We start from the raw sequence: 57671 nt of genomic DNA on the forward strand, positions 1-57671 counted from the left end.
CTTAAAGTTAGTTTTATTTTTAAATAAGGTTGATTTAGCTATAAATACGCTAATAAAAGCAAAAAGTAGACAAAATTTAAGTTTTGTAGACTTTCTTACTGGATTGGAAAAGAATGAGAATATTAACGGTAGGTTTCAACGATGAGTACGTTAAAGAACTTGAAAAAGAGTTAGACAAATACTTTATTTGTATTGTTGACAATGCAAAAGATATGTATGATGCAACCAACTTTACAGACTTTAGACACTATGAGCTGGTTGTGATCGTGGATGAAGGTGTAAAGTTTTCACTTGAACGATATGTGAATGAAGTCAAAAAGAAAAAGAGTGAAACGAAGATCATGATCTTGACAAATAATGTCAAAGCACAATCTGCTTTCTTCTCTTTGGGTGTCGATGATGTGATCTATCAACACGGTGAATACCCTGATCTTATCGCGGCAAGAGTGTTGGCAAATATGAGACATCTGTTCGGTACACAGGTAAACATCGATAAACTTGTGATCGATATCGCAAACAAAAAGATCGAATATGACGAGAAGATCGTTTCTCTCAATGGCAAGACATTTGATATCCTGGCATACCTTGCACTTCGTAAACAACGTGTTTTTTCGAAAGATGAGATCATCAATGCTCTTTGGGAAGAGCCTGAGTATGTCAGTGATAACACGGTTGAAGTGGCGATCAATCAGATCAGAAAAAGACTGAAAAGCATTTTGGGTTTCCAAGTCATCCATACAGTACGAAGACGCGGGTACAAGTTCTCCTACTAGTTCCCGTTTTCATGAACGGAAATACCTTCTCGTTCCCACTCTCCCGAGTGGGAATGCATACTTCAATTTTCATATTTTAGAAATATTTCCTCCTATTTTAACTGTGACATTGTTTCCCCTTTCCTTTTTTTAGAAAAAACGAAACCATGACAGGGCACACTTCGTGTGATTAATAGATGATTTTTAGATATAATCTTCAAAAACTTTGAGGATCTATGATGCAACTGAATACCCATCTAAATATCAATACATCACTTTGCGGAAAAGTGACAAAGCTTCAGGAAAATTATGCAGAAGTACTGCTGCATACCACACGACAAATGGCGGCGGATATGCAGGGGTTGGTACATGGCGGTTTCATCTTCGGTGCAGCAGATTATGCAGCCATGTCTGCAGTGAATGATCCTTATGTGGTCCTGGGTGCTTCAAGTTCGAAGTTTATAGCACCTGTAAAGGTCGGTGACGCAGTCCTATGTAAAGCTTCGGTTGTCAATAGTCAAGGCAAGAAAGCCGAGGTAGAAGTAGAGGCATTTGTCAATGGAAAGTTAGTCTTTGAAGGCAGCTTTACAACATTTGTATTGCCTTCGCATGTCTTAGGCTAACAGAAGCTTATGCTATACTTCATTTTTTAAATACAATTCAAGGTAAATGACAATGAAAAAATTCTTTCTCTATGTGTTTCTGGCTCTGGCAATATTGGCTGCAATCTTTACATATATTCTTTACAGCGAAGGAGCATTTGAAACATATGAACCTGAACAAAAAAGTGATCTAAAACCTTTTATGAAGTGTGAAGCAGGAAAATGTGGTTCAGGAAAACCGGAAACGGCAGAAAAAAGTGATTTAAACCCTTCTATGAAGTGTGAGACAGGAAAATGCAGTGCAGGAAAATGCGGTGAGGGTCAATAGATCAGAGTAGAGGATCAAAGCGTCCTCTTTACCTGCTCTATCCAAAAAGGTATGACCCTTTGTTCTGCTTTGAGGGTCGTGCTCATCCCATGGCCGGGATAGATCGTATAATCGCCTTCTATCGTGAGCGCTTTTTCTAAACTCTTCACCATTGCTTCTCCGCTTGATGAAGGGAAATCCCATCTTCCAATACTCTGTTCAAAAAGAAAGTCCCCACTGAACCATACATCATCGATCTCTATGATGGAACAGCCAGGCGTATGCCCCGGAAAGTGACGGTATTTGATCTTTACCCCTTCAATGGTCAGTTCTTCATCACCTACGATGATATGGTCCGGTTCACTTGGAGGCGTACCTTGTTCAAGAGGATCGTCTGTAAGCATAAAAACATCCCCTTTGGGACAATAGATAGGAAGCCTCAGTTTCTCCTGGACCTCCGCATTTGACCATACATGGTCGAAGTGGCCATGGGTGTTAAGTATAGCGACGGGATTGGTGACATTGTCAAGAACCCACTGGGTCGCACCCATACCGGGGTCTATAATAAAATCTTTTCCCTCAACGGTTGCAATGTAACAGTTGGTCTGGTAAGCGCCCATAGGTTGTATTTTGATTTGCATGATATAATTCTCCTATGAATATATTTAGTCTATTAGAACGTGCCATTATGAGTGATGATATTCTTTTAAAAGAGGAGTTGACCGTTCAATGTTTGGCATATTGTACCCAAAATGAAATAAGGTGTGATGATGATTTTACGCCGCTATTATTTTCAAAACCCTCCTATGCCTCCAAATGTCACATTGTAGATCCCCGGGAGTTGCCTGCCAGAAAAGATTTTGAGAGTCAAGAGGGATTGGCTACATTGGTACATGCCATTGCACATATAGAGTATTCTGCCATCGATCTGGCATTGGATGCGGTCTATCGTTATCCTCAGATGCCCAGCGACTATAAAGTGGATTGGCTTGAAGTAGCCAGTGACGAGATACGGCACTTTCAAATGCTGCAGCGTCTGTTGGAAGAACTTGGATATACCTATGGGGATTTTCCTGTACACTGTGGACTGTTTGATGCGGCAGAGCATAGTGCAGAGAATATTTTGGACCGCATGGCGATCATTCCGCGTTACTATGAAGCATCAGGTCTGGATGTCAGTCCCCAGATCATTAAAAAACTGGACAACAAGCGTAAAAACCCCAATGTGAAAAAACTGATAGATGCGCTGCAACTCATTTATGATGAAGAGATAGACCATGTCTATAAGGGTGATAAATGGTTTAAATATCTTTGTAAAGAAGCAGGAAAGAAAGAAGGGAGCGAAGAAGAGGTCTATTTTGAGATACTTGAACGTTATAAATTGCTCTCGAAACACCGTCCCTATGTCAATGTGCAAGCAAGAAAAGAGGCAGGGTTCTCCTGTGCTGAGATCAAAAAACTGGGTGCGAAGGAGTGCTCTTGAGAGCATTTCTTGAAGCCATGTTCTTTGCACCAAGATGGTATCATTACCCTCTTATCCTGCTTCTGTTTCCTCTGTCTATTATCTATGGGGGCATCATGTCTCTGCGCAGAATGGTCATTTCCCCACAAGAGTTCGGCATCCCCATCATCTCTGTGGGGAATCTTATCGTTGGGGGGAGCGGAAAAACACCTTTTGTCATAGCACTTGCTTCAGGGCTTGAAGGTGCGGTGATCATCTCTCGGGGGTATGGCCGCAGAAGCAAAGGGCTGGTGGAGGTCAGCACTGAGGGGAAGATACTTGTCGATGTGACACAGAGCGGAGATGAACCTATGCTGATGGCACTGTCACTTCCTCATGCAAGTGTGATAGTCAGTGAAGACAGGGCTTTGGCCATCAAGTTAGCTAAAGAGAAAGGTGCCAAATGTATCATCCTGGATGATGGATTCAACCGTGTTGAGATCAAAAAGTTTGAAATTATCCTTGAGCCTGAACAGATCAAAAATTATCTTCCTTTCCCCTCAGGTGCGTTTAGGGAATTCTGGTTTAGTAAAAAGTATGCAGATATTGTGGCAAAAGAGGGAGAGGCATTTCATCGAAAAGTGGCATTTGAGAATCTTACACCCCAAATGGTACTGGTAACGGCTATATCAAATCCGCATAGACTTGATACCTATTTGCCCGAAGGAGTCGTCCATAAAGTCTATTTGGAAGACCATGCCTATTTTGAGGAAGAAAAACTCAAAATGCTCCTCTCTGACCATGAGGCCCAGAGCCTTCTTGTGACAGAAAAAGATGCAGTAAAAATGCAGGATTTTAAGTTACCTATCTCTGAAATGAAGTTAAAATTACAGATTCAAGAGACTATCTTCACTCAGGTAGATGAATATATAAAGGGATATCCAGAATGAAAAATAATATTAATGTTGTAAAAACGCTCCTTGATGCTTTACCGTTCATCAAAAAGTTTTCCAATGAAAAAATAGTCATTAAATATGGGGGGTCTGCCCAAACGAGTGATGCGCTCAAAGAGCAGTTTGCACAGGATATTGTACTTTTGCACCTTGTAGGGATGAAACCTATTATCGTACATGGCGGAGGTAAAAGTATTACAGATCTGCTTGCCAATTTAGGGGTAGATACGACATTCATAGATGGACAGCGGGTCACAACCAAAGAGGTAATGCGTATTGCAGAGATGGTATTGAGCGGTGAGATCAACAAAGAGATCGTCTCTTTGCTTGATAATCATGGGTCCAAAGCGATTGGAATCTCTGGAAAAGATGGCGGTTTTCTAAAGGGGATACCGAAAGATTTTGAAAAGTTCGGTTATACGGGTCTTATCGAACATGTCAATCCCGAGATCGTCAATAACATCATTGAAGACGGTGCGATACCTGTGATCGCCCCTATCGCAGGAAGCAGTACGATGGGACATCCCGGATTCAATATCAATGCGGATCTTGCAGCAAGCAAAATAGCCGTAGCCCTGCAAGCAAGAAAAGTACTTTTCCTCACAGACACGCCTGGTGTGTTGGATAAAGAGATGCAACTGATCACCAATCTGAGTATAGAAAAAACGGAAGCCCTCAAAGCAGATGGAACGATACACGGAGGTATGGTACCTAAAGTGGATGCCTGTATCGAAGCATTGCGTGGCGGAGTAAAAAAAGCACACATCATCGATGGCCGGGTAGAACACTCATTGCTCCTGGAGATTTTGACCAGTTCGGGTGTAGGGACCTGTATCGAACTCTAAGGTCGTACGATGGAAGTATCACCGGTAACAAAATGCAACAGTTAAAAATGCATTTAACACTAAAAAATAATAATTTTTTAAATTTTTTTAGAATTTAAGTTATTTTTCAAAGGTTAGTGTGTTATAATTATCTCATACGGTTATACTGTATTGAAAAAGCCAAGTTCATCGCGAGGTGGATACGGAAAGTTATGGGTCTCACGTAGATCGCCAGACTACCAATAGAGATATAAACTCATTCTATCTTTTAGAAAGTTTCATTTCTTCTATTACCTGAGTATTTTAGTGTTTGTTTGTCTCTATGATTTTATTAGTTGACATTCTTTTCCCTAAATCATTCTTCTCCTATTATCGTAGGGCAAATAGATACTAGATACTTAAGTTTACTTCATACCTGGATTCCCCCTAATTTCTTATAACCCTTAGCTTATTTAGCTATAATTATCATTCATATAAACAGTAGGATAATATAGATGCAATTTATTGAGACACGGGGAAATGACGGACAGAAACCTTCATCTGTACCATTTTCAGAAGCAATACTCAGCCCAAGTGCCAGTTTTGGTGGGCTATATGTACCCAAAGAACTCCCAATTTTAGATACAGAATTTTTAGAGGGACATCTCTCCAGCCATTATAAAACGCTGGCATTGGACTTTTTAGAAACATTTGGTATAGATATTGAAACAGAAGTACTGGTAGAAGCATTGAACAGATATGACGCTTTTGATGACCCTTCAAATCCTGTACCGCTTTCCCAGATCGAAGAGGACTGCTTTGTCTCTGAACTCTATCATGGGCCTACAAGAGCCTTTAAAGATATGGCCTTACAACCTTTCGGATATGTGTTAAGTAAATTGGCACAAAAAAGAGGTGAACATTACCTTATCATGGCAGCAACAAGTGGAGATACCGGTCCTGCTACTCTGGAGACATTTAAAGATCAGGAAGGTGTACAGGTAGCATGTCTTTACCCTGATGGCGGTACATCCGATGTGCAAAGACTTCAAATGGTCACGGAAGATGCTTCAAATCTGAAAGTGATCGGTGTGAAAGGTAATTTTGACGATACGCAAAATACGCTCAAAGATCTACTCGCCTCTGAAGACTTTAAGGCAGAATTGGAAGAGAGGCATATCAAACTTTCAGCAGCGAATTCTGTAAACTTTGGACGTATCATCTTCCAGATCATTTACCATCTCCACTCCTACCTGGAGTTGGTACGTAAAAAAAGCATTCAAATGGGTGAAAAGATCTATCTGGTTGTTCCGAGCGGTAACTTCGGTAATGCATTAGGTGCCTATTATGCCAAAAAAGCAGGTTTGCCGATAGAAAAGATCCTTATCTCATCCAATATCAATAACATTCTGACAGATTGGATCACCAAGGGTACCTATGATCTTACGACACGTACATTGATACAGACAGAATCACCTGCTATGGATATTTTGAAAAGTTCAAATGTCGAACGTATTATGTTTGACAAATTCGGTGCAGCACGTACCAAAGAACTGATGGAAGGATTGGCTAAAGACGGCAAGTATCAGCTGACTGCAGATGAACTTGCGTTGCTACGTGAAGATTTTGATGCCTCTTTCTCAGATGATGAAGAGTGTGAAGCTGTGGTAGGTGAATATGCAAAAAAAGGGTATATTATGGACCCGCATACAGCCACATGTATCAGAGCGTATAGAACTTTGAGAGAAAAAGATCTTAAAACAGTGGTTTACTCGACTGCGGAATGGACCAAGTTCAGCCCGTCCGTTTCAAAATCACTGGGACATGAAGTCAAAGATGATGTTGAAGCATTAAAATGGGTGAGTGCACATGCAAATGTATCCGTACCGCCTATGATACATGGGTTGTTCGAGAAACCTGTCATCCATTCGGTCATCGTTGAAAAAGAATCCATTAAAGGAGAGATGTTAAACTTTTTATAGTTTAGCATAACGTAATGTCCAGAAATCACTTGAGGTTTTTTTTATTATCCTATTTATGTTTGGAAACAGCCACTGCAAAGTCAGTGATAGATTGCAGGGTTATCACCGGCGGTATCGCTGAGTGTAACCCTTACGGGGCAAAATTTCTTAAAGCCAAAGAGATCGTGTATGATCTGAACAGACAAAAATTGATCAGGGCAAAAACGTTACCTGTGCCTGAAAAAAAGCGTTTTCTCAAAGTGGTTTCCGTAGAGGATATGATAGAACGGCATGTAAAAGTGCAAGAGTCTGTGCGTTTTAAAGGAAGTGAAAAAGCACCCATAAAGTATACAATGGAAGAGCCCATCGCTCAAGTCCTACTCGATGATAAGATAGAAGAGATAGAGACTTATGAAGCCCCTCCCCGCATAGAAAGAGAACTTTTAGAAACAATCGTACCTGAAGTACCAGAAAGACCCCAAATTATTTACGGTAAGTACAGGGTTGTAAGGGGCGATGCTCTGAGTAAGATCGCAAAGAAGTTTGGGTTAAAAACACAAGAGATTGCAAAAATGAACGGTATCAGGATCGGCTCTCCTTTGCGTGTCGGACAGAAACTAAAGCTCCCTTTTGAACAAAAGAGGATCGATGCAGTCTCTTCTGGCAATTACTTTATCAGGGAGGGAGATACGATCATTTCCATTGCCAAAAAGTTCAATCTTGAACCTGAAGACTTGATGGAATTTAATAAGATCAAACGCAGTGCGATCATACATGCAGGTAAAATGATAAGGCTTCCGCTTCCTCATATACTGGCGCATATAAAAACAGAGAAAAGGCTTCGTGTCACGGCAACTGCGTATACGTCACATGTAGGTCAGACAGACCGTACACCTTTCCTGGCAGCATGGAATAACCGTCTGCGTCCAGGCATGAAGATCATTGCAGTCTCTAGAGATATGATAAAAAAATATGGCATGCGCAATGGGACCAAAGTGCGTATCGGCGGATTACCAGGTTACTACACCGTACGCGACAAAATGAATAAACGCTACCAAAAACGTATCGATATCTATATGGGACTCGATAAAAGAAGAGCACTGCACTGGGGAAGACGCAGTGTCATGGTCTACTGGTAATTAAAGAGACTCGAAAATTTCCAAAACTTCCAGATATCTGTCACTTTTCTCTTCATACACCTTCTCAAGTACACTCAGTTCATCACTCAGCGCAGTCAAACCTTTTTCCTGGTAACACTCCGGATCCTGTAAACAGGCATTAAGCGCAGCTATCTGTTGCTCCAGAGCTTCGATCTCATCGGGTAAGGTATCATAATCCCTTTGTTCTTTATAGCTCAGTTTTGTCTGTTTTTTGGTACCGACCGGCACCTCTTTTTTTGCAGATGTTTTGACCTCTTGTTCGAGCGCATCAAGCTCTTTCATCTCTTTTTCTATCTCCAGGTACTCGGTATAGGTCTGATAAGACTCTTCAACCACACCATTTCCTTTAAAGATAAAGAGTTTCGAGGCTATCTTGTCTATGAAGTAACGGTCATGTGAGACAAAGAGTATGGCACCAGGAAAGTTGATGAGCTTTTCTTCCAGGATATTAATGGTCTGGATATCGAGATCATTGGTAGGTTCATCGAGGATGAGACAATCTACTTTTTTAGTCAGGAGCAATGCCAGTGCCACACGATTTTTCTCTCCGCCAGAGAGCATACCGACTTTTTTAGCCAGGAACTCTTTAGGGAAAAGAAACGATTTTAGATAGCCGTAGACGTGAAGATTGGCCCCCTGTACTTCTATATGGTCTCCCCCGTCGGGACAGAAGGTCTCAATGAGTGTTTTTTCATCGTCAAGCATCTCTCTGTGCTGGTCAAAATAACCTATGGAAAAGTCTCCCTGCTTGATGAGACCGCTCTGGGGTTTGATCCGACCAAGCATAAGTTTGAGTAGGGTCGACTTACCTGCACCGTTGATACCGACAATGGCTATTTTGTCTTTCTGAAGGATACGTGTACTAAAGTGTTCTATGAGTTTTTTCCCCGGAACCGAGTAGGAGATGTTCTCCAGTTCAAAAAGCATCTTTTTTCGTGATACCCCTTCATCACGGTTAAAATGTTTTTTTTCACGTTCAAGCTCTACCATCATCTTTCGGATGAGCGTAGGGTTCTTCTTCGCTTCATCACGCAGCTCAAAGACACGTTTTTTACGTCCCTGATTACGTTTTTCTCTGGCCCTTACACCTTTTGAGAGCCAGGCTTCCTCCTGTTTAAGCAGTCTGAGGAGGTTCTCGTGCCCTTTTTTCAAAGCATGCATCCGTGCTTCTTTTTGTTCGAGGTAGTTCATGTAACCCCCGGTATAGCTCACAAGCTGCTGGTTATCGACTTCTACCACACGCGTGGCTACAGTGTCGATGAAATGTCTGTCATGTGAGATAAAGAGCAGGGTGAAATTTCCTTTGAGAAGCATCTCTTCCAAGAACTCGACCATATAGACATCAAGGTGGTTGGTCGGCTCGTCAAGAAGCAGTACATCGGGTTTTTTGAGTATAAGGGATGCCAGGGCTACACGGCGCTGTTCACCTCCGGAAAGGGAGATTACAGGACGGTCTTCGTAGGCTTTGAGCTGAAACTCCTGCATGATACGTTCTATCTTGTCATCAAGGTTCCAGGCATTATGATGGTCCAGAAAAGAGGAGACTTTCTCCAGTTGTGCGAGGAGCTCTTCATTTTCAAAGTCTTCGGCCACTTTGAGACTCAGTGCATCATACGCCTCTTTGGCTTCTTTGAGTTCAGTCAGTTCATTGAATATCGCTTCTCTGACGGAAAGACCAGGGTCGAAGTGAGGCTGCTGCGCAAGCATCTCTACCTGTATCGCGCTGTTCACCACTCTTTTACCCTCAGTGGGTTCCTCTTCTCCCATGATGATCTTCATCAGCGTGGATTTTCCACAGCCGTTTTGACCCACGATCGTGACACGTTCACCCTCATCGAGGTGAAAATCAACCCCATTGAGAAGTAATTTGATGTCATATTGTTTTTTGATGTCAAAGAGGTCGATGAGTGCCACAATGGTTCCTTGTTGTATAATGATGCAATTATAGCAAATAGAGTGGCTTTTAAGGCTTGATTTGGTATATTTCACCATTATATACCAAGGAAATCCATGCTGGAAACCATTATTATCTTTTACTCTATCTACACCTTTATGAAACTCTATATCTCTGCGATGCAGATAGGGTATATCAATGAAGAAAAAAGAAAGACACCTGTACTGATGCCGGCAGACAAATACCTGACAGCAGGAAACTATGCAGTGGCTAACGGAAAACTTTCTCTTGTGACTGACTTTGTCGATTATCTGGTATTTATCTGGTGGGTCTTTGCAGGTTTTTCCTGGCTCTCATCGATGGTTCAAGTCGAAGGAGACATCATGCAGTCTGTTGTATTCCTGTTCGGTTTTGTTATAGTCAATTATCTGATAGGCCTCCCTTTTGAACTTTACCAGAAGTTCAAGATAGATGAAGCGTTCGGATTTAATAAAATGACGGCAAAAATGTATATGACTGACATGATCAAAACAAGCCTGTTGTTCTTCATTTTGGGCGGTGCGGTTTTTGCGCTTTTATCCTGGATCATACAGAGTTATGCAACATGGTGGATTTGGGGATTTGCAGCCATGTTCACTGTAGCAGTGATGGCTAATCTGTTGGCACCCACCTTTATGGCACTGTTCAATAAATTCTCTCCGCTTGATGAGGGAGAACTCAAAGAAAAGATCACGGCCATGATGAACGAGGCCGGGCTTAAGAGTGACGGTATCTTTGTCATGGATGCAAGTAAACGTGACAGTCGTCTGAATGCATTTTTCAGTGGATTGGGCAAGAGTAAACGTGTGGTTCTCTTTGACACCCTTTTAGAAAAACTCAATACCAAAGAGCTTCTTGCGGTACTGGGACATGAATTGGGACATTTCTCTCATGGAGATATCTGGAAAAATATCGGCTTGATGGGCGTACTTCTTTTCATCGCATTTTATCTCTTTGGACATTTGCCGGATGCACTCTTTACACAGATGGGTGTGGTTCCTGAGGCTGGCGTGCAGATCGCGATGTTCATGTTACTTCTGCCGCTTGTGAGTTTTGTCTTTACGCCGTTTATGTCGTATGTAAGCCGTCATAACGAGTATGCAGCCGATGAATACGGTTCACAAATGGGTGGTAAAGAGAACCTGGTATCTGCATTGATGAAACTCGTAACAGAGAACAAAGCATTCCCCAAATCACACCCCTTGGTGATATTTTTTTACTATACCCATCCGCCAGTGCTCGAAAGACTTAAAGAGTTGGGTTTTGATGCATCCAATACCATTGTAGGTGAAGAGGCGACATTGCCTAAAGAGGGTATTTTTGCACATATGGACAGAAATGACGATTAAAGAGGGACTTTCCTGGGCCAGAGAAGCACTCAAAGAGGCGTGTGAACGTCCTGCTTTGGAGGCAGAACTGCTCTTGGCCTATCATCTTGGGGAAGACCGTACCTATTTATTGATACACGAAAGGGAGAGTTTTCCCGATGTGGATCAGTTTCAAAACCTGATCCAGAGAAGGGCAGCGCATGAGCCTTACGAATATATCGTGGGATCTGCCAGTTTTTACGACATCCATTTGGAAGTAGAAGAGGGGGTACTGATACCCCGTCCTGAGACGGAGATACTCATAGACCTGGTCGCAGAGATCATAGAAAAAGAGAAGATCACGCGTATCGCTGAAATAGGTGTGGGGTCGGGTGCGATCTCCATTGTGTTGGCCCGTAAATTTCCACAGCTTCGGATCATTGCCACAGATATTTGTGATACCCCGCTGAAAGTGGCGAAGAAGAACATTGAAAGGTTCGGTGTAGGCGAACAGATAGAACTCCGCAAGTCACACCTGATCGATGAGGTACCTGAAGATCTGGAATTGGTGGTTTCCAATCCTCCTTATATCGCAGAAGATTTTTTACTTGCATCCAATGTCATTGACTATGAACCCAAGGAAGCACTGTTTGGCGGAAGTGTAGGGGATGAGCTGCTCAAAGAGATCATTCTGGATGTAAAGAAAAAAGGGGTGAAATACCTTGCGTGTGAGATGGGGTATGACCAAAAAGAACCGCTACAAGCGTTTGTTAATGAAATCGGTGTAGAATATATAGAGTTTTATAAGGACCTGGCACAGTTTGACCGCGGGTTTGTGATTAAATTTAAAGAGAGTGAGCCAGTATGAACAAATATTTTAGAATGATAACCATGACCTACCTTATCTTTTTGAGTGCAGTGCTAGGTGCAGGACTTTTTGCCGGTATTGTCGTAGCCCCAGTTACTTTTCATACAGAACAATGGCTGGGCACTGAAGTGCTTACGCAGTTTCAGGAAGGTCAGATCATGACAGAGAACTTTTTAAGGCTCTCTTATCTGGTCAATGTACTGCTTGTCTCTGTGGTACTGTATGAAGGGTATAAGTTTAAGAAATTTGAGAGAGATACGCTGACACAGGTGGTGACATTCTTTGTATTGGCTACAGGGCTGCTCTTTTCTCAGTACTATATCCCGGATATCATTGCGATGCAGGAACAAGGGGTAGAGGCAACTCAATCCGTAGCCTTTATCAATACGCATAAAGGAAGTGAGATCAATTTCAAGATCTTTTCTCTCGCATTGCTTCTGCTGATCGTTCAAAATATGCGTAAGGCATGTAAATGAGAAACGTTATAAAACAACATCTGCTTGTTGTTTTTAGTTTCGGAACCAGAATGGTCGGAACGAAGTGGGGCCATGTCGGATGAACAATATTTTAACGCATCCTTTCAAACCTATAGTCTTTAAAGACACCCAAATACTTATTCTGGGTTCTTTCCCCAGTATCCAGTCTTTTGAAAAGAATTTTTACTATGCACATCCGCGCAACCAGTTCTGGAAGATCCTTGAAAGTGTGACCTCCTATCCTGCGAACACCCGTGATCAGAGACTCTGGTTGCTTAAAGAGTGTAAATTAGGGCTTTGGGACATGATCAAAGGGTGTAGCAGAGAGAACTCTCTTGACAGTTCGTTGGAAAATGAAGAGGTCAATGACCTGGCTGCATTTTTGGAAGCGCATCCGAGCATTACCACATTGGCCTTCACAGGGAAAAAAGCAGAGGCACTTTTTAAAACACACTTTTCTCACCTTTCTATAGAAACAGTCTATCTCCCTTCACCCTCAGCCGCTTATGCAAAGATGCCCTTTGAGACGAAAGTAGCCGAATATAAAAAAAAGTTGGGGTACAGTTAATGGCAGTTTGGGCAATAGGCGATATCCAGGGGTGCTATCGTTCGCTGAGAGCACTACTGGAAAAGATAGCGTTTGATGCCACACAGGACAAACTCTGGATCGCCGGTGATCTGGTCAACAGAGGGGAAGGTTCACTGGAAACACTGGAATATCTTTACAGTATCAAAGAAAATGTTGAGATCGTTCTGGGTAATCATGATATCACCCTCATAGCGGCTTACTATGGGATCAAAAAATCCAATCCGACCATTGACCCTATACTTGAGTCACCTGAAGCCCAAAAGCTCATAGATTGGCTCAGAGTTCAAAAGTTGTTGCATGTGGACTATCAACTTGGATACTGTATGGCCCATGCAGGTATCTCACCTGAATTTGATCTGGGTATGGCCATGAGGTATGCAAAGCGTGTAGAAGAGAAACTGCAAAGTGAGCATGCTGCTGTTTGGCTGGAACAGATGTTAAAACAAGGAAATAACCGTTTTAACAGGAAGGCAAGTCTTATAGATATCGACCGTTACATTGTCAGTGCATTTACACGTATGCGTTTTTGCTATGGTGACCATAGACTTGATTTTGATCAAAAAGGTCCGCCTACAGAAGAGCTGAGAGAACAAGAGTTAAAACCCTGGTTCGAATGTGATTATCGTAAAGATATCCATTTGCGTATTATTATGGGGCACTGGTCCGCTTTGGGATTTTATGAAGATGAACATGTGTTGGCCCTGGATACCGGATGTGTATGGGGAGGAAAACTCACGGCTGCACGTATTGACAGTGATGAAGTCGAGATCGTCTCTGTAGAGTGCTGCAAAGCAGAGCAGGATGAAGCAGAACAACCGGGTGTTGTTAAAGTAGAGGAGTAGTAAGACCATGGATAGTCACAGACATATTATAGAGCTTTATGCAGCATTGGCAAAAGATCCTGAGAAAAATTTTGGCTGGGACAAAGGGCTTGAAAATGCCAAAGCCCATCAGTATACCGAAGCGTGGATAGAGAGGCTACCTTCAGAAATATGGGACTACTGTGCTGCTGTAGGTAATCCTTTTTTGCTGGGTGAAATCCATGAAGGGGAATCTGTTGTCGATCTGGGATGCGGAGCGGGTGTCGATCTGCTTGTGAGTGCGTTGAAGGTGGGCAACAAAGGTCAAGCCATCGGTGTCGATATTACGCCGGAGATGGCCGATAAGGCCCGTTATCATGCCAAACTGGCCGGTCTATCCAATATCCGTGTCATAGAAGGGAGTTTTGACAACACAGGTCTTGAAGATGAGAGCGTTGATGTCGTTATCTCTAACGGAGCCATCAATCTCACAGGATGCAAAGAGAGTGTCTTCGCAGAAATCTACAGGATATTAAAACCTGAAGGCAGATTGATGTTCGCAGACATGATCGATATTTCAGAGCCAACAGAGACATGCTGTTTGGCACAAATGTCAGAGGGCTGTTCTACAGAGCAGGAAGATTGGGCGAACTGTGTGGCAGGCACACTCCGTAAAGAAGCACTGATGGAGTTGATGCATAATACTGGCTTTGGAGAGATTGAGTCTCCTGGATTGACACATTATAAAACGGCTGATACAACACAGGGAGCCACTTTCAGAGCTAAAAAAGTTGCCTCTGATCAATTGCGGCAACACCACTGGGATACGGTTTTTAAAACAAAGGATTACACCAGAGTGCTATGGCATCAAGTGCATCCCAGTAAATCTCTTGCACAGATCGAAGCATTTGCACAAAAAGATGACAGTATCATTGATGTAGGCTGCGGTGCATCTTTGCTGGTCGATCATTTGATCGAAAAAGGATATCGGAACATCTATCTGCTTGATGCAGCAAATACATCTTTGGAGATCGTCAAAGATCGCCTGAAAGATGATGCAGATATTCCCACGTATATATGTTCTGATATCGTCAATTTCAAACCGACACAAAAATGTAAAGTATGGCATGATAGGGCTATGTTCCATTTTCTGCTTCATAAACAGGACCGGATCAAATACTTTGATGTTTTGAATGATACTTTACTTCCTGAGGGTATGGCTATCATCAACACCTTTGCTACCGGAGGTGAAACTGCATGTGCCGGGTTGAACACGGCACAGTATGACAGTGAAAAAATAGCAGAAGAACTCCCTCAAGGCTTATCTTTGGTGAATGCTGAAAACTTTGATCATATCACGCCAAAGGATACCGAACAAAAATACGCCTGCTTTTATATTAAGAAGGATGCAGTAGATCGCTAGGCATCTTTTATGAAAAAGGATCTTATTTTTTATCTCTAGGTGGTATCAGTCTGTTATCTTGACCGATGTGTTTCCTGTATTCCAATTCTTTTGGATCTCTTCTCATAATGTGAAAGAACATAAAGACATACCCGCCTACAACAATAGTCAGGACTACGAGGCAGAATATAATGATTTTCCAAAGTTCCATACCTAACTCCTCAGTGATTCATTTCTAATCGTTGCATCCATTAGGCGGTACACCGTCTTTTGCATATTTCACTGAATAGGCATAGATCTCTTTCCACCATTCTTTTTTGATCGTTTCTATTGCAAGGTTGGGACAAATATTTTTTGCTTCCTCCGGTAATTTTCCACTTTCATAGATCTCTTCCCACTCTGCCTGTAGATGGTGTCTGGAAAACATGACCCCTGAAAACTTACACTTTTTGTAGAAATGCTTCTTATATATGCGTTGTCCTTTTTTTACTCCTGCCATGGTACTTGTCGGTAGACACATCGCTATAAGCAGCGAAAGTGCTACAACTCCGGTTATTTTTTTCATATGTTTTCTCCTTGATTAGTGATGATAACAGTATATAGGAAAAACGTTAACTTTAACTTAACGTTTTTAAATTCTATATAAGCACACTCTGCCTATAATAAAACGTTAAGTACATCGTAGTGAGGATTATTTTCTTGACAATGATATGGTTGCTACTAGCTACAGTGTAAGAGTAACCCCGCTGATTTAAATGAAAAAGAATAGGAGTAGAGTAATAATGAAAAGATATCTATTGATAATCGTTGGTTTAGTGAGTTTTATGCAGGCACAAGAGTACAAGTCAGTTTTCGACTGCAGTTCAGACAATGCCCGCTTTGTGATGTCACGCATGAATTTAATAGAAAGAACCATGAATATGATCGAAAAAGATGGGGATAAGGCAGATTTTGCCATTACGCTACATGGAGGATGTGTTCCTATGGTCTCAAATGTGTATGATGAAATCGTGCCTGATGAGGAGATGCCGTATATAAAAATGGCACAGGAAATCATTACACGATTGGCTCAAAAGAGAAAGGTGAAAATCATCGTCTGTGCCATGTCGTTGAATGCAAATGCGATTGACGAGAAAGAGGTGCTGCCTTTTATCCAAATATCTAAAAATAGTTTTATAGATACTATCGGTCTACAAAATAAAGGCTATGCACTGATGACATTTAAGTAACGATATATAGCACTTGCAAAACCTTGTAAAACAGAACGTTACAAGGTTTTAAAAAAGGATGGGTTATGTTGAGAGGTGTGAAGTGTATAGACACTTATCATTGAACAATATGCCCTACGAATTTAGACATATTATCGAGTATTTTCCCGCCCTTTCTAAAGCCAAGTCCACAGGCTTCATAGGCATAGAATACACCTGCCTGGTAAGATCGGCTCTGCGCATCTGACGGCAGTTCTGTATAGGCCTGGTAGACCATCTTGTGATTCCCGTAGTCTCCTTCCAGACTTACGATATTTTCTCCATTTTCATCCAAGATACTGACACTTCCGCCTTCTCTGCCAAAGACGGGTTTTTGGACCTGCTTTTTCCCATGTAAAGGTTCAAAAGAACTTTCAAGCAGAAGAGGGTGGTCAGGGTAGAGATCCCATAGGATCTTGAGCAGCCCCTTACTTTGGAAGAGCAGTGTATAGGCAGGGTTAAAGATGATGGCCTTTTGGTTTTTGATGATATTGGTCAAAAGCATCGCCAGATCTGACTCTTCGAGTGCTATGTCTTCCCATGGGATGAGTTTAAACCAGAGTTCATAGTGCTTATCCTGATAAAAAATACCCTCTTCCGGAGAGAACTCTATCTCATCGATGTAGGCAAACTCTGTGTTAAAACCGGCTTCTGTGGCAATGTGCTGTAGAAGACGAACGGTGTTTTCCTCTTCGGAATTTCCTTTGACAGAGGTAAAGAGAAAGTTCCACCCGTCATAACGTTCTTCAAAGGTTGAGACATCTTCTTCCAGGGTTACAAGACGTTTAAAATTGTCTACAAGGGCTTCGTAAAGTGCATTGAACTGGCTTGCTTCTTCAAGACTGTTTTTCTTCAGCATAGCCCACTGTACGATAGCAGTTTCAAACAGTGCAGTGGGAGTATCTGCATTGAATTCCAAAAGTTTGATGGGTTTCCCATCCACACCGCCGGCTAGATCAAAACGTCCGTACAAATGCCAATGCACATCATTTTCCCATGACGCTTGGATCACTTCTACAAGATTAAAAGGTATGCCTATCTCATGAAAGAGATTGTTTTGTATCACATGCTCTGCTGCTTCAACAAACATGTCATACAGTGTATTGGTCGCTTCATAATAGGCTTCAGCCTCTTCCTCAGAGATGACGACCAGTTCATCAGAGATATAACTTGTTTCATCATGGTCTGTATGCCAGACAAAACCGAGTGATTCCAAATAATCAGTGTCCAGAGGAGTGGTTTTATGTAAACTTAACATCTTTTAGCCACCAAAAAAACCGCCGGTACGGCTTGAAGTACTTTTACTTCCAAAAAATCCGCTTCTTTTGGCACTGCTTTTTTTAGCTGCTTCAAAACTTTTTTGACTTCTTGTATAGGTTGAGGGAGATTTGTATCCTGCTTGTCTGTTGTTCTGGTAGTTTTGGTTGCCAAAAAGCTTTGAGCCGATCCAGGAACCGATGACCGCTCCCGCCATACTGGAGAGAAGTATTTCTCCTAGACCCATGCCTCCCTGTTGTGACATTTGAGGATCTTGTGCTTTGGTCAGGTTGGACGTTCCATTGTCGATCTTGGCTGCCTCCTGGGCAACCAGGGCATCCATTTCAGGCTGGGTCAATATACGTTCTGTCCCATCCATTTGTCTCAGTACGATACGTGTCTCTTCTGCTGGAAACTCATCTTTGATCTGGTATCTGCCCGGAGCAGTCTCTTCTATAATGACAAAGGCATTTTGCGCTTTTTTTTCTTGTTGCTGTTGCTGGTTATTGCTGAAACAACCTGTGACACCAGTAGCCAAAAGTGCACCAAGACCGGTTGCTGTTGCCATGGTTGAAAGTTTTCTTAACTGTTTCATTGTGTATCCATAATTATGTTTTGGAGAATCATAGCAAAATATGATTAATAGAAGGGAGAAAAAAAGTGTAAGGAAAGGTAAAACAGAGAAGGAAGAGGTTCTCTGTTTTAAATCATAAAAGGGTATTTAGACCAGTGAATTAGTCCATCTGTTTTCTAAGAAATGTAGGTACATCCAAGATATCTTCATTTTCACCATTGTATCCACCTACAACCATTTTACTTCTTACTGTATTGATGTCACAAGTATTTGCACTTAACAGTGTCTTTTGTTTTGTGACTGTCGGCTCAGGCACAGCGTTTTTATCTTCAAATCCGGTAGCAACGATAGTGATCTTCACTTCGTCAACAGCCATGTTCACATTGGTTGTTGTACCAAAGATGACAGATGCATCTTCATCAGCACTCTCTTCAACAATACTCATAGCTTCACCGATCTCCATAATAGGATAATCAGGATGGATGTCAAAGTGTACAAGTACACCCATCGCACCATCGATAGAGATGTTGTCAAGAAGAGGAGATTCGATCGCCGCTTTTGCCGCATCATAGGCTGCATTCTTACCTGACGCATATCCAGCACCCATAAGCGCAAGTCCTCTGTGACTCATCACTGTTTTCACATCGGCAAAGTCAAGGTTGATATCATTTTCCCCATGAGAAAGAATCACTTTAGAGATACCACCTACGGCCTGAGCAAGAATATCATCTACCATTCTAAAGCTCTCTTTGATACCAAGGTTTTTCTCAACGATAGAAAGAAGTTTTTCATTCGGTACGACAATGATAGAATCACTCTCTCTTTTGAGTTCTTCTAAGCCTTCTTTCGCAAGTTTTGTTCTTTTTCTACCTTCAAATTTGAAAGGACTTGTTACGATAGAAACAGTCAGTGCACCCACTTCTTTTGCCGCCTGCGCAATGATCGGTGCAGCACCTGTCCCTGTACCGCCACCAAGACCTGCAGAGATAAAGACGATATCAGAACCTTCAAGCATCTTTTTGATATCTTCAAAGCTTTCAAGTGCAGCTTCTCTACCTTTCTCCGGAAGCATACCTGCCCCCAGTCCTCTTGTAGCATTGATGCCCAATTGCATTTTGTATGGTGCCAAAGAACTCTCCAGTGCTTGTGCATCCGTATTGGCCACGATGAGATCGATCGTGTTGATCCCTTCGCTGATCATGTGATTGATCATGTTACCACCGCCGCCACCGACGCCGATAGCTTTAATCTTTGCCCCATTTGTGTGACATTTCGTTTCAACGATATCTATTTCAAACTCTTCCATGTTTTCCCCCTTTATTTAATTTTTTAAAAAAGCTGTCTTGCCCAACTCGCCAGTTTTTTTAATGGATTTTTATTTTCACGACCTAGATCGGGAAGATCGTCAAATGAGATGTCTGACTCTTCCTGATCTTTTAGTTTATGTTCTTTCTCGTCTTTATGAGCTCGGGTTGTCTGTGCCTCTTCGGTATTCGGTGAATGACCTATCCTGATGTCATTGAGGTTATCTTCGAACATCGCCTTTGAATGGAGTAACTCTTGCTGGAAATTGATCTCATATTGTGTATGTCCTCCTGCTTGATAGAGCAGTAAACCCACAACGGTTGAAAATGCCGGATCTTTGAGCTCCTCAAAAAGACCATTGACATTATCCGGGTAGCCCACTCTTACAGGCATACCTGTGAAGATGGCCTGTGCCAGCTCTCTCATACCTTTAAGTTTTGTCATACCTCCGGTCAAGATAATACCGGCACCTATTTGCTCTTTCAATGCAGATTTTTCCAATGACTTGGACAAGATCATGAGTGCCTCTTCTACACGTGAGAAAATCACAGAATGGACCACTTCCAGGGAGACACCATTACGGCTCTCTTCATCACCAATGATCGGGAGTTCTATAACTTCATTGGAACTCTCTATGAGACTTCCATGACGTATTTTGACATTTTCTGCTATCTGCAGAGGCGTATGCAGTGCCATGGAAAGGTCATTGGTGATATGGTTTGACCCTACACCCAGGAAATCATTGTATCGGATGGAGTTCCCCGTATGTATGACGAGATTACTTGTTTGACCGCCCAGGTCGATCACTGCAACACCAAGCTCTTTTTCATCTTCATCCATCGTAGCAATAGCAGAAGCATAACCGCTCAAGACAATACCGTCTATCTCAACACCGGCAGAACGCACGGCTTTTTTAAGATTGGAAAGGTTTGATTTTTGTGTCATGATGATGTTGACATCTACTTCCATACGACTGGCATTCATACCGAACGGATCTTCTATGAAGTCTTGATCATCCACTCTGAAATTGTAAGGCAAGACATGGATGACGTCATACTCAGTCGGCACATTGGCATTGTAGAGTGCTGTCTGCATTACACGATTGATCTCTTTGATGGAGATGTCTTTATGAGGGATGTTGACAATACCCGTAGAGTTCAGACTTTTGGCATAGGCATTGGAGATAGAAACCGTTGCAGAAGTAATGTTACTCCCTGCAATACGTTTTGCATCGTTGATGGCTTTTTTGATGGATTTAGAAGCAAGTTCTATATTGGTGATCGCACCTTTCTTCACCCCTTGGGATTTAGAGATGCCATGTCCTTGAATGGTGACCTCGGAGTCTTGTATTTCAGCGATGATAGCACATATTTTAGTGGAACCGATATCAATAGCTAAAATTGTGTCGCTCAATTTGTCAGCCCTCCCATATAGACTTCTGTAGGATATTGTTTATCTAACATCTTAATCAGATTCGATTCAAATGTACTTTGTTTCAGTTTATTTGCCGTTTCTTTTACAAGCGCTGTCTGATTGTCATCCATAGGCAGCAGTTTTTGTTCTAAGATATTATAAACTATAACCTTATCGAATACGCTTATGATACCTTTTTCTTTTGATGATGTAAAGAGTTTTTGTAAAAATTGTAAACTTTCTTGTGTATTTAGTGGATTCAGGTTGACATTATCTTCCAATTTGACAAAATCCGAGATGATCGCATCGTTTTGATCAAAGTGTTCAAGTGTGGTCTCTGCCAAGGCTAAAAGGGCTTCTTTTTTAGCCTGGTTTTCATACAGTACAGTCACTTCCTTTTTAGCCTCTTCGTAGGTTTTGACCTTGGGTAGGACAATATTCTCTATTTTTACCGTGGCATAGGCGTCTCCAACAACTTTAGGTTTAAGGATATCGCCTACAGATTTTTCCTTCAAGGCACTCCATACTTCCTCTGTAAGCTGATCATCACCCATTGGAAGCGAGATCTTCTCACTGTTGTCAAGGCTACCTTTTTTAAATGCGATATATGCTTTCTGTGCTGTTTTTTTTGTTTTCTTGATTTTGAGATCTTTGGTGACCAGTACTTTGGCTTCTTCGAAAGGAAGTTGTTTCCCTGTTCCGTCTGTATAGTTGAAGCTATTTGCGTCATAGTGTGCTTTGAGTTCATCATCCGTGACAGGCGTATCTTTGCTTTGTGTCCACAAAATAGAGAGTTCATACATTTGCGGGGTCAAAAAGTTCTCTTTTTGCATTTCCCAGTAGGCTTTCACTTTTGCTTCATCGGTGACGAAGTTGAGATCATCGTTTGTCAATACTTTGTATGCCAGCTTGTCACTGACATTCATCGCTGCAGAGATAGCTTCTTCTTCAAGTGGCAGAGTATCTACCGCAAGCAGTGAAAATGTCTTTTCCAGGATAAGCTCTTCTCTCAGTGTCTCTTCAAAGGCATTGGCCCTGAGTTTCTGACTTTTCAGGTAACCCTCATAGATCTCTTTCACGAAAACACCATCTTTCTGGAACGCTCTGATCTCTTGTAATTTCTGTGCGACTTCAGCATCTGAAACAATGATACCCATGTCTTTTGCAAAGTTCAAGATCTTCGCCTGTGTTGCCAATCTGGCAAAGGCCTGTTTGACCAGTCCCATCTCTTGGGCGGTTTTCTCATCCAGTTGTCCTTGCATTGCCTGATTGTATTGGTTGTATAGATTGCTGTATACCATGTTGAGTTTTGTTTGTTTGATCTCTATGTCACCGACTTTGGCAACACTCCCTGCTTTTGAACCAAAATTGTAACTTCCCCAACCTACAAAACCGGCACCAATAAATGCGACGGTTGCTACCCAGATCGTCCATACCAGGTATTTATTGTGTTTTTGCATCCAACTAATCATACTTCATCTACCTTCAATCGAAAAATTTGTACAATATTCTATCTAAAATAAGCTTATCGCTAATGAATGGGAGTTTGAAAAGAATATGACTGATCAAAATGCAAAAATGATGCAGCGAGACCTGGAAGTGATATGGCATCCGTGTACACAAATGAAGGATCATGAAACTTTGCCATTGGTCCCCATTAAATCCGGGAAAGGTGTCTATCTTTATGATTTTGAAGGTAATGCCTATATCGATGCGGTCAGCTCCTGGTGGGTCAATATTTTCGGACATGCCAATGAAACGATCAACACGAAGATCAAAGCACAGCTTGACACATTGGAACATGTACTCCTGGCAGGCTTCACACATGAACCGGCTATAGAACTTGCACATAAACTGGTCAATATAACGCCTCACGGTCTGGACAAAGTTTTTTATGTAGACAATGGTTCTTCTGCAGTGGAAGCAGCATTAAAAATGAGTTACCATTACCATCTCAACAAGGGAAAGCGTAAGGCACTTTTCCTTTCATTGACAAATTCGTATCATGGAGAGACAATCGGTGCATTGAGTGTAGGGGATGTCGAACTCTATAAAGATACCTATGCGCCTCTGCTCATTGCCAATATGCAAGTACCTGTACCCAAAGACCAAAGTGTAGAAGCTGCCCAAGAAGCATTGCAGGCGTTGGAAGAAGTCTTAAAAGAGAAGGGGGATGAGATAGCAGCCTTTATCATTGAGCCTCTCATTCAGGGTGCAGGAGGGATGCATATGTACCATCCTGCCTATCTTTCAGGGGCAAGAGCATTGACACAACAGTACGGTGTGCATCTCATCACAGATGAGATCATGACAGGATTTGGACGTACGGGAAAGATGTTTGCCTGTGATCATGCAGAGATATCGCCTGATTTCATGACCCTCTCTAAAGCTTTGACAGGAGGGTATCTGGCGCTCTCTGTGGTCATGACGACCGTTGATGTCTATGAGGCTTTTTATTGTGACTATAATGAATACAAAGCTTTTTTGCATTCGCACAGTTACACAGGGAACCCTTTGGCATGTGCTGCTGCATTGGCTACTTTGGAGATATTTGAACAGAATGATATCATAGGAGAGAATGAGAAAAAAAGCAGGTATATTAAAGAAGCGTTGGAAAAGTTTTCTGTTTTATCCAATGTAAAAGAGATACGGCAGCAGGGTATGGTCACCGCCATAGAGTTAAAGGGGTACGAAACCACTGAACGTATAGGTGTAAAGATCTACGAATATGCTTTAACACAGGGGGTCTTACTCAGACCACTGGGACATATCATCTATTTTATGCCTCCGTATGTCATCTCTTATGAAGAGATAGACAAAATGATAGAGGTGGCCTATGCAGGGGTAAAAAAAGTAGCGAAATAAATTTACTTTTTAAAGAAACGGCGGTTTTCTTTTTGTAAACGGTGATAATGCTTTTCGGCACGTTTAATACCAAACTCCATGGCTTCTTTGTAGAACTGTTCAGCCTTTTTTTTGTCCTGGTTCGTCTCTATACCGTGTTCATAAAACTGTGCTATGTCACAGAGTGCTTCAGGGTAATCTTCAAGGGCTAAACTATGCATATGTGCAAAGGCTTCAGGGATGTTTTTTGTGAGTATAACACCCTTAAAGAGCTCTCGGGCCAACATAAACTTGGCAAACTTTGATTCTGAAGCAGCACAGATAAGCAGGAGTTGAGCGGCTTCACTCTCTTTACCCTCTTCATTTAAGTGTTTGACAGATGTGAGCGTTTCTTCTATCTCCTCTTCCGTATACCCCTCCTGAGAGATCTTTCTTAAGAGGTTTTCAACAGAATCAAACTTTTCATAGGTTCTTTCTTTCATCGGATACTGCTTTTTCATACTGTTCAGTTTCTGAGCAATGTAAGGAATCGCTTTATATTGCTGTGAACGTGTTTCTTCTTCTCTCTTTATAGCAGGTTTGAGCTCCTTGAGGAGTTCATCTTTGGAGGGCAGTTCTTTTTGTATGAATGTCTCAGTCTCTTGGGGCATAGACTCTTCTATGACCGGTTCATTTTTTTCACTCTCTTGGTTATCAAAAAAGGTATCTTTATCTGTATGATCTGCCTTTTTTGGAGATTCAAAGAAAGTATCTGTGGAAGTCTGTGTAACATCCAATGTAATGTTGTCAGTCAGTACATGGTCCACGTCAATATTGAGAAGGGCATCAAAAGCACTATGCTCCACTTGTTTTTGTTCCACTTTTGTTTCTACTTTTGTCTCTTCAGGAAATTCATCAAGAAGAAAATCATTCATATCGATCTCTTGAGGTTTCTCATTTCTATGTGATGTGACAAAAAGATCGAACTCATCTATGATAGCTTGCTCTTCTGCTGCCATAGCAGCTTGTGCTTGCTGTGAGGTTCTTTGCAGTATATCTTCTGTGGGTGTTTCAATATATTGGTTAATAAGACCTTGAGCCTTTGCATAGTTCTCTGCCTGAATGGATGTAATGATCTCCTGGATTTTCAGATCTGTTTTAAGGAGCCCCAACTTTAAGATCTGAAGCTGTATGGTCTCTACATCAGTGATGGAAATTGCATGGTTAATGATGCTTAATCTTTTCTGTGTCTGATTCATATCAGGTATCCTATGTTAGATTGTATTTGAAGGAGTATAACAAAAGAATGCTTTACAGAAGTGTTGACACATGAACGGTAGTTGTTTGTATCTACTCTCTATGAGAGCTGAAAATATGTACTTTATGAACAACAAGAATAAGGAGGATGCTTTACAGAATGGCTGATAAAGCCAACAATCTGCAAGAGTTTTCCAAAATAGAAATCTTCTTTGCCATCTCCGTGATATCCCTGTCGTAGGAGATCAGACCAAAACCTTTGATAAGAAGTAGGTGCGTGTCATGTTTTTGGAAAAATTTTGGGATCTCGTAGGGTGCACGCTCCATCCAGTCATCTATGTTCTTTGGGTCATAGACGATGATCTCACCCAGGACTTTTTGTCCAAAGTAGTCTTGCGGAGAGACTTTGCCATGCTTGAGTGAGTAGGCTGTCGCATAAGGGGGCATCGTATAACAGACATATTTTGCATTGGGAATGGTTTTATAGATATGTTCGTGTATATGGACATCAGGATTTGCCATACTCCAACGATAGTCTCTCTTTTGACAATCAAGTTTGACCAGTGAATCTTCGGTGAGCTCATCTAAGATCGTATCTTTAGAGTTGATGATAAATCCACTGCTGCTTACTCTTGCGGAGATGGAGCCATGATAGACACCAAAGAAGTTTTTGTTAAACAGAGAGAGTGAAACATGTTTAATGTCTTCAATGAGATGCTTATCTACCATTTGGATAACCTTTAGTTAGGAATATTTCGGTATTATATCATTAAAATAGTTGAACCCTCTGAATCAACCAGGTGCGTATAATGGGTTCGTACAGGTAAGGCTGGATAGAAGATTTTCCGGTCCGACGCAGCTAAGACAAAGTCAGCCAATCAAACTATGATGCATTGAAGGAAACATATGGAAACACCTCATATACCTGTACTTTTAGATGAAGTATTGGAAAGTTTCAAGGATGTCGAAGAAGGCTATTTTGTTGACTGTACGCTTGGTTATGCAGGGCATAGTTCTGAAATACTGGCCAGATATCAACATTTGAAACATATAGGCATAGACAGAGATGATGAGGCTTTGGCTTTTTCCAAAAAACGCCTGGCACCCTATGAAGGTCGCAGTACACTTTACAAGGGTACGTTTGCAACCGTGTTCCCTACATTGCAAGAAAATCCGATAGTCGCAGTGTTGGCTGATTTCGGTGTCTCCTCTTTACAGCTGGACAAAGAGGAGAGAGGTTTTTCTTTTACCTCGGAAACACTGGATATGCGAATGGATGCATCCTCCCCGCTCTCAGCGTATGAAGTGGTGAACACCTACCCTAAAGAAAAACTCGAATATATCTTTGATGCATATGGCGAGATCCGTTCATTTAAAAAATTGGCATCTGCTGTGGTAGAGGCAAGGGCACAAGCGCCTATCAATTCCGCTAAAGAGTTGAGTGAGATCGCGAAAACGGTTATCCCTGCGGGAGGAAAGATACACCCTGCAACTTTGATGTTCCAGGCGATCCGTATAGAGGTCAACAATGAACTGGGTGAAATAGAGGGATTACTGGATGCTTTGGAACAAAAGCATGTGAAAGGGGAAGTGGTCTCTCTCATCTCTTTTCACTCCTTGGAAGACCGTCTGGTGAAGAACCGTTTTAAAAAATGGGCACAACAGTGTATCTGTGATCCTCAGGCAATGCGCTGTACCTGCGGTAAAAACCACGCTCTGGGTAAAGCATTCTCTTCCAAGCCTGTAACCGCAAGCAAAGCGGAACTCAAAGTGAATCCTCGAAGCCGGTCTGCAAAACTGAGAAGTTTCAGATTTAAAAAAGACAGTAATGATGGTAAGTAAAAAGAAAAAACTGAAGCCTAACGGTATTACTTTCGGTATGGCCATGGTCATATTGATGTCCATAGCCATTGTACTGATCTTGACAAGTATTAAGATCTACTTGAGCAATCAGATCTACTATGAAAGTAAGGTTGTGAACAAAATGGTACGTGAAGTTTCCGTACTGAAGGCAGAAAATGTGATGCTTGAACAGAGTGTAGAGGCATTGAAGTTCAAGAACAGGGTCACAGATACCATCTTTGTCATACAGGACAATTAGCAATGAGATTAACACACTATGATACGTAGTTTTATTCGTTTCGCAGTAGATAAACCTATTATCAACCATATTTTGATGGTTTTCATGTTGCTGCTCTCTGTTTTTGCCTATCAGAACATTGCCAAAGAGATCTTTCCTCCTTCTACCCTTGATCAGATATCGGTTCAAGGCGGATATGTCGGTACAAGTGCGGACGTGTTGGACAAAATGGTTGTCACCAGTATAGAAGATGAACTTAAAAGTCTTCCTGAGATAGATACCCTTTACACCAGTATACAAAATGGCAGTTTCAGTATCAATGCTGATATTAAACCCGGCAGTGATACGCAGTTGGTCCTTTCGGATGTGAAAGATATTATCTCAAAAACAAGACGTGACCTGCCTGCAGATATGGATGAACCGATCGCACGTATCGTGGTACACGAGTATCCGCTTCTGCTTGTTGCAGTTTCAGGTGATGTAGAGAAAAAAGCACTGATCGACGCGGCAGATGCGCTTAAAAGTAAACTGGCACTGATCCATGACCTTAGCAGCATCGAGATACGCGGTGACACGGATGAAGAAGTGGTCATTACCTTGGACCAAAAAAAGCTGGATGCGTATGGACTGGATAAAGCCGGAGTCTATACAGCCATTTCAAGTATATCGAGTATTTTCCCTGCGGGAACACTCGACGGTCAGGGTGACCATCTTTATATCTCTACGATCAATGGTGAAAAAAGTGCCGAAGCATTAGGAGAAACACTCCTGAGCGTAGGCGGAAAAAGTTTCCGTCTGGAGGATGTGGCCAAAGTCTATTACGGCTTGGGTGACCCTACGCAGATATCGCACTATAACGGTAAGCAGAATATCTCTTTGAACATCAACAAAAGTAAAGAGGGGAATGCCATTGCCCTGAGTAAAGAGATACGTAAAATACTTGTCGACTTTAATAAGAAGTATGAAGATGTCAGATTTGAAGCCTATACGGATACTTCTATCTGGGTCAAGAACCGTTTGAACCTCGTCTCTTCCAATATTTTGTTCGGGCTCATCCTGGTCTTTATGGCACTCTTTCTGTCTGTCAACATGCGGATCGCATGGGTGGTGGGTATCGGGATACCGGCCAGTTTTATCATTACCCTGATCATCATGGATATGATAGGCTACAGTTTGAATATGCTGACACTGCTTGGCGCACTCATTGCCCTAGGTATGCTGGTGGATGAAGCCATCGTTGTAGCGGAAAATATCTATAGGCATATGGAGATGGGAAAGACACCGAGCGATGCTGCTATAGAAGGTGCACTGGAGATGTTCCCAGCAGTACTTACGGCAACACTGACAACGGTCTTTGCATTTTTGCCACTCTTGATCATGAGCGGTAAAATGGGAATGTTCATGCAGGTTTTACCTGTGATGATATCGGTATTGCTCATCTCCTCTTTGTTCGAGGCATTTTACTTTCTGCCGCTGCACTCCAAAGAGTTCTTTGCGATGGGTACCTTTAAAAAAGAGAAACATGACGAAAGCTTTTGGAAAGGCTGGGTGAAATGGTATCAAGGGTTTTTGGGAAAACTGTTAGAACATAAGAAGTGGTCTCTTCTCATTATATTGATCCTGATCGTTTTGGGCACTTTGGGCATGGTAAAGATCACCAAGTTTCAGCTTTTTCCTGAGTTTGATGCACAGCAGGTCTACCTGAACGGAAAAGTAAACATCAACAATGATCTGCAGGATACGGAAGTCTATGTCACACAGATAGAAGAGGCACTGCTGGAGATACTGGATAAAAACGAGATGGATTCAGTCACTTCGGTGATAGGGTTTAAGTTCAACAAAGACCAAAGTTTTGAGTTGGGCGAGAACCTTTTCCAGATCTTTATCAATCTGCACGAAAAAGCACCTGAAAACTTTTTTGACAGATACATCAATCCGATATTTTCTTTGGAATATGACGGCAGTGATATGATCAGAGAGAGACTCTCTCAAGAGATCGCCAAAGAGATACAAGAACGTATTGTTCCCAAATTTAAAGCACAGGAGCTTCATCAGGAAAAACTCTATGAAGAGTTTAATGTCTATGTGCAACAGGCGGGTATCGTAAGTAATGATATAGAGATCGGTTTTGAACATCCCAATAGAGACAAAATGTTGGCTGCCATGAAAAGAGTAGAAGTAAAACTTGAGAGTATCAACGGAGTAGAAGATATCGCTGACAACGCCAATGAGGGCGAGCGTGAACTCAAACTGCGTGTCAATGAATACGGACAACAGCTGGGGTTTAGTGAAGGGTATGTGATCTCTGTACTGAAGGGTGCATTTTTGAAGGCTGAGTATGCAAAGATGTTCAACAAAGAGGGCTTGGTCAGAGTGAAGATAGAAGATGTCTATAAAGAGAATGCATCCGCTATCAGAAACTTTAAACTGACAACCCCGGATGGAAAACAAGTGGTACGGCTTTGGGATATCTGTGATTTTACCTATCAAAAAAGCTTTGTCAAGATATTTAAAGAGGATGGTGAAAAAGTACGTTCACTCTATGCAAGGGTGGAAAAGAAGGTCATTACACCGGTTGAGGTCATGCAGCAGTTAAAACCACTTTTGGATGAGATACAAAAAGAAGGGATCAAGATCATTATTAAGGGTGAAGAGAAGGAGAATGCAAAGTTGAAAAAAGAGCTTGGACAGGCACTGATGATCGCTCTATTCCTGATCTTTATCACTTTGGTCTGGATGTTCAACTCTTTGGTCTTGCCATTGATCATACTGACAACGATTCCGCTTTCTCTTTTTGGTGCGTTGGTCGGAACAAAACTCATGGGTATACATATGACGATGCCGGGTATGATGGGAGTCATAGGACTTGCCGGTGTGGTGGTTAATGATGGATTGATTATGCTTGACTTCATCAAAGGGAGTAAAGATTATGCCCAGATACAGGACAAAGCAGGGATGAGACTTCGTCCTATTTTACTGACTTCTGTGACCACCGTATTGGGCCTATCCTCTTTGATGTTCTTTGCTTCTGGACAGGCGCTCATCCTTCAACCTATGGCTATAAGTCTTGGTTTTGGTATTGCTTGGGCAACGGTCTTAAATCTCTATTATGTACCGTTGATGTATGCGGTTATTTATAGAGTGAAAAACTAAGCTATAGGTTCGGCTTTCTTTTCTTCTAGTAAAAGTGATAAGTCGACATCATCTCCATATGCTTGAAAGAGGCGGCAAATTTTATCGAGGTGAATGTTTGAACGTTCCAGATAGGGGTTGTTGTCTATAAATTCCCAAAACTTTTCAGGATTATTACAGAGGTCTTTGAGATAATGGCGAGTAAGTCTTCCCATTGTTTTTTCCGTATTCTTTAAAAGTTCATTTCTTTCTATGGCAAAAGGTGTTCTGATCCCATAATAGTCTACGGGGTCACCTATCTGTTGAAATCGTACGCCTTGTCTTCTCAGAATACGATCTAATGAAGGTTCCATGATAGAGAAAATCGTAGAATAATGATAGAGGAAAAAGTTTATCCTGGTTGACACCATAAGAAGCATAGCTAAATGTGTTCTCAGCTCTATCGCCGAAAAGTCCTTGTGTTCGAGGAGAGTATTAGATAAGGCTAAACGTGAAACTTCACAGATGGGTAACTTTTCACTCAAGTGCTCGATACCTTCTACATTTCCATCTTTTTGCATAGGCATGCTTTGAACAGGTGTCTCTGCATTGATAAAAAAGACCCTCACTGTACCGACATATTTTTTTCTAGTATTATCTCGTAAGAGATAGAGGAATGATTGTTCATCATCATGGCTAAAAAGATACCCCTTCTCTTCTAAAAACTCAGGTGACATTGAGTACTTGTGCGAAAAAACTTCTGCTCTTACTTGTTTGATAGCTTGAAAATCTTGTACATCGGTTGCGAGTACTAAAGTGTATTCTTCAGTTAAAAGTTTGAAGATCTGTTCTGAGGTCATTGAGACTCTTTCTTTGTAGAAATTAATAAATTTAAGATGGGTAATTCTAATCTACATTCTATTAAATGAAGTTGACATCAATCAGTTGCTTTTTGTAAGAGATTAAATATTTAGAATTCCCAGAATTAAAGTTTGTTAATGATACAATAAGGATTATTGGACGGTCATAAAAAGATATTTTGTATTGTCAAATCTAAACTTATCGTGAGGTAAGGGCGGAAAGTTATGGTTCTTTGATAGAAGATTGCCAAACTACCAATAAATGTATTTCTATGATACGTTTTTTCCTTCACTTTAGTTGTAGTACCTATTTCATGTTGAGTGAGATAGATTGAATTAAACTTTAGGATGAATAAATGAAAATGGTTTTAACCAGTTTTAAACTCTTACTCTTTGTGCTTATCACAAATACCCTCCATGCAAATGATGTTCAAAAGCTTCTGAATGATTTTAATCAGAAAAATGATTTAAGTCAAAAAACAATTGATGAGAATAAAGGGCATTTGGTACTTTTTACCAGAGAAAAACTGGAAAAAATGCATGCTAAAACACTGAAAGATGTATTTAAGACGACACCGGTAGTTTATTATCATGAAAATAGATATGGGTTACCTGATCCTTTGACTTCAGGAGCATTTGAACCTTACCGTAGTAATTTTATCCGTCTTTATGTGGATGGCGTAGAAATAACCCAAGGATGGATGGGAAGTGGTTTGATGCTTTATGGGGATGTGAATATAGATTTTGTTGATCATATAGAGTTTTATTATATGACACCCTCTTTTGAAACCAGTGTAGAGCCTGCATATCTTACGGTTTTTCTCTATTCTAAAGATCCCAAACGAGACAGTGGTGGAAAATTGGATCTTATAGGGGGAAGTAGAGGGTACAATTCTCAAAGTATCAATTATGGCGAGCAAAAAGAAGATTTTTCATATATGATCAACTTCTCTCATACGGATGAAAAAAGAGAGACCATAGATAATGGGACTTCTACCCCTCTTAAGAGAGATTTTGAACGTACACAACTTTTTTCTTATGTTAAAACAGAAGATCAAATTCTTCATTTACAGGTCATGAAAAAAAATACAGACAGTCTTGCGGGCATGAGTTGGGATGCTACACCTTTAGTCTCACAAATTGACTATCTGAATTTACATTTGGATTACGGAATTGATTTAAGTGAGCATTGGCGTACACAGCTTGCCTATGATTGGCTCAAAACTGATATGCTGCAAGAGGATGAGTATAGGGGCACCCCTTTTACCCAATATTACGGGGAATTAGCTTGGACAGATGCTTTGGGCTCAAATATTTTTGATGGTGAGTACAAAAACAGTACTTATACAGCTGAACTAACGTATAAAGAAACGATAGAAGACCACCGTATCACAGCGGGAGTAAAAGGAAGATACAAGAAGCTTGACTCTTTTGAAAGAGATGGACAAGATGCGCTTGTCACTCCTTTTACTACAGAGACGATCGCTACTATTTTTTTCCAGGATCAATATGCATTAAGTGCTCAACAATTGTTAACTCTTGGCATATCTTATAATCACATATCACGAAATGGAGACGTAGAAGATGACTCTCTCTTGCAACTGCGTTTAGGATACCTTTATGCCAATGATCATTGGAGTTATAAAACATATCTTTATCGTACCCAGTTTGCGTTAGAACCTCTTACACGTTATTTAGATTATACAAATTCTAAGGATGTGGCACTGCAGACTACAATAGGTGTGACTCAAGAGCTTGCATATAGTGATCAAAATTATCGTCTAAGATTGATGTTGCTTTTAATGCAGGATGAGGATGGTCTTTTAGAAAATAACATAGCAGGAGCAGAAGGAAATACAAAATATTTCTTTACCGTTTTCAATTATGATTATAATTTTGATATAAATAATAAAGTAAATTTACAACTTTATTATGCAGACTATAAAGACATTTTTGATTTAGATAAGCTTGAAGACGTAAGTGGATATCTTAGTTTTACAAATAGCTATGAAAATTTTGACTTTTACAATGGTGTAGTATGGCATTTAAACAACCTTGATTGGACAAATTATTTTGATCTAACAAGCTCCATTTCTTGGAATTTCAATGAAGACCTGACGTTGACATTAAAGGGACAAAATCTCTTAGATAAAGCTAAAAAAACAAATCTGTTTAGGACAGATCCTGCAACTGGCAGTATCTTAAGTCCTTTGAAAATTTCTCCTATAGATCAACGTATCACTATTGAGTTGGAATATTTGTTTTGAAAAAAATTCTCTTACTTCTCATTCTTGGCTATGGGCAACTTTTTGCGCTAGATAGTGAGAGTACACTTAAAATGTATCATGGTATTTTTACTGCATTGTCTTCAAAAATACCCATCACTGTATATATAAAGGATAAAGAGTACAGAGATGTATTTATCCATTCTAAAAAAATTGTATTATCTAATACAGTTCAGGGATCAGATATTGCTTTAGTGACAGATGAGAGAACGTTAAAGGATATTTTGTATACTAAAAATAGAAACTTTGCTAAAAAACCGATTATTTTTGTAACAAATTATCATTTTTTAAAGATGTCCGAGAAAATCGTTGGGGCATTTTATTGGCGGAAAGGACGCTCACAGTTGTTATTCATTAAGAATAGATTGAGACAATATAATATTACTTTACCTAAAGAGTATCAAAATTTTATGATTGATGAATTATGAGAAAACAGTATTTTGATAAATTTATTTTTTTCTTGATGGCTCTACTCATCATATTTGCTGTATTTTTACAGATCACAACAGTTCAAAGTACAGAGAAACTTAAAAAAGAAGAGATAGATAAAGCAGAACAATACGCATCCAAAATCGCTAAACTTATACTACGACAAACAGACAGTAATATAGAACCAATACTTACAAATAATCCTAAATTTAGAGATTATCTCAACGAATCCCTTCAAGCCTTTTTAACCAAACAGTATCAATATATCTTTGTACTGAAAAAAGATGTAAAAGGAAATTACCGTTTTTTACTCGATGGATCAGAAGAAGAACCTGAAGAGTATAAGACGATTTTTTTCCCTAAAAGTGAACTGTATGACAAGGTATATACAACGCAGAATATGCAAATTATTGAGCAGCATGAAGGGGTTGAACAGATTTGGTTGTCACTGGTTTACCCTATTGTGAGTGAAAATGAAACGCAAGCACTTTTAGTTTTGGACCTTTCAAAATCTTATGGCGAACATCTCAATAAATTTAACTCTCCACTGATGACCGTTGTATGGATGATGCAGATTTTTTTACTTCTCAGTATGTTTTTACTGGTTTTCCTGGCATATAGATATTATAAAATTCGTAAAGAGCTTATTATAGATGATTTGACCTCTGTCTATAAAAAGCAATACCTGCAAGAGTTTTTTGAAAAAAATCGATTGGATGACTACAATGTAATGTTGCTAGACATAGATGAATTTAAAAGGGTCAATCAAAAATTTGGTTATCAATTTGGTGATATTATTCTTACAGAGTTTACAAAAACACTTTTATCTACCTTGTCCCCTGGTGCAATACTTGTACGTACAGGAGGAGCAGAGTTTCTGGTTGTCTCCCCAAAATCAGAGGCTACAGTAGAAAAACAAGCACAAAAAACATTTGATAAGTTAAAAGAAAAAAAATATCTTATAGGTAATGACATACAGTATTTGACCGTTTCAATGAGTGCCATGAGTATTCCAGAAAAAAGTACGTCTGTGCAAAACATTGAAAGGTTGTTGGACGAAAAACTTTTAGAAGTAAAAAGTAACGGTAAAAATGCTTTGGCAATCTTATCCAAAGAAGAACTTAGTGGTATAAATTATAGCAATGTAGATTATATAAAAGAAGCTTTAGAAGAAGAACGATTAATATGTCTTTACCAGCCTATCTATGAAACACAGACAAAAAAAATTAAGAAATATGAAGCTTTAGTGAGACTTATTGATAAAGAGGACCCAAAAAAGCTCATTATACCTTTACATTTTATGAAATTGGTAAAAGGGACAAGTCAATATATCAAAATGAGTAAGTTGGTTTTCCGAGACGTATTTCAAACCTTGAAGAGATATGAGGATGTGGAAATAAGTGTGAATGTAGATCTAGATGATTTAGACAATGCAGATATGATGAACCTTATTACACATAATTTATATGAACATAGAACTATAGCAAATAGGTTGACTTTCGAAATTTTGGAAGATCATGAGGTGAAAGATCATGGAAAAGTTATGTTTCATTTACAACAGTTAAAGGCATTTGGTTCGAAAATAGCACTGGATGATTTTGGAAGTGGATATGCAAGTTATAGTTATTTGATAAAGTTGAATATAGATATTTTAAAAATTGATGGAAGTATTATCAAAGAATTAGAACATAGACCCGATCATGCTAAAACTGTCATTAGCTCCATTCGGGGATTAGCTGAATCTTTTCAATATGATCTGGTTGCCGAATTTGTTGCAGATGAATATATCTACAACATCATCAAAGACCTGGGTATTCAATATGCTCAAGGATATTATTTAGGAGAACCAAAACCTATTGAATGGTATATGGATAAAAACCACTAAGAGTTTACACTTATTAAAACTATTTTGCTATAATTATTGACTTTTTATAATACTAAAATAGGATACAACCGTGAGTAGCATCTATTGTTACTCACTGTACATAAGGACCGGTATACGTGCTAAGTGCTGTTGAGAGAAAAATAGAACAATTTATAGCTGACCTGAATGATAAAGAGATAAGTGGACTTTATGCTCAACTGCCTGATGGTAAAAGACTGCGTGCAAAGCTCATTTTGAAAATTGCGGGTAATAGTCTTTCTGTGGTGAAGACAGCTGCTGTCGTTGAGATGATACATGCTGCAAGTCTTTTACACGATGATGTGATAGATGATGCCTATACCAGACGTTCAAAACCTTCTCTCAATGCACTCTATGGCAATAAAACAGCCATCATGTTGGGTGATGTCCTTTACTCCAAAGGTTTCTTGGAGTTAAACAACATCAGTCCGGATGTGGCCAAGATGGTCTCCAATGCTGTTGTACAACTCAGTCTTGGAGAACTGAAAGATGTTTCACTTTCCAAAACATTTAACTTGGACAAAGATGTTTATATTGATATGATCTACCAGAAAACGGCTTCTCTGATGGAAGCCAGTGCGGGTGCTGCCGCTTTGTTGGCCGGTAAGTCCAAAGAAGCCTATATGACCTACGGTAGAAACCTGGGTATAGCCTTTCAAATGATAGATGATCTGCTTGATATCACATCAGACAGTGCCACCTTGGGTAAACCCGCATTGCATGATTTTGAAGAGGGTAAGACCACACTGCCATATATCTATCTGTATGAACTGCTGGAGAGTGATGAAAAAGAGAAACTCAGAGCACTGCATGCAAAAAAGCTCTCTGCAGACGAACAGCATTGGATCAAAATGAAAATGCAGGAACACCGGGTGATACAAAAAAGTTATCAGGAAGCCAAAACACTGATAGAAGAAGCGATCACACTGATGAATGAGAAAGGTGAAGATGCACTCTCAAATATCGCTATGCAGATGATAGAAAGGGATTTTTAATGTATTACCAAGTGATGAGTTTTTCTCATAAGAACTGTGATCAGGGTATGCGAGAAAAGTTGGCATTTGCCAATGATGAAGAAAAAATTGCAATGCTCAATCAATTGGTCGAATTTGAGTTTATCCATGAAGCATTTATCGTGTCTACCTGTAACCGTGTTGAGATCGTATTGGCAACACGTGACAATTTTTCAAGTTATCACACGATCCTGGGACTGATGAGTCAAAAGAGTGAATTGAACTTTTATGAGATCAAATCCTCAGGTGTACGTTATGATGATGAAGAGGCAGTACAGCATATTTTTTCTGTGGTCTCTTCACTGGACTCTTTGGTCATAGGTGAATCTCAGATCACAGGACAGGTGAAAGAGGCATTTATGCTCTCGCATCAAAATGGTACGGCCGGGCGCAAACTCAATCGTATCATCTCTTATGCAGTGAAGTGTGCGGCAGAAGTACGCAATGCAACGAATATTTCCCACAACCCTATTTCGATCGCATCAGTTGCTGTGGCACAGGCACACAAAATTCTGGGTGACAGTATGGCTGGTACGACAGCTATGGTAGTCGGTGCCGGTGAAATGGGTGTATTGGCCACGAAACATCTACTGAGAGCAGGTTGTGATGTGGTGATGCTGGGAAGAGACCAGGAGAAGATCGAAGCGCTGGCAGAGACCCTGGGTGAAAATGTCAAAGCAGCCACTATGGAAAAACTTCCAAAGTATCTGAACCGTTACCGTCTGCTTTTTACCGCCACTTCAGCCAGAGAACCGATCATTACGCAGGACCTTATAGAGAATGATACTTTACCAAGACTCTGGTTTGACATGGCAATTCCCAGAGATATCGAAGATATGGCGTTGGAGAAATTGCAACTGTTCCGTATCGATGACCTTCGTACCATCTCTCAAGACAATCATGCATTACGTGAAGAACAGGCAGTAAGAGCAGCTGAGATCGTAGAGAGATATAAAGAAGAGTTTTATGCATGGCTCAGAGCACTTTCTATTGAACCGGTGATCAAAGAGATGAGAGAACAGGTGAATGATGCCATAGATGCTGAAATGAAAAGGGCCCTAAAAAAAGGTTTTGTACCGGCAGAAGCCGAAGCAAATATGCGTAAAATGGCAGAGCAGATGTTCAAACGTTTCTTACATGAACCCACACAGAACCTGAGACACTCTTCAACAGAGAAGAAAAATGCGAACTGCATAGAATCGATCAAAAAAATGTTCAATATAGATACCGACAACATTGATCTTAAACAGTATAAAAACGACCATCATACAAAAGGATACAACGCGTGAGATTTTCAAGATTATTAATCCCTACAACCAAAGAGACACCCAATGACGCAACACTGGCGAGTCATATCTATCTTATCAGAGGCGGGTTTATACAGTCAGTAGGGGGAAGCGGACTTTACAATTTTCTGCCCTTAGGCAAAAAGATACTGGATAAAGTACATGCCGTGGTGAAAGAAGAGTTAGATAAAGCAGGGTGTCAAGAGGTGAGTCTCTCTTTTGTGACACCTGCGGCACTTTGGGAAGAGAGCGGCCGTTTAGAGAAGTATGGTAAAGAGCTCTTACGTTTCAAAGACCGTAAGGAGAATGACTTCATTTTAGGACCGACCCATGAAGAGATGATGGTGAACCTGGTGAGACAGACAGTGAAAAGTTATAAGCAGCTTCCTTTGAATGTCTATCAGATCAACCTCAAGTTCCGTGATGAGATACGACCACGATTCGGTCTGATGCGCGGACGTGAATTTTTAATGAAAGATGCCTATAGTTTTCATACCTCTACAGAAGATATGCAAAGAGAGTTTGCCTTGATGGAAGAGACCTATAAGAAAATATTCACACGTCTTGGGCTGGAGTTCAGGGTTGTAGATGCGGACTCCGGTGCGATCGGTGGATCTGGAAGTAAAGAGTTTATGGTACTGGCTGATTCCGGTGAAGATACGATCGTGGTATGTAACGACTGTGACTACGGTGCCAACATAGAAGCTGCTGTAGCAAAACCGAAAGTCTATGATGCTTCAACAGAGATCAAAATTATCGCAATGAAAGCACTCTATGATGAAGGTGTCAGTAAAGTCGTTCATTTTGCTCTACCTGCATCTGTAGAACTTCAGGATGTGAAAGCATGCAATGCAGTCAATGCCAACGATCTTGTAGAGTATGAAGAGACAGCAGCGATAGAAACACTGGTTGTGGACGCTGCATTGGAAGGGGTTGATGACCTTACGGCAGCAGAGAAATGTTATGCTGATATCTCCGCGGTGCAAGAGGGTGATGCTTGTGCCTGTTGTGGTGGGTCATTGCGTTATACCAAAGGTATCGAAGCAGGGCACATCTTCCAACTGGGTACACGATATTCTGAACCCTTAGCGGCAAACTTCTTAGATGAGAACGGAAAGTCGCAGCCTATGGTCATGGGAACCTATGGTATCGGTGTGAGTCGTCTGCTTGCGGCCATCATCGAGCAGAACCATGATGAAAAAGGGTGTATCTGGACGAAAGAGTCTGCACCGTTCGATCTGCAGATCATCGTCTCCAATATCAAAGATGAAGAACAGGTCGCTTTGGGTGAGCAACTCTATGAAGCGATGTTGGCCAAAGGTGTGGATGTACTGCTTGATGACAGAAAAGACAGATTCGGTGCGAAGATAAAAGATTATGAACTTATCGGTGTACCTCATGCAGTGATCATAGGAAAGAAACTGGCAGAGGATACAGTAGAGTTTATGACCAGAGACGGTATGGTCAAAGAGGAAGTCTCTGTAGATTACATAGTCGATTTTCTGGCTGAAAGATTTTAATATGATATTTCTGATCATTCCTTTTGCTCTCATCGAATTGTACCTTTCGCTAAAGACCGGAGAGACTATAGGTTTTTTTTGGTCAGTGGTATGGATCGTACTTAGTTTTGCTCTGGGCATGATGCTTTTACAAAAATCTTCACAAACGATGATGGGCAATATGCAGTCAATGAGACAGGGAAAACTTGACTTGAGAAGATTTCAAAATGCAAGTATGTCCTACTTCATCGCTGCGATCCTACTCATTATTCCGGGAGTATTCAGTGACCTTTTGGGTGTCATTGCATTTTTTTATTCACTTTATTTACAATTTATTGCTAAAATAACCCCCGAAGGAACAACACATTTTACAAAACAAGGAGATGATGATGTCATTGATGTCGAAATTATTGATGAGCACAGTCGTAGCGACCGTGACTCTTAGTGCAAATGCACAGCCAGATAACAAATTATTAGTTAAATATGTGAAGAGATCTGTGGTGAAAAATCCACAGGTGAAAGTTAACGGTGTAACCGTACTTGAGTCTAAAACAGATAAGAGATTACCTGGATGGACGATCTTGTTAACGACGATGGATCTGGAGTATCAGAAAAAAGAGATACATGCACCTGAAATGATGTTTGTGAAGGATGGACTCATCACAGGGCACTTAGTGAATCTAAAAACCGGAAATGATTACAGAGATGAGATCAAACCTAGTGTCCCTCAGAGCTATTATGATGATGCCCACCTGCTGTTTGGTAACAAGGATGCAGAGCATAAGATACTGATCTTCTCTGATCCTCAATGTCCGTTCTGTCAAGAAATAGTACCGGAGATATTTAAAGTATCTAAAGAGAACCCTGCAAAAATTGCAGTCTATTATTATCACCTGCCGTTACTTCGTATCCATCCTGTTTCAGATGTACTGACACGTGTGATGCATGTGGCACAACATGAAGGTAGAACAGATGTGGTTGAAAAGATCTATTCACTTAAGATTGACCCGAGAGAGACAGATATGACGAAGATACTAGCTGCAGTAAAAAGCCATACCGGTTACAGTGTCACAGCAGCACAGGTAGATGCTGAAGAGGTGAAAGCAGCCATGCAGGCAGATGAAATGGCCTCAAGTAAAATGATGGTCACAGGTACTCCTACTATCTATATAGATGGTGAGTGGGATAAAATGCGTAACGGGTATAAAACGCTCATAAAATAATGGAATTGGCGCTGCATGAGACTTTGTCTTATGCAGGGATAGACAAGGGTAACAGTGGAAAAATTAATTATAGCGACAAGAGCAAGTGCTCTTGCACTTTGGCAGGCATATCACATTAAAGAGAGGATCGAAACTTCCTTTCCGGAGATCACCGTAGAACTGAATGAAATTACCTCAAAAGGTGACAAGATACTGGACAAACCGCTTGCACTCATAGGGGGCAAGGGACACTTCACCAAAGAGCTTGAAGATGAGATGCTTGAAGGGAATGCAGATCTTGCAGTACATTCCCTTAAAGATGTACCTACTTACATTCCCGAAGGTTTGGAACTCTGTGCCATTACAGAACGTCAAGATCAGAGCGATGTCCTGCTATCACATACCTATCAAAGTCTGGATGACCTTCCTCAGGGTGCAGTGGTAGGAACCACAAGTCTAAGAAGACGTATGCAGCTGCTAGAGAAACGTCCGGATCTCGTGGTCAAAGAACTGAGAGGCAATGTCAACACAAGGCTCAGAAAGCTCAAAGAAGGAGAGTATGATGTGATCATACTTGCTTATATAGGACTGCATAGACTTGACCTGCTTAAAGATGTCCCTTTTGTTGAAAAATTGGATTTTTTCATCCCACCTATGGGACAGGCTGCGTTGGGTATCGAGATCGTAAGTAACAATGAGAGGGTTCGTGAAATAGCCATGACCTTGAATGATGAGAATTCTTATCTCTGTACAAAGTTGGAACGTGATTTTGTCTCAAAGATAGGTGCGGGGTGCTCTGCTCCTGTGGCTGTGAATGCAGTCATCACAGGTGATGATATCACGATTAAAGCGATGCTTGGATACCCGGATGGTACGAACATCATGCATAAATCATTGACAGCAAAGGTAGATGCATGTGATGCATTGGGACAACAGTTGGCTCTAGAGATGATCACTGAGGGTGCTCTGGAGATACTTGAAAAAGCAGAATCTATAGCATTTAAAGATGAAATGCCAGAGAGACTATAAGTAGAAAGTTGATAAATGCAAGACGTAGTACAATGGCTTAAAGAGTATGGTAATTTAAAGATCATCGAGGAACCGTTGGATGTGGAGCTTGAGATCCCACATGTGGCCTATGTGGAAGTCAAGACAGAGGATTCTCGTCCTATCCTTTTTACCAATCCTGTGAACAAAGCCAAAGGTATAGCGTATGATATGCCTGTACTGATGAACATCTTTGCCAACAAAGACCTGACGGAAAAGATCTTCGGCAAACATCCTGATGATGTAGCCAAAGGTATAGATGAACTGCTTAAGCTCAAACCACCTAAGGGATTCAAAGCCAAGTTGGCGATGCTTCCTAAACTCTTTTCACTTAAAAATGTCTTTCCCAAACGTTTAAAGTTCAAAGGAGAGTGTCAAGAGGTCATCATTCCTAAAGATGAGGTGGACTTGGACAGATTACCTATACTCAAGACCTGGGAAGAGGACGGTGGTCCCTTTATCACGATGGGACAGGTCTATACAAGGAGTCTGGACGGCGAAATGCAAAATCTCGGGATGTACCGACTGCAACAGTATGATAAAAAGAGACTGGGGATGCACTGGCAGATACATAAAGATGCTTCGCACTTCTTTGACCAGTACCAAAGAGCCGGTAAAAAAATGCCTGTAACCGTAGCCATAGGTGGTGACCCACTTTATATCTGGTGTGGACAGGCTCCCATGCCACATGGCATGTTTGAACTGTTACTCTATGGTTTTGTACGGAATAAAAATGCACAGCTGGTGAAGTCGATCACCAATGACATTTATATCCCCCGTGATGTAGATGTGGTCATAGAAGGTTTTGTGGATCCTGAAGTCATGGAGATAGAAGGGCCATTCGGTGACCATACGGGTTACTATACACTGAAAGAGCCGTTTCCTGTGATGGATGTAGAGACGATCACGATGAAAAAACATCCGGTATTTCAGGCAACAGTAGTAGGAAAACCGCCGTTGGAAGATAAGTATATGGGCTGGGCAACGGAACGTATCTTCCTGCCGATGCTTAAACCTATGGCTCCAGACCTGATAGACTATAATATGCCTGAAAACGGGGTCTTCCACAACCTGATATTGGCAAAGATGAAAACACTCTATAAGGGACATGCACAGCAGTTCATGCATGCATTTTGGGGAGTGGGTCAGATGAGCTTTGTCAAACATGCCATTTTTGTAGGAGAAGATGCCCCCGATCTTGAAGAGAGTCAAGCCCTGGCAGCACATATACTCAATCGGCTGGATCAGTGTAAGATCCTCATCACACAAGGTATCGTGGACCATCTTGACCATTCGTCCTCAGAACAGTTCGTCGGCGGGAAACTGGGTGTGGATGCAACAGGAGATGAAGTAGAAAACGGTGTAGAAGCGTTACTTTCAGATGAAGTGCTGCTTGATAAGATGCGAGAGATAAGCAGCAGTGTAGTAGGCCTGAAGCAGTACATGACAGAGACCAAAACACCGATCTGTGTGATCAGTGTGGATAAAAAAGAGTCCCAACGCAATCTCATTAAAAAACTTGAAGGACTTGAGAAGCATATCAAACTGCTTGTCATTGTGGATCATGCGAATAATGATCTGAATGATGCCTATATGCTCATTTGGCGTGTAGTGAACAATATAGACGCAGGAAGGGATGTCATACTTAAACCGTTCATAGCGATCGACGGGACGAATAAAAGTGAAGTGGACGGCTATGAAAGAGAATGGCCCGGAGATACTTTCTGTACGAAAGAGGTGCTTGACGGCCTTCAGGAAAAAGGGCTTATTGATATAGATGAGGCTTTTATTAAAAAATTCGGATTGCTGCCTTTTTAATTTAATTTCCTTTTAAAGATACTATGATAATATTTCCTTGTTAATAAAAATTATCAATAAGGAAATAACATGTTAGTAACAAAAAAAGCTCCAGACTTTACAGCAACAGCCGTACTTGCAGACGGTTCAATCGTAGACGATTTCAATCTTATGGAAAACCTAGGTGAAAAAGGTGCAGTACTTTTCTTCTACCCACTAGACTTTACTTTTGTATGTCCATCAGAGATCATCGCATTCTCTCATAGAGCTAAAGAGTTCAGAGAAAGAGGTATCAATGTGATCGGATGTTCTGTAGACTCTCAATTTTCTCACTTTGCCTGGAGAGAAACTCCAGTAAATGAAGGTGGGATCGGGAAAGTTGATATGCCATTGGTAGCAGACCTTAATAAGCAAATTGCTAGAGACTATGATGTTCTTCTTGATGACGCTGTAGCACTCAGAGGGTCTTTCCTTATTGATGCAGATGGTACTATCAGACATGCAGTGATCAACGACCTTCCGCTTGGTAGAAACATCGATGAGATGATCAGAATGGTAGATACAATGCTATTTACTAACGAGCATGGTGAAGTGTGTCCTGCTGGTTGGCAAAAAGGTGATGAAGGTATGAAAGCAGACACTGCTGGTGTTGCTGAATATCTTGCAAAACACGAAGGCGATCTATAAGACCTTAGTATATTCCCATCTTCAGAGATGGGTGTATACATAAGGCTATAGAGTGATAGCTTTATGTATACATTGAAAGGAAAACTATGACAGATTATGTAAATCTACTTAAAAAGAGTGGACTAAAAGCTACATTTCAACGTATGAATATATTAGAAAAGATAGAAGCGTATGGGCATATGTCCATCGATGCTATCTATGCAGAGGTCATTAAAACACATCCATCTCTTTCACTTGCAACGGTGTATAAAAATATTGTTTTAATGGTGGAGAAGGGTGTACTTGTAGAAGTGCCTATCACAGGCAAAAAGTCCAAATATGAGCTTTTAAAAGAGGATCATATCCACTTGGTCTGTACGGAGTGTGGTGAAGTAGAAGACAAACCGCAGCATACAGTTGCAGATGAACTCTTTACTTCTATCACAAAGAAAGAGAACTTTACCATAAGTAAACAACAGATCAATCTTTACGGCGTGTGTAGTCACTGTACAGAAGAAGTTGCTTAAGGGGTGCAGGTTTGAGTATCTCAAACCTATAACCCTTTATTTGAATAATGCTGAACCGATCCTCACTAAATTCGACCCACATTTTATAGCCAATTCATAATCACCGCTCATACCCATAGAACAGATACTCGCACCCTCTTTTTTCAGTTTCTCATAGATACCGTATGTGCTTTCAAAACTTTGCTGTATCAGTTTGGTGTCATCACTGTGTGCGCCTATGGTCATCACACCTTTGAGATTGATCTGAGGACAGGTCTCTTTGATCGTTTGGTAGATATCCACAGCTTCTTCAGGGGGTACGCCTGATTTCGTTGCTTCATTGGCTGCATTGATCTGAAGCAGGCAGTGCATCTTTGTCTCTTTTGCCAAGAGTTTTTTGTTCAGTTCTGCTGCGAGCTCTATACTGTCAAGTGATTGCATCAGTGTAGGACGCAAGTCAATCAGATTGTTGATCTTGTTCTTTTGGAGCGAACCGATCAGATGCCATTCAAGTGGTAGGTCCTCGAGCGCATGCATACGTTCTTTAAGCTGTTGTACCTGATTTTCACCAAAAGCTCTCTGTCCCAGTTCATAGAGTGTGGCAATATTTTCAAGCTCTGTATATTTGGCCACAGTGACCAGTTTTACAATGTGGTGTTCACTCACTGTGATACGTGCTTGTTCTATGTTCCAGATCACTTCATCCAGGTTTGCTCTTAAGTGTTCTTTGTCCAATATCATACTTATTATCCTTTGCTAATGAATTGCCTGATCGGCTATGCTACACTTTGACTGTTTTGGTTTTTATCCCCAAAGTCTATTGATATCATTATACAATCCTAACATCATAAGAGAGATGAGTATAGCCCAGCCTACCAATGTGATGACATACATCACCTTTTCGCTCGCAGTTCTACCTGTAAGCATCTCATAGAGGTTGAACATAATGTGCCCACCGTCCAGTGCAGGTATAGGCAGCAGGTTCAATACGCCCAGGTTCACTGAAATGAGGGCGGTAAAAAAGAAAAGTGCGAGTATCCCCGCAGCGCTCGCTTCAGCTGTGACATCTACAATGGTGATGATACCACCGAGCTTGTCTGTACCAACCACTCCGGTGATCAGTTTTTCTACACTCTGTACGATGAGCAAAGAGGCTTTCTTTGTCTCATCCCATGCATACCCCAAACCATCTATCAATCCAAAGTGGACCGTTGTTTGTTTTCCTAAAGGACTGATCCCGATGATACGTCTGGTGATCTTCTCTCCAAAGATATTCTTGTCCTCTATCACCTTTGGTGCCAGTTGCAGTGTGATCAGTTGTTCTTCACGTTCTACGATAAGCGTGATGTCACCTTTGTCACCGTTGATGTTTTCACCGATCTCTTCCCAGTACTTGATATTGTGGGTATTGACCTGAACAATCCTGTCCTCTTTGGTTAAACCTGCTTTGAATGCAGGCGTCTCTTTTCCTACTTCACCGACATAAGGCAACAGCTTGGGAACACCGATGTTCGCAATAGCAAAATAAAGCAGAAAGGCCAGCAGGAAATTGGCAAACGGTCCGGCCAATAAAATAATGATACGCTGCCATGGTTTTTTCACATTGTAGGAATCTTTGTCGTATGAGACCGCAGTAGGATCCGTGTCATCCTGACCTTTCATTTTGACATACCCGCCAAGCGGTATCGCAGAGAGACTCCACTGCGTTTTTCCTATCATCCTGGAGTAGAGTTTTTTACCAAAACCTATACTGAAGACATCCACCTGTACGCCAAAAAAACGTGCTGCTGTAAAGTGTCCAAGCTCATGAAAAAAGATCAGTACCGACAAGACTAAAAGTGCGACTATGATGCCCATAAAATTCCTCTATGCAAATATATTGCATTATATCCAAGTGTAGTAAAAAATTGATATAGATTAAAACTATAATGAAAAATTTTGCTAAAATAAATGGGAAGGATGAAAAGATGAATGAAAATAAGAGTGTGTCAGAAGAAATGATAGAAGAGATTGATAATGATGCTTCAGAGGGGCTGGGCGAGATTGACGATACACCTTTGGAAATGGGAGAAGAAACCATAGGACTCCATGAAGATGACACGCCTGAAATGACAGAGGGACCGGTATCAGATCCTGTCTTTCCGGGAAAAGCTAATAAACATACCAAAACCATGCATCTTGTAGAAAAAACAAAAAAAATGCTTAAAGAAGTAGATGATCGGGAAGAAGCCTGCAAACGTCTGCTTGAAAAGGATGTACAAGAGTATGAGGATGCCAGAGCACGACTTAAAGCGGGTGGCCTTGATGCCTGTACAGTATTAGTAAAAAAATTGGGCTATCAGACAGATAATGATGATCTTGAAGAGAAGAGAACAGTTGTATTCACTTCAAAAAAAATGTTCAAACCCTTAGTTTTCAGAGATATTCCAAGCGGTAGATTCACAGGGTTGCTCTACGCTTTACTCGGAGGGATTGCTACAGTCATAGGATTGGTCTATCTGGCAACAGTAAAATTGGACATGACACTGAATATGACAAGAATGCCTTCAGAAGATGAGACACAAAGTATACTGGCCTGGTTCAGTACACTTTTAGGACAACATGAAGATGTGAATATCGGTGCAGGTGTATTAGGTTTTTCAGTGCTTTTGGTCATGATCCTTATCTATATCGTTCGTGTAAGGTTGAAAAAAAGAAGCAATCTTCACCTCGCAGTGAAACAATTCGTAGAAGCAGAGATTTACAGAGAGAAAAAAGAAAATTGCAAAGTTGAAACAGACAAAATAGATAGGCATATCAAAGATACGATAGGAGTATTTAGAACCTATGAAGTACTCTTGAACGAACAAAAAGGAAAACTGGAACGTATCCACTATGTGGAAGGGGAGAGAGAGAAGAGTATAGAGTATCATCATAGATCCTATAAAGAGATACGCGAAACCAAAGAACTGATACGGGCGATAAGGGAGTATATGAATAGTCCTATAGTAGAAGAAGGAAAACTGTCTGAGAAAAGCGTACTGCTTTTACAGCATGCAAAAGATCAGGCCGATATAATGATTAAACGGTTTTATTAATGTACATCGAGACCTTCAGAGAGATCGGTTCGTATAATGACTTTCAATGATGTGTTCCGAAAATCTTTTATACCTACGACACACTTTTGTAATTTTCTTTAAATAGATCCAAATAGCAAAATGATTAAAAATTAACCATACCGCTGATGCTATAGGATTGTATAGTAGGATATACTATCCGTACAAGACATGACATGAGGTTTTAAAATCTCATATACGCTAACAAGATATCTAGGGTTCCGGCAGAATATTCTGTGTCTGGTCCGAGAGTTATCGGCCTCTTGAGTAGAGGTTACACGGAGGGATAAAAGCCCGGGAGATTTATTATCTCGTGCCGTGTTTTAAACTTATACTCAAAGGACACTCCAATGAAACACTTCTTCAAATCTACATCTAAATTCTTAGTTGCCACTACATTAATTATGAGTCTCAGTACATCATCACTCATGGCAGAGGTAAAAGATAAATTCCAAGTATCATGGACCATTTATGTCGGTTGGATGCCGTGGGATTATGCCCAGCAAAAAGGTATCGTTGACAAATGGGCTAAAAAATACGATATCGAGATCGACCTGATCCAGGTGAACGACTATATTGAATCGATCAACCAATACAGTGCCGGTAAATTTGACGGTTGTCTCATGACGAATATGGATGCATTGACCATTCCGGCTGCGGGTGGTGTTGACTCAACTGCTGTGATCATGGGTGACTTTTCCAACGGAAATGACGGTATCCTTCTTAAAGATAAAAAGAGCCTGGCTGATATCAAAGGGCAGAAGGTGAACCTCGTTGAGCTTTCGGTATCACACTATCTTCTTGCACGTGCACTTGAATCAGTGAACATGAGTGAAAAAGATATTACGGTTGTAAACACATCAGATGCTGATATGGTATCTGCATGGAGTTCTGATGAGGTGACAGCAATGACAACATGGAACCCACAGCTCAGTGAGATCACGGCAAACAATACAAATGCCAATCTTGTTTATGATTCAAGCAAGATCCCGGGCGAGATCATCGATATGCTTGTGATCAACACTGAAACACTCAAAGACAATCCAAAATTGGCAAAAGCATTGACAGGTGCATGGTTTGAAGTGATGGCATTGATGAAAAAAGGGGATGAAAAAGCCTTGACATTCATGGCAGAAGCGTCTGGTACGGATCTTGCTGGTTACAAAAGCCAGCTTGATTCTACAATGATGTTCTATGATGCAAGTGATGCCGTTAAATTTGCTGACAGTCCAGACCTTCCAGAAACGATGAAAAAAGTGAGTGAGTTCTCTTTTGATCACGGTATTCTCGGAGAAGGTGCACCAAATGCTGAATTCATCGGTATGGAGTTCCCAGGTGGGAAAACTTTCGGTGATACAAAAAACACCAAGCTACGTTTTACAGACACCTATGTGAAAATGGCTGCGGAAGGGAAACTGTAAGGTACTCCTATGAAACGATTTATGAACCTTCGACCATCCAGAGGAGCAACGCTCTTCTTGGGATTATTACCATTTATTATTGTCGCGGTGTTCTATCTCGTGGCATCAGATATGCGTCTTACGGAAAATCCGAATGACAAGCTTTTACCATCCATGGCAAGCTTTTCAGAAGCCATTGACCGTATGGCCTTTACACCAAGTAAACGAACAGGTGAAATACTCTTCATTGGAGATACAGTATCTTCACTTGAACGATTGGGACTCGGGGTCCTCATAAGTGCTGTATTGGCAATGCTTATCGGCATCCCTCTAGGGTTTATTCCTTTTCTGAGGGCAGGTTTGTCGCCTTTTGTGGCAGCCTTTTCCATGGTGCCGCCAATGGCGGTCCTGCCTATTTTGTTCATTGTTTTTGGTATGGGTGAGCTGGCGAAGGTTGCACTGATCGTCATCGGTGTGACACCACTGCTTGTCCGTGACATGCAGCAGCGTGTCTCTGAGATACCGGTCGAACAGCTTATTAAAGCACAGACTCTTGGAGGATCAAGCTGGACGATCGTGATGCGTGTTGTCTTACCGCAGGTCTTTCCTAGGCTGCTTGATGCAGTGCGTATCACACTGGGTACGGCATGGATCTTTCTTATTTCAGCAGAAGCGATCGCAGCGACCGAAGGTTTAGGGTACCGTATCTTTCTGGTGCGCCGTTATATGTCAATGGATGTGATCCTGCCTTATGTGGCATGGATCACATTTCTTGCCTTCTTGTTTGACTTTATGTTAAAGAAGCTGACCTATAAACTATTTCCATGGTATACGGCCGGAAAGGAGGGATCATGAGTCTGATTCATATTAAAAACCTTTGGAAAAAATATGATGACAATGTTGTACTTGAGAGAATAACCCTCGATATTAAAGAGGGAGAGTTCTGTACACTGGTCGGTCCTTCAGGATGCGGGAAGAGTACATTCTTAAAAATGCTCTTAGGACAGGAGACACCCACAAGCGGTACATTCCTGCTTGATGGTAAACCTTTTCCTGATGAGCCGGGAATAGAACGTGGAATCGTTTTTCAGCGTTACTCAGTTTTCCCTCATTTAACTGTGTTGGGAAATGTCATGATGGCCATGGAGCTCAAAGCATCAAAATTCTTTGGGAAATTCTTTGGCACAAAACGTAAAGAAGCTAAAGAGAGTGCCATGGATATGCTTAGGTCAGTCGGCCTTGGCGATGCGGCAGATAAATACCCCAGCGAACTCTCCGGAGGTATGCAGCAGCGTCTCTCCATTGCACAGTCTTTGGTCAATAAACCAAAGATACTTCTGCTGGATGAACCGTTTGGTGCATTGGACCCGGGGATTCGTGCCGATATGCATGCACTCATTTTGGACCTATGGGAAAAGAACAATCTCACGATCGTGATGGTGACCCATGACCTCAAGGAGAGTTTTTACCTTGGTACACGTCTGCTTGTCTTTGACAAGGTACGTTATGAACCGCAGGCACCCAACATGTACGGGGCGTTGATCACGTATGACATACCTGTAGGTGATACAAGGGAAACGGTCTTAAAAGAAGTAGAAAAATCTATAAATGAATAAAGGAACAACAATAATGATAACAACACATAAAGATTTAAAACCTGAAAGTATCCTTCTTGATGAAGTACTTCCGGGAGGCGGCAGATGGTCAAAGATCATCAAACGCGGTGACAAGCTGCGCATTACCACAAAAGATGGCTTAGGTTCTCTTTCGGCCATGTTCTACAATGCAGATAACACTGCAGAACGTTTTAACTCCGCAGACACGGTTAAACTTCAACATAATGCTTATTTTGGCAAAGGAAGAGTGCTTTATTCGGAATTGGGCCGCGTGCTTTTTTCGATCACAGATGAGACAACCGGAGGGCTTTTTGATGCCATTGCAGGGATCAGCAACCCGCGTATTGTCAAAGAGCGTTTCGGTGAGGGAGACTTTGAACATATCCGTAACCGTTATTATAAAAGCGACCGTGAAAACTTTTTGGTCGAACTGGGCAAATACGGTATGGGTAAACGTGACATGATCCCTGCGATCAACTTCTTTAGAAAAGTCGATGTCAAAGAGGGGAGTAAACTTGAACTTTCACCCCAACGTGCCGAACCAGGAAGTTATATCGAACTGCGTGCAGAGATGAATGTACTTTTGGTACTCTCAAACACACCGCATGTGATGGAAGAGGGTGAATACAACCCAAGTGATGTTCAGCTGACCCTCCACAAGGCAGATCCTGTCACCGAGGATGACCTATGTATGAACTTTACCCCACAATCCCAGCGTGCTTTCATAAACAATGCACGCTATTTTGCCTAAGGAGAGAATGATGAGCAAAGATATTAAAAACGCAGTATACAATGAAAAGGTCGCAGCAGGTGTACCTTGGAGCCATGTGGTCAAAAAAGGGCAAACCCTTCGTATCATAGACCTTGAAGGGTGTCAGGCAGTTGATACACTTTTTTACAATGCCAATGACCATGAAGAGCGTTACTCGGCCAATGACACAGTCAGAGAACAAGGGAGCATCTTTGTGACAACCGGTACAAAACTCATCTCCACCGATGATAATGTGATGATGGAAATTACTGCAGATACCTGTGGTAACCATGACACACTGGGCGGTCACTGTAGTGCTGAAAGTAATACGGTACGTTATGCACATGATACAAAATATATGCACAGCTGCCGTGACAATTATCTGTTTGAGATCGGTGAGTTGGAGATGGATCCTCGTGACCTTACCAATAACATCAACTTTTTTATGAATGTACCTATCGAAGAGGACGGATACTTGATTATCGTAGATGGTATCTCTAAACCGGGTGCCTATGTGGATATGAAGGCAGAGATGGATACTTTGGTACTTGTATCGAACTGTCCGCAGCTCAACAATCCATGTAATGCATTTAATCCGACACCGATTCAGATGGTGATCTGGGAAGACTAAGAGATCATGGAAAAGATAAGCAACCTCTTTCGTTCTGACGATGCACTTGTACCGAATATAGTAGCGTGGACATATATACTTGGAACTTATCTATTTGGTTTTAGTGCGCTACTGGCAGACTCTATTCTCTATAATATTTTAGGGATCGTTTTTCTTGCCCACAGCATGGTCATCGCTGCTTATTTTATTCATGAGTGTGCACATGACTCTCTTTTTAAGAAAAGTCATCACAATCATATTTTTGGTGAAATTCTTCTTTGGATCACAGGTGCTTCATACAGTGATTATGAGGCGATCAAGCATAAGCACGTACGTCATCATATGGATCGTGCAGATATTGTCTCTTTTGATTTTAGAGAAAGACTGCTCCAGTATCCCAAAACATTAAAGATCATACAGGCCTTGGAATATTTTTATATTCCTGCCTTAGAGCTCATGATGCATGCATTGGTGATCATTTTGCCTTTTGTCAAAAAGTCACGCAAGCATCTGCGTTCCCGTATTATCACGGTATTAGTGCTGCGTATCGCGTTTTTTGCTGCATTGGCGAGCATCTCTCCAAAGGTTTTACTGCTGTACCCTATCGCATATATGATATTTTTAACCATCATGCGTTTTATGGATGTGCATCAGCACACCTATGACCTGTATGAGACACTCGATCAGCCAAGCGGTGATGAAGTCAAACAGTATGACAGTGCATTTGAAAAACGCAATACTTTTTCAAATGTGTTTTCACTGAAATATCCGTGGTTAAACCTTTTGGTACTGAACTTTTCATATCACAATGTACACCACGACAAACAGATGCAGCCCTGGTATCGATTGCCAAAGCTCCATAAAAAGCTCTATGGCAAGGATGAGACACAGGTTCTCTCCTTTGTCAATTTGCTTAAAAGTTATCATCGTTACCGTGTACAACGGGTGATCAACTCGGACGCAACAAATATCGACGTACATAAAGGCAGAGACTTTATCGGCGTTGATGGTGTCTCATTTTTGACGGCACATTAAGGAGATAAGATGACACAAGTAAAAAAATTCTGGCCGATCCTGACAGGAACACACCGTTACGAGAAGACACTCTCGACACGTGGTCACGGTAAAGGGGTTATCATAGATGCACCTATCTTGGCTTATCTTATAGAGACGGCCAATGGACGTATCCTTTATGATGTAGGTTGTGATTACAACAAGATCGTTGATGAAGTGAAGCGCAAGCACTTCTACGAACATGAAGGGTTCCCATTCGGTCCTCCTCAGATGACCGAAGAGCAGCGTCTTCCCAACCGTCTGGCTGAGCTTGGACTTAGAACAGAAGATGTGGATGTCGTCTTTTGCGGCCATCTCCACTTTGACCATGCCGGGGGTATCTGTGAATTCTGCAATGCCGAGGTCCATGTGCATGAAAAGGAGCTCGAAGCGGCCCGAGAGCCGGCGGACGAGGCCTATTTCGCCGAGGATTTGGATTGCCCGATCAACTGGCGCATTTATAAAGGAGAGTATGACCTTGTCCCCGGTGTCCGTGCCATCGAGACACCTGGCCATACAGCAGGGCACATGTCGATGATGATCGAACTGCCCAAAGGAAAACCGATCCTGCTTGCAGGTGATGCTGCAGACCTGAGCGAAAATCTTGAAAAAGAGATCGCTCCGGGACTCTGTTGGCAGGATAACGAAGCCATGGCGATCGAGAGTATTCGTAAGCTTAAAGAGCTTGCATATCGTTCAGGGGCAGAGATCTGGCCCAATCATGATATGAAGTATTTTGAATCTAAAAACTGTTTCCCGCAGTTTTTTTCCTAAGGTATGAAAGAACCACCTCTTTCCGTTTCATAAGACGACTTATGAAATGTAAACGATCGGGACGGCCCGTAAACTTAACTCTAAGGACATAAAATGTTTACTAAAATATTAATCGCCAATCGTGGTGAGATCGCTTGTCGTGTCATACGTACACTTAAGAAGATGGGCATTCGATCCGTTGTTGTGTATACTGCTGCAGATGCAGACTCTTTACATGTCAGTATGGCGGATGAATCTTATTATATCGGTCATGGGATTGCCAGTGAAAGTTATCTTGATAGTAAAAAGATTCTTGATATTGCCAAAGAGAGTGGTGCTCAAGCCATTCACCCCGGTTATGGTTTTTTAAGTGAAAATGCAGCGTTTGCGAATGCATGTGAAACGGAAGGTATCGCTTTTATCGGACCGCGTACAGAGCATATGCAAAAATTTGGCCTTAAACATACAGCACGCCAATTGGCAGAAGAGAACAGTGTGCCACTCCTTCCGGGATCTTCGATCTTAACTGATCTGGAAGAGGCGAAGAGAGAGGCGAAACGTATCGTGTATCCTGTCATGTTAAAAAGTACTGCCGGGGGCGGTGGTATCGGTATGCAGCTGTGCTATGATGAAGAAGAACTTTGTGATGCCTATGAATCAGTGAAGCGTTTAAGTGAAAACAACTTCTCTGATGGCGGTATGTTTCTGGAAAAATATGTTGCTTCAGCACGTCACATCGAAGTACAGGTCTTTGGAGACGGAAAAGGATTTGTTGCGACCTTAGGTGACAGAGATTGTTCGGTCCAACGCCGTAATCAAAAAGTGATCGAGGAGACACCGGCCCCTGGTCTTACGGATGAGACAAGAGAAGCACTCTATGAAGCAGCAAAAAAATTGACAGCATCTGTTTCTTATCTTTCTGCAGGGACAGTGGAGTTTGTGTATGATACAACTACCAATGCATTTTATTTCCTTGAAGTGAACACACGTCTTCAAGTAGAACACGGGATCACAGAGGAAGTGACAGGGGTTGACCTGGTAGAGTGGATGATACGTCAGGCTTACGGTGAAAACCCGGCACTTTATGCGTATGCGCATGCACCAAAGGGACACGCTATACAAGTGCGTGTATATGCGGAAGATCCAGCTAAGAATTTTCAGCCCAGTTCAGGTGTATTAACCCATGTAAAATTTGCCGATGACATACGATGTGATACTTTTATTGAAACAGGGCTTGAAGTGTCTGCTTTTTATGATCCGATGATAGCCAAGCTTGTGATCAAAGCGGACAACAGGGTAGAAGCGTTAGCAAAGATCGTAAAAGCGATTGATGAAACCTCTATAGACGGGATCGAAACGAACCTGAGATATCTAGGGGCGATTGTCAAATCGGATGTCTTTAAAAAAGGTGAACAGACAACAAAATACCTTAACAGTTTTGAATATCAACCAAAGAGTATAGATGTTTTACGTCCGGGAACACAAACAAGCATACAGGATTTTCCCGGACGTACAGGCTACTGGGATATCGGTGTACCGCCTTCAGGTCCTTTTGATAATTTCAGTTTTCGTTATGCCAACCGTATCGTAGGGAATGATGCGGCAGCCTCAGGTCTGGAGATCGCTATTGCAGGTCCGACACTGCGTTTTAACGCAGATACGACCATAGCCTTGTGCGGAGCGCAGATCGATGCATTCCTAGATGGTGAAGAGATCGGGATGAATGAGGCAGTCCATGTAAAAGCCGGTAGTACACTCAAGCTGAAAAAAGTGCACAGTCAAGGATTTAGAACCTACCTGGCAGTGCGTGGAGGTTTCGATGTTCCAGAATATCTTGGAAGCCGCTCTACCTTTACGCTTGGGCAGTTCGGCGGTCATGCGGGACGTACGCTGATCTCAGGTGATGTGCTGCATATCGGTACCTTTACATCCGGTGATGCAGCAGATAAAGCAGTGATACCGCATCAACATTTTGAGAACAGGTGGGAGATAGGAGTGCTTTACGGACCTCATGGTGCACCGGATTTCTTTACGGATGAAGATATCAAGACCTTTTTTGAGACGGAATGGGAGATCCATTATAACTCCAACCGTACAGGTATACGTCTTATCGGTCCTAAGCCTGAATGGGCAAGGACAGATGGAGGAGAAGCAGGACTTCACCCTTCCAATATCCATGACAATGCCTATGCTATCGGCGCAGTAGACTTTACAGGAGACATGCCTGTCATCTTGGGACCGGATGGCCCAAGTTTGGGAGGATTTGTCTGTCCGGTAACGATCATTAATGCGGAGTTGTGGAAAATGGGCCAACTTCGTGCCGGAGACAGGGTGAAGTTCGTGCCTGTAGAACATGAGACTGCTAAAGAGATGATCCAAGCGCAGGATGATGCTATTTCAGCGCTTAAGACCTATGATGAGACAGCTTTTCTTTCACCTAAACCTATAGGCTCACCGATCATTTATGCTGATGATGGAGAAGAGAATCTTCCTTCGATCGTCGTTCGTCAGTCAGGTGACAGTAATATTCTTATCGAATATGGGGAGATGCAGCTGGACATTGAACTGCGGTTTCGAGTACATGTATTGATGGAGGCACTTAAAGAGGCGGCGATCGAAGGTGTGACAGACATTACACCGGGTATTCGTTCTTTACAGATTCACTTTGAACCAAAAGTGTGTGACAGAGCTGTTTTGATCGAGCGACTCAAAGAGATCGAACTGACACTCCCTTCGATCGATGATATCGAAGTGCCTGCGCGTATCGTACACTTGCCGCTTTCATGGGATGATGAATCCACCCGTGTTGCGATAGACAAATATATGAAAACGGTGCGTGCAGATGCCCCATGGTGCCCGAGCAATATCGAATTTATCCGTCGTATGAACGGCTTGAAGAATATCGAAGAGGTCAAAGAGATCGTTTTTGGTGCGAACTATCTTGTGATGGGGCTGGGAGATGTCTATTTGGGTGCACCTGTGGCCACTCCGCTTGATCCAAGACACCGTCTGGTCACAACCAAATACAATCCGGCACGTACATGGACGCCTGAAAATGCCGTCGGTATCGGTGGTGCGTATATGTGTGTGTACGGTATGGAAGGTCCAGGGGGATATCAGTTTGTCGGACGTACGGTACAGATGTGGAACCGTTATAGACAAACGGCGAACTTTAAAGACGGTAAGCCGTGGCTGTTGCGTTTCTTTGACCAGATCAAGTTCTATGAAGTCAGTGCAGATGAACTGCATCAGATGCGTGAAGATTTTCCAAGAGGACGTGTGGAGCTGAAGGTTGAAGAAACAAGTTTCAGTCTCAAAGCGTATAAAGCATTTCTGGAAAAAAATGATGCATCCATCAAAACATTCAAAAAGAGACAGCAGGATGCATTTGAGGAAGAGCGTCAAATGTGGGAACGTACGGGACTTGCCAATTTTAGAACCGAAAATACAGAGATCGAAAAACAGACGATGGAGCATAT

General features: G+C 41.5%; 54 protein-coding genes and 3 riboswitches (1 of these 57 only partly in view). Of the genes, 40 read left to right on the top strand and 14 right to left on the bottom strand.

The window, feature by feature from the left end; translation table 11 throughout:
• Positions 1-113 precede the first annotated feature (113 nt).
• The 3 genes from LDM98_RS11415 to LDM98_RS11425 all read left to right on the top strand — a co-directional run bounded on the left by LDM98_RS11415 (position 114) and on the right by LDM98_RS11425 (position 1682).
• A complete protein-coding gene (locus LDM98_RS11415) occupies positions 114-773 on the top strand; it encodes a winged helix-turn-helix domain-containing protein (RefSeq protein ID WP_008241732.1) in 660 nt (219 codons plus the stop codon).
• 218 nt (positions 774-991) lie between these two features.
• Entirely contained in the window at positions 992-1375 is a 384-nt protein-coding gene (locus tag LDM98_RS11420) for a hotdog domain-containing protein (protein ID WP_223899540.1), read from the top strand.
• A gap of 52 nt (positions 1376-1427) precedes the next feature.
• On the top strand, positions 1428-1682 hold the full coding sequence (locus tag LDM98_RS11425) for a hypothetical protein (protein WP_223899541.1): 255 nt from the start codon (positions 1428-1430) through the stop codon (positions 1680-1682).
• A 14-nt stretch (positions 1683-1696) separates the two neighbouring features.
• Here LDM98_RS11425 and LDM98_RS11430 read toward each other — a convergent pair whose 3' ends face one another.
• Positions 1697-2302 (bottom strand): MBL fold metallo-hydrolase, encoded by a 606-nt coding sequence (locus LDM98_RS11430; RefSeq protein ID WP_223899542.1) that lies wholly within the window; start codon positions 2300-2302, stop codon positions 1697-1699.
• Between the two features lie 14 nt (positions 2303-2316).
• Here LDM98_RS11430 and LDM98_RS11435 point away from each other — a divergent pair, with 14 nt between their 5' ends.
• From LDM98_RS11435 to LDM98_RS11455, 5 genes are all read left to right on the top strand, one after another.
• Entirely contained in the window at positions 2317-3144 is an 828-nt protein-coding gene (locus LDM98_RS11435) for a ferritin-like domain-containing protein (RefSeq protein ID WP_223899543.1), read from the top strand.
• Positions 3135-4052 carry a tetraacyldisaccharide 4'-kinase gene (locus tag LDM98_RS11440; RefSeq protein WP_223899544.1) on the top strand — a complete coding sequence of 306 codons (918 nt, stop codon included), beginning with the start codon at positions 3135-3137 and terminating at the stop codon, positions 4050-4052. Before LDM98_RS11435 ends, LDM98_RS11440 begins: the two co-directional genes overlap by 10 nt.
• Entirely contained in the window at positions 4049-4900 is an 852-nt protein-coding gene (argB, locus tag LDM98_RS11445; RefSeq protein ID WP_223899545.1) for an acetylglutamate kinase, read from the top strand. The genes LDM98_RS11440 and argB overlap by 4 nt, the downstream gene beginning before the upstream one ends.
• Before the next feature lie 148 nt (positions 4901-5048).
• Positions 5049-5123, top strand: a riboswitch (cyclic di-GMP riboswitch).
• Positions 5124-5373: 250 nt separating this feature from the next.
• Positions 5374-6840 carry a threonine synthase gene (thrC, locus tag LDM98_RS11450; protein WP_223899546.1) on the top strand — a complete coding sequence of 489 codons (1467 nt, stop codon included), beginning with the start codon at positions 5374-5376 and terminating at the stop codon, positions 6838-6840.
• Positions 6841-6899: 59 nt separating this feature from the next.
• Positions 6900-7958: a LysM peptidoglycan-binding domain-containing protein gene (locus LDM98_RS11455; RefSeq protein ID WP_223899547.1), complete on the top strand. Its 1059-nt coding sequence runs from the start codon at positions 6900-6902 to the stop codon at positions 7956-7958.
• Here LDM98_RS11455 and abc-f read toward each other — a convergent pair whose 3' ends face one another.
• Positions 7959-9893, bottom strand: coding sequence for a ribosomal protection-like ABC-F family protein (abc-f, locus tag LDM98_RS11460; RefSeq protein WP_223899548.1), 1935 nt, complete (start codon positions 9891-9893; stop codon positions 7959-7961).
• A 96-nt stretch (positions 9894-9989) separates the two neighbouring features.
• Here abc-f and LDM98_RS11465 point away from each other — a divergent pair, with 96 nt between their 5' ends.
• From LDM98_RS11465 to LDM98_RS11490, 6 genes are all read left to right on the top strand, one after another.
• The gene (locus LDM98_RS11465; RefSeq protein ID WP_223899549.1) at positions 9990-11261 is read left to right on the top strand and encodes a M48 family metallopeptidase; all 1272 of its coding nucleotides are present in this window, start codon (positions 9990-9992) and stop codon (positions 11259-11261) included.
• On the top strand, positions 11251-12087 hold the full coding sequence (gene prmC, locus LDM98_RS11470) for a peptide chain release factor N(5)-glutamine methyltransferase (RefSeq protein WP_223899550.1): 837 nt from the start codon (positions 11251-11253) through the stop codon (positions 12085-12087). The genes LDM98_RS11465 and prmC overlap by 11 nt, the downstream gene beginning before the upstream one ends.
• Complete coding sequence (locus LDM98_RS11475; RefSeq protein WP_223899551.1) at positions 12084-12563, top strand: DUF4149 domain-containing protein; 480 nt, start codon at positions 12084-12086, stop codon at positions 12561-12563. Before prmC ends, LDM98_RS11475 begins: the two co-directional genes overlap by 4 nt.
• A gap of 79 nt (positions 12564-12642) precedes the next feature.
• Positions 12643-13131 (top strand): DNA-deoxyinosine glycosylase, encoded by a 489-nt coding sequence (locus LDM98_RS11480; protein WP_223899552.1) that lies wholly within the window; start codon positions 12643-12645, stop codon positions 13129-13131.
• Complete coding sequence (locus LDM98_RS11485; protein ID WP_223899553.1) at positions 13131-13994, top strand: symmetrical bis(5'-nucleosyl)-tetraphosphatase; 864 nt, start codon at positions 13131-13133, stop codon at positions 13992-13994. The genes LDM98_RS11480 and LDM98_RS11485 overlap by 1 nt, the downstream gene beginning before the upstream one ends.
• Positions 13995-14001: 7 nt before the next feature.
• Positions 14002-15375, top strand: a complete 1374-nt coding sequence (locus LDM98_RS11490; RefSeq protein ID WP_223899554.1) for a methyltransferase domain-containing protein — start codon at positions 14002-14004, stop codon at positions 15373-15375.
• A gap of 22 nt (positions 15376-15397) precedes the next feature.
• Here LDM98_RS11490 and LDM98_RS11495 read toward each other — a convergent pair whose 3' ends face one another.
• On the bottom strand, positions 15398-15565 hold the full coding sequence (locus LDM98_RS11495; protein WP_223899555.1) for a hypothetical protein: 168 nt from the start codon (positions 15563-15565) through the stop codon (positions 15398-15400).
• 24 nt (positions 15566-15589) lie between these two features.
• Positions 15590-15919, bottom strand: a complete 330-nt coding sequence (locus tag LDM98_RS11500) for a hypothetical protein (RefSeq protein WP_223899556.1) — start codon at positions 15917-15919, stop codon at positions 15590-15592.
• A gap of 217 nt (positions 15920-16136) precedes the next feature.
• Between LDM98_RS11500 and LDM98_RS11505 the strand changes: the two genes are divergently transcribed.
• Positions 16137-16583, top strand: a complete 447-nt coding sequence (locus LDM98_RS11505) for a DsrE family protein (protein ID WP_223899557.1) — start codon at positions 16137-16139, stop codon at positions 16581-16583.
• Between the two features lie 97 nt (positions 16584-16680).
• On the opposite strand, the gene LDM98_RS11510 is transcribed toward LDM98_RS11505, so the two are convergent.
• The 5 genes from LDM98_RS11510 to LDM98_RS11530 form a co-directional block, all read right to left on the bottom strand.
• Positions 16681-17859, bottom strand: coding sequence for a glutathionylspermidine synthase family protein (locus LDM98_RS11510; RefSeq protein ID WP_223899558.1), 1179 nt, complete (start codon positions 17857-17859; stop codon positions 16681-16683).
• A gap of 3 nt (positions 17860-17862) precedes the next feature.
• The gene (locus tag LDM98_RS11515) at positions 17863-18453 is read right to left on the bottom strand and encodes a UPF0323 family lipoprotein (protein WP_223899559.1); all 591 of its coding nucleotides are present in this window, start codon (positions 18451-18453) and stop codon (positions 17863-17865) included.
• A 139-nt stretch (positions 18454-18592) separates the two neighbouring features.
• The gene (gene ftsZ, locus LDM98_RS11520; protein ID WP_223899560.1) at positions 18593-19738 is read right to left on the bottom strand and encodes a cell division protein FtsZ; all 1146 of its coding nucleotides are present in this window, start codon (positions 19736-19738) and stop codon (positions 18593-18595) included.
• Between the two features lie 23 nt (positions 19739-19761).
• Positions 19762-21150 (bottom strand): cell division protein FtsA, encoded by a 1389-nt coding sequence (gene ftsA / locus LDM98_RS11525; protein ID WP_223899561.1) that lies wholly within the window; start codon positions 21148-21150, stop codon positions 19762-19764.
• Positions 21147-22622: a peptidylprolyl isomerase gene (locus LDM98_RS11530; protein WP_223899562.1), complete on the bottom strand. Its 1476-nt coding sequence runs from the start codon at positions 22620-22622 to the stop codon at positions 21147-21149. The genes ftsA and LDM98_RS11530 overlap by 4 nt, the downstream gene beginning before the upstream one ends.
• A gap of 85 nt (positions 22623-22707) precedes the next feature.
• Here LDM98_RS11530 and LDM98_RS11535 point away from each other — a divergent pair, with 85 nt between their 5' ends.
• A complete protein-coding gene (locus LDM98_RS11535; RefSeq protein WP_223899563.1) occupies positions 22708-24015 on the top strand; it encodes an adenosylmethionine--8-amino-7-oxononanoate transaminase in 1308 nt (435 codons plus the stop codon).
• A 2-nt stretch (positions 24016-24017) separates the two neighbouring features.
• On the opposite strand, the gene LDM98_RS11540 is transcribed toward LDM98_RS11535, so the two are convergent.
• The gene (locus LDM98_RS11540) at positions 24018-25232 is read right to left on the bottom strand and encodes a tetratricopeptide repeat protein (RefSeq protein WP_223899564.1); all 1215 of its coding nucleotides are present in this window, start codon (positions 25230-25232) and stop codon (positions 24018-24020) included.
• Between the two features lie 151 nt (positions 25233-25383).
• On the bottom strand, positions 25384-25959 hold the full coding sequence (locus LDM98_RS11545) for a class II aldolase and adducin N-terminal domain-containing protein (protein WP_223899565.1): 576 nt from the start codon (positions 25957-25959) through the stop codon (positions 25384-25386).
• A 177-nt stretch (positions 25960-26136) separates the two neighbouring features.
• On the opposite strand from LDM98_RS11545, the gene rsmH reads away from it, so the two are divergent.
• From rsmH to LDM98_RS11560, 3 genes are read left to right on the top strand one after another with little or no spacing between them, the layout of a single operon-like run.
• Positions 26137-27072: a 16S rRNA (cytosine(1402)-N(4))-methyltransferase RsmH gene (gene rsmH, locus LDM98_RS11550; RefSeq protein WP_223899566.1), complete on the top strand. Its 936-nt coding sequence runs from the start codon at positions 26137-26139 to the stop codon at positions 27070-27072.
• Positions 27059-27331, top strand: a complete 273-nt coding sequence (locus tag LDM98_RS11555) for a hypothetical protein (protein WP_223899567.1) — start codon at positions 27059-27061, stop codon at positions 27329-27331. Before rsmH ends, LDM98_RS11555 begins: the two co-directional genes overlap by 14 nt.
• Before the next feature lie 18 nt (positions 27332-27349).
• Positions 27350-30463 (top strand): efflux RND transporter permease subunit, encoded by a 3114-nt coding sequence (locus LDM98_RS11560; protein WP_223899568.1) that lies wholly within the window; start codon positions 27350-27352, stop codon positions 30461-30463.
• Here LDM98_RS11560 and LDM98_RS11565 read toward each other — a convergent pair.
• Positions 30460-31281, bottom strand: a complete 822-nt coding sequence (locus tag LDM98_RS11565) for an acyl-homoserine-lactone synthase (RefSeq protein ID WP_223899569.1) — start codon at positions 31279-31281, stop codon at positions 30460-30462. The genes LDM98_RS11560 and LDM98_RS11565 overlap by 4 nt on opposite strands.
• Positions 31282-31463: 182 nt before the next feature.
• A riboswitch (cyclic di-GMP riboswitch) is annotated at positions 31464-31541 on the top strand.
• Positions 31542-31637: 96 nt separating this feature from the next.
• Between LDM98_RS11565 and LDM98_RS11570 the strand changes: the two genes are divergently transcribed.
• The 12 genes from LDM98_RS11570 (at position 31638) to LDM98_RS11625 (ending at position 44935) form a co-directional block, all read left to right on the top strand.
• Positions 31638-33548: a hypothetical protein gene (locus LDM98_RS11570; protein WP_223899570.1), complete on the top strand. Its 1911-nt coding sequence runs from the start codon at positions 31638-31640 to the stop codon at positions 33546-33548.
• Entirely contained in the window at positions 33545-33994 is a 450-nt protein-coding gene (locus LDM98_RS11575) for a hypothetical protein (RefSeq protein WP_223899571.1), read from the top strand. The genes LDM98_RS11570 and LDM98_RS11575 overlap by 4 nt, the downstream gene beginning before the upstream one ends.
• A complete protein-coding gene (locus tag LDM98_RS11580) occupies positions 33991-35880 on the top strand; it encodes an EAL domain-containing protein (protein WP_223899572.1) in 1890 nt (629 codons plus the stop codon). Before LDM98_RS11575 ends, LDM98_RS11580 begins: the two co-directional genes overlap by 4 nt.
• A 116-nt stretch (positions 35881-35996) precedes the next feature.
• Positions 35997-36893 carry a polyprenyl synthetase family protein gene (locus LDM98_RS11585; RefSeq protein WP_223899573.1) on the top strand — a complete coding sequence of 299 codons (897 nt, stop codon included), beginning with the start codon at positions 35997-35999 and terminating at the stop codon, positions 36891-36893.
• On the top strand, positions 36893-38200 hold the full coding sequence (hemA, locus tag LDM98_RS11590) for a glutamyl-tRNA reductase (RefSeq protein WP_223899574.1): 1308 nt from the start codon (positions 36893-36895) through the stop codon (positions 38198-38200). The genes LDM98_RS11585 and hemA overlap by 1 nt, the downstream gene beginning before the upstream one ends.
• Positions 38197-39717: a proline--tRNA ligase gene (proS, locus tag LDM98_RS11595; protein WP_223899575.1), complete on the top strand. Its 1521-nt coding sequence runs from the start codon at positions 38197-38199 to the stop codon at positions 39715-39717. Before hemA ends, proS begins: the two co-directional genes overlap by 4 nt.
• Before the next feature lies 1 nt (position 39718).
• Complete coding sequence (locus LDM98_RS11600; RefSeq protein WP_223899576.1) at positions 39719-40141, top strand: FxsA family protein; 423 nt, start codon at positions 39719-39721, stop codon at positions 40139-40141.
• Complete coding sequence (locus LDM98_RS11605) at positions 40086-40919, top strand: thioredoxin domain-containing protein (protein WP_223899577.1); 834 nt, start codon at positions 40086-40088, stop codon at positions 40917-40919. The genes LDM98_RS11600 and LDM98_RS11605 overlap by 56 nt, the downstream gene beginning before the upstream one ends.
• A 54-nt stretch (positions 40920-40973) precedes the next feature.
• Positions 40974-41927, top strand: a complete 954-nt coding sequence (hemC, locus tag LDM98_RS11610) for a hydroxymethylbilane synthase (protein WP_223899578.1) — start codon at positions 40974-40976, stop codon at positions 41925-41927.
• Positions 41928-41942: 15 nt separating this feature from the next.
• Positions 41943-43763: a menaquinone biosynthesis decarboxylase gene (locus LDM98_RS11615; protein WP_223899579.1), complete on the top strand. Its 1821-nt coding sequence runs from the start codon at positions 41943-41945 to the stop codon at positions 43761-43763.
• A 69-nt stretch (positions 43764-43832) separates the two neighbouring features.
• A complete protein-coding gene (locus tag LDM98_RS11620; protein WP_223899580.1) occupies positions 43833-44429 on the top strand; it encodes a peroxiredoxin in 597 nt (198 codons plus the stop codon).
• Positions 44430-44515: 86 nt separating this feature from the next.
• Positions 44516-44935: a Fur family transcriptional regulator gene (locus LDM98_RS11625; RefSeq protein WP_223899581.1), complete on the top strand. Its 420-nt coding sequence runs from the start codon at positions 44516-44518 to the stop codon at positions 44933-44935.
• Positions 44936-44971: 36 nt separating this feature from the next.
• On the opposite strand, the gene LDM98_RS11630 is transcribed toward LDM98_RS11625, so the two are convergent.
• Positions 44972-45655 carry a YggS family pyridoxal phosphate-dependent enzyme gene (locus LDM98_RS11630; protein WP_223899582.1) on the bottom strand — a complete coding sequence of 228 codons (684 nt, stop codon included), beginning with the start codon at positions 45653-45655 and terminating at the stop codon, positions 44972-44974.
• 63 nt (positions 45656-45718) lie between these two features.
• Positions 45719-46771 carry an RIP metalloprotease RseP gene (rseP, locus tag LDM98_RS11635; RefSeq protein ID WP_223899583.1) on the bottom strand — a complete coding sequence of 351 codons (1053 nt, stop codon included), beginning with the start codon at positions 46769-46771 and terminating at the stop codon, positions 45719-45721.
• Between the two features lie 110 nt (positions 46772-46881).
• Here rseP and LDM98_RS11640 point away from each other — a divergent pair, with 110 nt between their 5' ends.
• From LDM98_RS11640 to uca, 9 genes are all read left to right on the top strand, one after another.
• Positions 46882-47991: a hypothetical protein gene (locus LDM98_RS11640; RefSeq protein WP_223899584.1), complete on the top strand. Its 1110-nt coding sequence runs from the start codon at positions 46882-46884 to the stop codon at positions 47989-47991.
• Positions 47992-48211: 220 nt separating this feature from the next.
• Positions 48212-48312: riboswitch (guanidine-I (ykkC/yxkD leader) on the top strand.
• Positions 48313-48359: 47 nt separating this feature from the next.
• Positions 48360-49430 carry a putative urea ABC transporter substrate-binding protein gene (locus LDM98_RS11645; protein ID WP_223899585.1) on the top strand — a complete coding sequence of 357 codons (1071 nt, stop codon included), beginning with the start codon at positions 48360-48362 and terminating at the stop codon, positions 49428-49430.
• 9 nt (positions 49431-49439) lie between these two features.
• Positions 49440-50264: an ABC transporter permease gene (locus LDM98_RS11650; protein ID WP_223899586.1), complete on the top strand. Its 825-nt coding sequence runs from the start codon at positions 49440-49442 to the stop codon at positions 50262-50264.
• Positions 50261-51025 (top strand): ABC transporter ATP-binding protein, encoded by a 765-nt coding sequence (locus tag LDM98_RS11655; protein WP_223899587.1) that lies wholly within the window; start codon positions 50261-50263, stop codon positions 51023-51025. The genes LDM98_RS11650 and LDM98_RS11655 overlap by 4 nt, the downstream gene beginning before the upstream one ends.
• 13 nt (positions 51026-51038) lie before the next feature.
• Complete coding sequence (locus LDM98_RS11660) at positions 51039-51776, top strand: urea amidolyase associated protein UAAP1 (protein ID WP_223899588.1); 738 nt, start codon at positions 51039-51041, stop codon at positions 51774-51776.
• A 10-nt stretch (positions 51777-51786) separates the two neighbouring features.
• Positions 51787-52407, top strand: a complete 621-nt coding sequence (locus LDM98_RS11665; protein WP_223899589.1) for an urea amidolyase associated protein UAAP2 — start codon at positions 51787-51789, stop codon at positions 52405-52407.
• Between the two features lie 6 nt (positions 52408-52413).
• Positions 52414-53421: a fatty acid desaturase gene (locus tag LDM98_RS11670; RefSeq protein WP_223899590.1), complete on the top strand. Its 1008-nt coding sequence runs from the start codon at positions 52414-52416 to the stop codon at positions 53419-53421.
• Between the two features lie 9 nt (positions 53422-53430).
• Positions 53431-54213, top strand: a complete 783-nt coding sequence (locus LDM98_RS11675) for an N-acyl homoserine lactonase family protein (protein WP_223899591.1) — start codon at positions 53431-53433, stop codon at positions 54211-54213.
• Positions 54214-54306: 93 nt separating this feature from the next.
• Positions 54307-57671: the 5' portion of an urea carboxylase gene (gene uca / locus LDM98_RS11680; protein WP_223899592.1), read on the top strand. The gene runs 235 nt beyond the window's last position; 3365 of the gene's 3600 nt are visible here — the first part of the coding sequence; it begins with the start codon at positions 54307-54309; its stop codon lies off the right edge, out of view.

Source organism: Sulfurovum sp. TSL1, from assembly GCF_019972135.1.
Taxonomy (GTDB): domain Bacteria; phylum Campylobacterota; class Campylobacteria; order Campylobacterales; family Sulfurovaceae; genus Sulfurovum.

Coding starts and splice junctions, on each gene's coding strand:
- LDM98_RS11495 (WP_223899555.1), bottom strand. CDS start 15,565: ATGGAACTTTGGAAAATCATTATATTCTGCCTCGTAGTCCTGACTATT.
- LDM98_RS11645 (WP_223899585.1), top strand. CDS start 48,360: ATGAAACACTTCTTCAAATCTACATCTAAATTCTTAGTTGCCACTACA.
- LDM98_RS11435 (WP_223899543.1), top strand. CDS start 2,317: ATGAATATATTTAGTCTATTAGAACGTGCCATTATGAGTGATGATATT.
- LDM98_RS11515 (WP_223899559.1), bottom strand. CDS start 18,453: ATGAAACAGTTAAGAAAACTTTCAACCATGGCAACAGCAACCGGTCTT.
- LDM98_RS11480 (WP_223899552.1), top strand. CDS start 12,643: ATGAACAATATTTTAACGCATCCTTTCAAACCTATAGTCTTTAAAGAC.
- LDM98_RS11430 (WP_223899542.1), bottom strand. CDS start 2,302: ATGCAAATCAAAATACAACCTATGGGCGCTTACCAGACCAACTGTTAC.
- LDM98_RS11580 (WP_223899572.1), top strand. CDS start 33,991: ATGAGAAAACAGTATTTTGATAAATTTATTTTTTTCTTGATGGCTCTA.
- LDM98_RS11650 (WP_223899586.1), top strand. CDS start 49,440: ATGAAACGATTTATGAACCTTCGACCATCCAGAGGAGCAACGCTCTTC.
- LDM98_RS11560 (WP_223899568.1), top strand. CDS start 27,350: ATGATACGTAGTTTTATTCGTTTCGCAGTAGATAAACCTATTATCAAC.
- LDM98_RS11665 (WP_223899589.1), top strand. CDS start 51,787: ATGAGCAAAGATATTAAAAACGCAGTATACAATGAAAAGGTCGCAGCA.
- LDM98_RS11415 (WP_008241732.1), top strand. CDS start 114: ATGAGAATATTAACGGTAGGTTTCAACGATGAGTACGTTAAAGAACTT.
- LDM98_RS11510 (WP_223899558.1), bottom strand. CDS start 17,859: ATGTTAAGTTTACATAAAACCACTCCTCTGGACACTGATTATTTGGAA.
- LDM98_RS11630 (WP_223899582.1), bottom strand. CDS start 45,655: ATGATATTGGACAAAGAACACTTAAGAGCAAACCTGGATGAAGTGATC.
- LDM98_RS11485 (WP_223899553.1), top strand. CDS start 13,131: ATGGCAGTTTGGGCAATAGGCGATATCCAGGGGTGCTATCGTTCGCTG.
- ftsZ (WP_223899560.1), bottom strand. CDS start 19,738: ATGGAAGAGTTTGAAATAGATATCGTTGAAACGAAATGTCACACAAAT.
- LDM98_RS11540 (WP_223899564.1), bottom strand. CDS start 25,232: ATGAATCAGACACAGAAAAGATTAAGCATCATTAACCATGCAATTTCC.
- LDM98_RS11615 (WP_223899579.1), top strand. CDS start 41,943: ATGCAAGACGTAGTACAATGGCTTAAAGAGTATGGTAATTTAAAGATC.
- LDM98_RS11535 (WP_223899563.1), top strand. CDS start 22,708: ATGACTGATCAAAATGCAAAAATGATGCAGCGAGACCTGGAAGTGATA.
- prmC (WP_223899550.1), top strand. CDS start 11,251: ATGACGATTAAAGAGGGACTTTCCTGGGCCAGAGAAGCACTCAAAGAG.
- LDM98_RS11420 (WP_223899540.1), top strand. CDS start 992: ATGCAACTGAATACCCATCTAAATATCAATACATCACTTTGCGGAAAA.
- LDM98_RS11565 (WP_223899569.1), bottom strand. CDS start 31,281: ATGACCTCAGAACAGATCTTCAAACTTTTAACTGAAGAATACACTTTA.
- LDM98_RS11475 (WP_223899551.1), top strand. CDS start 12,084: ATGAACAAATATTTTAGAATGATAACCATGACCTACCTTATCTTTTTG.
- LDM98_RS11600 (WP_223899576.1), top strand. CDS start 39,719: ATGATATTTCTGATCATTCCTTTTGCTCTCATCGAATTGTACCTTTCG.
- LDM98_RS11465 (WP_223899549.1), top strand. CDS start 9,990: ATGCTGGAAACCATTATTATCTTTTACTCTATCTACACCTTTATGAAA.
- thrC (WP_223899546.1), top strand. CDS start 5,374: ATGCAATTTATTGAGACACGGGGAAATGACGGACAGAAACCTTCATCT.
- LDM98_RS11490 (WP_223899554.1), top strand. CDS start 14,002: ATGGATAGTCACAGACATATTATAGAGCTTTATGCAGCATTGGCAAAA.
- argB (WP_223899545.1), top strand. CDS start 4,049: ATGAAAAATAATATTAATGTTGTAAAAACGCTCCTTGATGCTTTACCG.
- rseP (WP_223899583.1), bottom strand. CDS start 46,771: ATGGGCATCATAGTCGCACTTTTAGTCTTGTCGGTACTGATCTTTTTT.
- LDM98_RS11530 (WP_223899562.1), bottom strand. CDS start 22,622: ATGATTAGTTGGATGCAAAAACACAATAAATACCTGGTATGGACGATC.
- LDM98_RS11620 (WP_223899580.1), top strand. CDS start 43,833: ATGTTAGTAACAAAAAAAGCTCCAGACTTTACAGCAACAGCCGTACTT.
- hemA (WP_223899574.1), top strand. CDS start 36,893: ATGTATTACCAAGTGATGAGTTTTTCTCATAAGAACTGTGATCAGGGT.
- LDM98_RS11505 (WP_223899557.1), top strand. CDS start 16,137: ATGAAAAGATATCTATTGATAATCGTTGGTTTAGTGAGTTTTATGCAG.
- LDM98_RS11670 (WP_223899590.1), top strand. CDS start 52,414: ATGGAAAAGATAAGCAACCTCTTTCGTTCTGACGATGCACTTGTACCG.
- LDM98_RS11660 (WP_223899588.1), top strand. CDS start 51,039: ATGATAACAACACATAAAGATTTAAAACCTGAAAGTATCCTTCTTGAT.
- LDM98_RS11425 (WP_223899541.1), top strand. CDS start 1,428: ATGAAAAAATTCTTTCTCTATGTGTTTCTGGCTCTGGCAATATTGGCT.
- LDM98_RS11625 (WP_223899581.1), top strand. CDS start 44,516: ATGACAGATTATGTAAATCTACTTAAAAAGAGTGGACTAAAAGCTACA.
- LDM98_RS11545 (WP_223899565.1), bottom strand. CDS start 25,959: ATGGTAGATAAGCATCTCATTGAAGACATTAAACATGTTTCACTCTCT.
- rsmH (WP_223899566.1), top strand. CDS start 26,137: ATGGAAACACCTCATATACCTGTACTTTTAGATGAAGTATTGGAAAGT.
- LDM98_RS11555 (WP_223899567.1), top strand. CDS start 27,059: ATGATGGTAAGTAAAAAGAAAAAACTGAAGCCTAACGGTATTACTTTC.
- LDM98_RS11655 (WP_223899587.1), top strand. CDS start 50,261: ATGAGTCTGATTCATATTAAAAACCTTTGGAAAAAATATGATGACAAT.
- LDM98_RS11500 (WP_223899556.1), bottom strand. CDS start 15,919: ATGAAAAAAATAACCGGAGTTGTAGCACTTTCGCTGCTTATAGCGATG.
- LDM98_RS11605 (WP_223899577.1), top strand. CDS start 40,086: ATGTCATTGATGTCGAAATTATTGATGAGCACAGTCGTAGCGACCGTG.
- LDM98_RS11570 (WP_223899570.1), top strand. CDS start 31,638: ATGAAAATGGTTTTAACCAGTTTTAAACTCTTACTCTTTGTGCTTATC.
- LDM98_RS11640 (WP_223899584.1), top strand. CDS start 46,882: ATGAATGAAAATAAGAGTGTGTCAGAAGAAATGATAGAAGAGATTGAT.
- LDM98_RS11675 (WP_223899591.1), top strand. CDS start 53,431: ATGACACAAGTAAAAAAATTCTGGCCGATCCTGACAGGAACACACCGT.